Origin of the sequence: Bradyrhizobium centrolobii (assembly GCF_001641635.1) — a bacterium.
GTDB lineage: Bacteria > Pseudomonadota > Alphaproteobacteria > Rhizobiales > Xanthobacteraceae > Bradyrhizobium > Bradyrhizobium centrolobii.
This window is the reverse complement of the sequence record NZ_LUUB01000029.1, coordinates 1-57671: the sequence shown is the minus strand read 5'-3', so window position 1 is coordinate 57671 and position 57671 is coordinate 1. Positions and strand designations below refer to the sequence as shown.

The following is a 57671-nucleotide window of genomic DNA, read 5'->3' as shown; positions in this document are numbered from 1 at the left end:
TGACGTCTCTTGCCGACGATGTCGCCGCCCTCAGCCGCAGCCTGGATCGCACCGAAGGCCCGGTCGTGCTGGCCGGACACGCCTATGCCGGCGCGGTGATTGCGCTTGCGCGCCGTGCGCGCGTGAAGGCACTGGTCTATATCGCCGCCCTCGCGCCCGACGAGGGCGAGAAGGTTGCGGACGTATTCTATCGCCTCGCGCCGCATCCGAAGGCGCCAAAACTCGCCCCTGACGACAATGGCCTGATCTGGCTGCCCGAGGACGCCTTTGCGACAGCCTTCGCGCAAAACGCCTCGGCGGAGGATCACGCCGTGCTCGCGGCCGTGCAGCGGCCGATCTCGCTGAACTGCATCACGGTCCCGGCCGGGCGCCCGCTCTGGAAGGATGTGCCGAGCTGGTATCTGATCGCCGAACAGGACCGCATGATCGTGCCGGAGACGCAGCGCTTCATGGCGGAGCGCATGAAGGCGACGATCCGGACGCAGGCCGTCGATCATACGCCCAGCGTCACGGCACCCGCGGCTGTCGCCGACGTTATTCGCGAGGCAGTCCGCTCGGTGAGCGGCAATTAGAGCGCCCTGCCCGCCAGCGCCGCGCGGGTGCCGCAACCTTCTTTAGGCCACCACAACAGTCATCGATGACGGAGAATGTCATGACTTCCACCAGATATCGCACGGCCGACGTCGACGGCTTCAAGGTGTTCTATCGCGAAGCCGGCCCCAAGAACGCGCCAAAGCTGCTGCTGCTGCACGGCTTTCCGAGCGCAGGCCACATGTTCCGCGACCTGATCCCGCTGCTCGCCGACAAGTACCACATCGTCGCGCCCGACCTTCCCGGCTTCGGCCAGTCCGACATGCCGCCGCGTGAGACCTTCAGCTACACCTTCGACAATATCGCGCGCGTGATCGAGCGCTTCACCGAGGTGATCGGCTTCGATCGCTTCGCGGTCTACGTGTTCGACTACGGCGCGCCGACGGGTTTCCGGCTAGCGCTGCGCCATCCCGAGCGGATCACGGCCATCATCTCGCAGAACGGCAACGCCTATGAGGACGGCCTGAGCGACGGCTGGACTCCGATCAAGGCCTATTGGCAGGACCCCTCGCCTGCCAACCGCGACGCGCTGCGCGCCTTCCTCACGCCGGAGACCACGCGCTGGCAATACACGCACGGCGTTGCCGATGCGTCGCTGGTGTCGCCGGACAGCCAGAATCTCGACAATTTCTATCTGGCGCGCCCGGGCTCGGACGACGTGCAGCTCGATCTGTTTGGCGACTACAAGAGCAACGTCGCGCTCTATCCGTCATTCCAGAATTATTTCCGCGCGCACAAGCCGCCGTTCCTCGCGGTCTGGGGCAAGAACGACCCGTTCTTCATCCCGCCCGGCGCCGAAGCGTTCAAGCGCGACAATCCCAATGCCGTGGTGCAGTTCTTCGACACCGGCCATTTCGCACTCGAAACGCATGCGCGCGAGATCGCGGACAGCATTCGCGATTTTCTCGGCCGGCTGCGGTAGTGCGAGGAGACCACGGCCGCTTCGGCGAAGCCCAAGAGATCGCCGAGCTCATCGCGTTCGCGGTCTCGCCGGCGGCGCGCTGGATGACCGGCACGGTGCTGCGCATGGACGGCGGAGAAAGTAAATCGGTGTGATGGGAACGGGACTCGTACCCTCCGCGTTCGGCAGGACATCGGGTCGGCGTCGATGGATATGGGGGCGACCACCATGGCACATGCGAGACGGACTCCGGAACGATTGAGCGCATTCTCTGACGGCGTGTTCGCCGTCCTGATCACGGTCCTCGTGCTGGAGCTTCGTCCGCCCGAGATCCCGACCTTCACCGCACTGCTGGCGCTGTGGCCGACCTGGCTCTCCTATGCCGTGAGCTACGTCTTCATCGCGATCGTCTGGGCCAATCACCACCATCTGATGCGCTATGCCAGCGAGGCGACGCCGCGGCTGATGTGGTTCAACTTCGCGCATCTGTTCTCGGTATCGCTGCTGCCACTCTCCACGGCCTGGATGGCGGTGAGCGAGCTCGCGCCGCAGCCGGTCGCGTTCTACGCCGCGGTGTTCTTCCTGGTGAACGCGACATACGTCGCCCTGATCTGGGACCTCGTCGGACGAACGCCTGCAGGCGAAGTCGCGCTGAAGGAGCGCAGGATCATGCGCATCCGCTCCGTCATCACGCTCTGCATCTTCGCGGTCGCCGCGGCCGTAGCCTTGAGATTTCCGATCCTCGGGCTTGCGATGTGCTGTTGCTGCCTGATCGTCTATCTGAAGCCCGAAGCGCCGGGTGCCGAGGATGACACGCGTGGCAAGGACTGATCCGTCAGTCCACGCAGGAGTCGGCTGACGCACAGAATAATGCCGCCGTCGACTTGCGCGTCGCGGCGGCATCAAGCTCAGGTCTGTGAGGCCGGGTCCAGTGAGACCAGGTCTCGATTAACGGCTTCAGTTCCGCGACGGCGCCGTGGCCGCCGCCGACCGCGCCCGCCTCGGCGCGCCGGGTTCAGCGACCGGTGCAGCCGGACCGCGCGAGCGCATGATGGCGGCGTCGATCTCGGCGATCACGCGGCGTTGGATCGCCTCGCTCTTGTCGATGGTGATGTGGCCGACGCCGGTGCCGCGGACGTCGACATTGTCGAGCTTGCCGCGGAGGCCGGCCGCAGCCCGCACCGGCTCGCCGGGACCGTCGCCGATATAGATGTTGATGTAGCGCTCGGCGCCGGTCGACAGCCTGGTCTTGAATACGGAATCGAGGCCGATCGCGAGCTTCACGGGGACGCCGAGCTGATTGAGCTTGGCGATCATGTCGGGCAGCGCAGTCGCGCCCGAGGAATGCCCGACCAGGATGATGGTCTTCACCCGCCCAGTCCTGTAGGCGGTCGCCGCCTCGTCGGCGAGCGAGGACCAGGACACGAAATTGGCGACGGTCACCGGGATGCCTTGCGCCTCGAGCCGGGCGCCGATCGTGTCGAGCCCGAGCGAGAAGATGTTGAGCACGCCGCGGAGCAGGTAGACATGCGTGGTCGCGGCGGCCTGGGACGGCGCGGCCTTGGCGGCTGTCGGGTTCATGGCAACAGCTGACAGCAGGAGCAGGCACATCGCCCACATACGGATGGCGGACAACTGGCTGGCGCCGGCTGCGTGACGGCCGTTCGGTCTCATCGATCTTTTCCTTGGGGACAAATACGCTTCGCGATAGGCCGGAATCGTAGCCACGCCCTGCTCGCAGAGGCAACAAAGAGCCGCGTGAGCGGACAATCTTAGCCGCGGCCCGTGACTGTTCCGCAACACTTGCCCGGAACCTGCCACCGAAGGGGCTGTTTTGAGACCATTTTTCTCCGGGCAATTGCGGCCGGGCAAGCGCATTCCTATTTCAGGCTCCGCTGACCTGCCTCCCGGGCGGGTTGCAGCCTCCCTTCCCCAGCCATCCGGCCATCATGTCCTCGATTATCTCCGTCGCGAACCTGTCGAAAACCTATGGGTCCGGCTTCAAGGCGCTGAAAAACGTCAATCTCGACATCCAGCGCGGCGAGATTTTTGCCCTGCTCGGTCCCAACGGCGCGGGCAAGACCACGCTGATCTCCATCATCTGCGGCATCGCCAATCCGAGCGAAGGCAAGGTCACGGTCGGCGGAGAGGACATCCAGACCTCCTACCGCAAGGCGCGCTCGCTGATCGGCCTCGTGCCACAAGAACTCCACACCGACGCCTTCGAGAGCGTGTGGGCGACTGTGAGCTTTTCCCGCGGCCTGTTCGGCAAGCCGAAGAACCCGGCCTATATCGAGAAGGTGCTGAAGGACCTCTCGCTGTGGGAGAAGAAGGACAACAAGATCCTCACGCTCTCCGGCGGCATGAAGCGCCGCGTGATGATCGCGAAGGCGCTGTCGCACGAGCCGCAGATCCTGTTCCTGGACGAGCCGACCGCCGGCGTCGACGTCGAGCTGCGCAAGGGCATGTGGGAGGTCGTGCGCACACTTCAGCAGTCCGGCGTCACCATCATCCTCACCACGCACTACATCGAGGAAGCCGAGGAGATGGCCGACCGCATCGGCGTCATCAACAAGGGCGAGATCGTGCTGGTCGAGGACAAGGCGACCTTGATGCAGAAGCTCGGCAAGAAGCGGCTGACTCTGCACCTGCAAAGCAAGCTCACTACGCTGCCGGAGAGCCTTTCCCACTACGAGCTCGACATCTGCGACAGCGGCGCGACGCTGGTCTACGACTACGACACCAACGGCGATCGCACCGGGATCACCAGCCTGCTCAGCGACCTGCGCACCGCCGGCATTCGCTTCAACGATCTCGACACGACGCAATCGTCGCTCGAGGACATCTTCGTCGACCTCGTGAGGACGTCATGAACTACCGCGCCATCCGCGCCATCTACCTGTTCGAAATGGCGCGCACCTGGCGCACGCTGCTGCAAAGCATCGTCTCGCCTGTCGTCTCGACCTCGCTCTATTTCGTGGTGTTCGGCGCTGCGATCGGCTCACGCATCGACCATGTCGAGGGTGTGAGCTATGGCACGTTCATCGTGCCGGGCCTGGTGATGCTGTCGGTGCTGACGCAGAGCATCGCCAACGCCTCGTTCGGCATCTACTTCCCGAAATTCGTCGGCACGATCTACGAGATCCTTTCGGCGCCGATCTCCTATTTCGAGATCGTGCTCGGCTATGTCGGCGCAGCCGCCACCAAGTCGATCATTCTCGGCCTGATCATCCTGGCGACGGCGGGCTTGTTCGTGCCGCTGCACATCCTGCACCCGATCTGGATGCTGACCTTCCTGGTGCTGACGGCGGTCACCTTCAGCCTGTTCGGCTTCATCATCGGCATCTGGGCCGACGGCTTCGAGAAGCTGCAGATGATCCCGATGCTGGTGGTGACGCCGCTGACCTTCCTCGGCGGCAGCTTCTATTCCATCGACATGCTGCCGCCGGCCTGGCACAGCGTGGCGCTGCTCAACCCGGTCGTCTATCTGATCTCCGGCTTCCGCTGGAGCTTCTACGAGATCGCCGACGTCAGCGTGTCGGTCAGCATGGGCATGACGCTGGCGTTCCTGGCGATCTGCCTTGGCATCATCTGGTGGATCTTCCGCACGGGTTATCGGCTGAAGAATTGATCCTCGCAGTCATTCCGGGACGCGACGAAGTCGCGAACCCGGAATCCATTCATCCACCAACTCTGCTGCGCGATGGATTCCGGGTTCGCGCGCTTTGCGCGCGCCCCGGAATGACGGTGCTTAAGTCAGCTCACCGATAGCAGTGAAAGCGGTGATAGCCGTCATAATAGCCGTGGCAGCGATGACGGTAGTGATGGTGGGGAATGCCGAACACGCCTTCGACGGCGCCCACGGCCCCGCCGACACCGGCACCAACGACGCCTCCGACCGCGCCGCCCACGGGGCCGGCGATCCGGTTGCCTTCATAGGAGCCTTCCTGGGCCCCGCGCACGATGCCCTGGGCGTGGCCGGGCTGCGGGAGCAGCAATAAGGAGAGAAGGATGGCCGCGCCGGCGAGCAGGCGGAAAGGTAAAGCGGCCGGCAGGGCTGCGGCGGTGATGCGAGCTTTGTTCATCTTCATTTCCAAGGATACACCGGCGGCGAGAGCCGGTCAGGGCAGGCCATGCTCAACGCCAGAAGCGGCCAAATGGTTGCGCCTTTGTGACGAATTGTCGTCGAGATGGACGCGCTACCTGCTCGCGAAAATGTCAGCGCCGCCGGCGTCGTGTGGCGCAATGTGGCCTTGCTTACGCCCCGCGCGACGTTAACGATGCAAAGGCAGGCTGCTGGAACCAAAGCCGGATTGCAGGCATAGTGCACGCCGGGGACGGAGAGCCGCGGTGCTTGCGTGAACAGGCCGGAGGCCAGACGTCAGATGCGTTCTTTTGTCATTGCTTTCACATCCCTGATGCTTTTGAGCGCGGGCGCCGCGCAGGCCAAGGTCGCGATCACCATCGACAAGGACAATCAGCAGATGACCGTCGCCGTCGACGGCGTCGAGCGCTACCACTGGCCGGTGTCGACCGGCATCCCCTCGCGCGAGACGCCGAGCGGCGCATTCCGTGCCTTCCGTATGGAAGAGGACCACTACTCCAAGGAATTCGACGACGCGCCGATGCCACACTCGATCTTCTTCACCAAGATCGGGCACGCGATCCACGGCACCGACTGGGTCAGCCGGCTCGGCACGCCCGCGTCCCATGGCTGCGTGCGACTGTCGCGACAAAATGCCTCGACGCTCTATGCGCTGGTGCAGGAGCAGGGCGTGCTCAACACCACGGTGACGCTGACCGGCTCGGCACAGGTCGCACTGGCGCGTAATCCGCGCGGTCGCAACGCCAATGCGGTTGCCCGCGCCGCACAGCCGGCTGCCGATCAGTACTCCGCCGCCGGCGAGCCCGTCGACCTGACGCCGCAGCCGCGCCGCTACATGCCGCAGGACGACAACTACATCTACCCGGCCGATGGTAGCGACACCGGTGCGCGCTATCCGGCGCCGCGTTCGACCCGTCGTGTTTATGACGCGCAGGTCTACCAGCAGCCGCAACAGCAACAGCAACAGCAGTATTACGGCCAGGGTTATGGCCAGCAGGGCTATTACTCTCAGCAGCAGCCCCGCCAGTATTATCAGCCGCGCGGCTACTATTACCAGAACTGACCCGACCTGAACGCGGCCTCGCCGCGTTCGACGATCTCCCACGCGGCGTCGACGAAGGCGACGCGCTGCCGGCGATCATCTGCAACGACATCGTCCGCATTGATCTAGACTGCGACGAAAGGCAGGTGCTTCACGCTTTGCCATTGCTGATCGTGCGGAATGCCGGAGAGTTGTTGGCGCAGCTTGTTCGGCTTCCACACGTCGGCCGGCTTCAACTTGCCCATGCGGGTAAAGAACGCATTGCAGCTTCCGTCCGATCCCGCCGCCAGCCCATATCCATGTTCGGCGCAAAGCTTTGTCACGGCCGCCAGTGATGCGCCGTGATACCAGCCGCGTTCATGCTTCTGGAAGCGGTCGAACGCGGGATCATATGGCACCGTGATCGGGTCTTGCCCGAGGGTGGAGTTATACTCCACGACGATGAGTGACGGGGAAAGCCCAATAAGCGCCTTCAAGAACCAATAGTCGTTGCCGTCGACATCGATCGAGAGCACGCCGACCTGCTGGAACCGCTTTCTGATGAAGTCGAGATTGTCCAGCGTAAGGAATGAGTGGACGATATCGATCCGATCCGGCCAAAGCGCTCTCGCATCGTCGGTTTGGCGCTTGCTCCCGTCGATCAGCAGCCCGCGCCAGTCCAGGTTTCTAGCCAGCTCGATGCAGTTGAACTCTATCGGATGAAAGCCGAATTCGATGAAAGCGCGAGGACAGTCTTTGATCAAGCCAGAAATGAGCTCTCCCTCATCCGCCTGCGACTTCGGTCGCAAGAGCTTGAACCGGTAGTAGAGCCGGCGCAGCGTATCGTTCCTTTTGATCAATTGGCGCATTTCACTGACCTCCCTCACCTACCACCACAAACGGCGCCCATACGGCCGGATCAGCATTGCGCAGCGACGACCGATCCGCAACCAGAGCTTTCATCGAGCGGCGCAGCGCCTCGGCGCGGCCGATGCCGGGATGCGCGGTAAGCTCCGAGAAGGCGCCCGTGGTCAATCGCACAGCCGCATCAGAGTCGACCGGCCAGTGCGACACCAGCAGCGCCCGCGCGCCGGCATAGAAGAATGCGCGCGCGAGGCCCGACAGGCCTTCGGCGCCGGGCTTGTCGCCGGCGGCGGTGTTGCACGCGGACAGCACTGCCCAGTCGGCATCGAGCTTGAGCTTTGCGATGCGGCTTGCGGTGAGCAGGCCGTCGTCCTCGCTGGTCGGCCGCTCCGGCAGCACCGGCACGAAGTTCAACCGCCTCGGCCTCGATTCCGCGATGCTGGTCTACCTCATGATGGAGCTCGAGGAGAGACTCGCGGTGGACGCTCTGTCCCGATTTCTCGCCGACAAGCGCGCGATCCGCACCGCCGCCTGAAGGCGGCTGAATCGGCGGCCAGGCCCACCGCAGGGCAATCCCGTCACTTTCACGCGATTTTCTCGGCCATGAGCCGGATCGGCAGGGCCGATCCGGGTGCGGGTCATCTGACTGTCAAAACCCCGCAATACCGTCCGCACATTAGAGCATGGCTTTTCGGGCGGACGCCTGCGGTCGAGGCCGGCGCGTCACCGCGCAGCTCAAGCGCCGCCCCTGAATTTCGATTGTCAGATGCGGAGATGGTCATGAAACGCGGCATCACCGTTTTTGTCACCGTCGCAGCGCTGATGGCCTTCACCTATTTCGTCGCCGGCAAATGGGCGATCCACCACAAGACCGTTGCCCTCTCCGATATCATACGCGGCGACCGCGACGTGACCGTGGAGGTATCGATCCGCCGCGACCGCGAGATCGAAGCGATGGCCGAGATGATCGAGCTGCCCGTCGTAATCCTCAGCCACGGCAACACCGTCAAGCACACCGAGTATTCGTTCCTTACCAACACATTCGCCGCGCGCGGCTACATGGTGGTGAGCATTCAGCACGATCTCTCGTCCGACGACCCCATGGTCACGAAGATCGGCGAGGAATATGTCGGCCGGCGCATGCAATATAACCGCGGTATCTTCAACATCCTGTTCGCGATCGAGCAGCTGAAGCGGCTTTACCCCAACGCGGACTACAAGCACCTGACGCTGGTCGGACATTCGAACGGCGGCGACATCTCGATGTATTTCGCCAAGCTCCATCCCGAGATGGTCAAGAAGGTGGTCACGCTCGACAATCTGCGTGTACCATTCGTTACCGACGGCAGGGTCAAGATCCTGTCATTCCGATCGAAGGATCCGCAGTTCAAGGCCGATCCTGGCGTCGTTCCGGACGACGAGACTTGCGCCAAGGCCGGCATCCAGGTGGTCAAGACCGAATTTCAGCACAACGAGCTCAGCGATCGCGGCTCGGACCGGGTCAAGGACTTCATCGAAGGCACGGTGCACGACTTCCTCAACGACCTCGGCGAGGACGACAGCCCCTTCAACATGCCGCGCCTGTCAAAGCCGCGCCCCACCATCGACCAGCTTGCCGCCGCCGTGCCCGGCCATTGAGCGCGCGCCCTGCGCGTTTCTTCTTCCGCACTGCGACGCCGTGCCCTTGCGGGGTAAACGGCATCGTTGATGCCGATTATTGGTCGATCCGGCATAGCGGCGGTGGTTGCGGCATTTCTTGCCTGCTCTGGTTCATGATGTCATTCCGTCGCGCGATACTATTGGGACCCCTCGGTCTTCTCGTCGCGGGAGAGGCGATGGCATTCGATATCGAGGCGCATCGCGACGGGCGGGCGCTGATGCCGGAAAACACCCTGCCGGCCTTTGCCAATGCGCTATCGATGGGCGTCGACACGCTGGAGCTCGACGTCGATGATCTCGTGTCCCGGACGCGGCGCGGCATGAAATGACGCGACGCAGAGCCGGACCCAGAAGATATGGGCCCCGGCTCTGCAGCGCACCGCTACGCGTTGCACCGCGTCCGGGGCACGAGATTCTTTAGCCTCGTAACAGCGCTACTCCCCGTCCCGCAAACGGCGGTAGAGCGCGCCGAGGATGTTGGAATAGTCGTCGGTCCAGACCCGCACCTTCTCGTCGGCGTCGGTCTCCTCCCACTGCTTGGACGACGCGAGCTTGCCGACATCGCCCTCATCGCGCGCGGAGATGACGACATCTGTGGAGAAGATGTAGTCCGCATCGCGCCCGGAGTCCTCGTTATAGACCCAGCTCTTCAAGTCGTTGGCGTCGGCGATGCCGACCACGACGGGCTCGAGATCGAGATGCCGGTTGGAGACGTGCATCACCACGGCGCCGTGGGGCGCGAGCTTGTCCTTGTAGATCTTCATCGCCTCTTCGGTTGCGAGATGGATCGGAATCGCGTCCGACGAATAGGCATCGACGATGATGAGGTCGTAGGCGCCGTCAGGCTCCTTCGCGAAGGTCAGGCGCGCATCGCCGATCACGGGCTTCAAATCCGGCGCGCAACTCGAGATGTAGCGGAAATTCTTCGGATCACGCGCGGCATCGACCATGGACTGGTCGATCTCGAAGAATTTCCAGCTCTCGCCGGGTGCGGCGGCGCAGGCAAGCGTGCCCGATCCGACGCCGATCGCCGCGACCTTCAGCGGCGCGCCCTTGCGCTCGCGGATTGCGGTGATGGCCTGACCGATGCCGCCGTCCTTGTGGTAGTAGGTGATCGGCTCGGGCCGGCCGGTCACCGGCGTGCCGTCATTGTTGCGGAAGCGCTCTGCGCCATGGATCGTGGTGCCGTGCATCAGCACATGGAAATAGCCGCCAGGCGTCACCACGATCTTGTGCACGCCGAAGAAGCTGCGCACGGTGACGACGCGGCCTTCATCTGCCGGATAGATCCGCGTCAGCGCCAGCGCGAGAACGACGGTGGCAAATATCTTCCAGCGCCCGGCATTGAGCGCGAGCGTCAGGAGCGCGGCGAGCACACCGACGGCGCCGGCGACCCAGACGCGGTGATCTTCCAACCAGGTCGGGAGATCGCCCGTCGTCCAGGACGGTGCAATGAGCGCCACCGCGAACGCGGCCAGAACCAGCCAGTACCATTTGACGAGCCTTGCGAGCCGCTCGTCGGCCGAGGGCCGGCATAGAGCGGCGAGCGCGACCAGGATCGGATATTCGGCAATCCACGAGAAGGTATAGGGCGCAACGAGCCCTGCGAACAGGCCGCCGACCATGCCGCCGAACGAGAGCGCGACATAGAAGCCTGTAAGGTATTTTGCGGCTGGCCGCGTCCGCGCCAGCTCGCCATGACAGGCCATGGCGATAATGAAGAAGCAGAGCTGATGGCCGCCGAGCGTGAGCAGCAGATTCTGCTCGCCGCCGAAGGCCAGCAGGAAGATGACGCCCGCGATCGCGACCGGCTGCAGCATCAGCATCCATTTGTGCGGCAGCAGCGGCCGCGACTGGAACACCAGCACCCAGGTCAACAGGTACAGCGACAGCGGCAGCACCCACAAAAGCGGCGCGGCCGCGACGTCGGTGGAGATGTGCGCGGTCACGGCGATGAGAAGGCCGGACGGCACCGCGGCGAGGAAGATCCAGCGCAGCCGTGTCAAGAGATCCGGTGCCGGCGCATTCGCGTCCTCGGTTTGCGCCACGACTGCGGCAAGCCTCGGCGAGCGCAACAGCAGCACACCGCAGCCGCCGATCAGCAGGATCAAGAGGCCATAGCCGCCGGTCCACAGCCGATTCTGCGCGTGCAGCGTGAACATCGGCTCCAGCAGGAACGGATAGGACAGCAGCGCGAGGAAGCTGCCGATGTTGGAGGAGGCATAAAGGAAGTAGGGATCGTGCGCGTCGGGATGGCCGGTACGAACGAACCAGGCTTGCAGCAAGGGATTGTTGGCCGCGAGCGCGAAGAACGGCAGCCCGATCGACACCACGAAAAGGCCGAGCAGCCAGAACGCATAGCCCGAGTTCGGCGGCTCGACATAGGCGCTGGCGATACCGAGCGGCAATGTGGCGAACGCTGCAACGAGCAGGAGCAGATGCACCACGACCGGAACGATGCGGTTCCTGATCTGCATCAAAAGATGCGCATAGGCGTAGCCCGCGAGCAGCAGCGACTGGAAGAACACCATCGCCACCGACCAGACCGCGGGCGAGCCGCCGAGCCGCGGCAACACCATCTTCGTGAACAGCGGCTGGACCGAGAACAGCAGCAGCGCACTGACGAAGATCGCGGCCGTATAGACCGTCAGCAGCAGCCGGTTGCGTGACGACGACGGCTGCTCCGTGGCGGCAGGTTGCACGATCGAATCCATGGGAGCTCCGGCTTCACCCCGGCGGGCGCCGGGCGCGCGCAATGGAGCACACGATGCCTGAACGGGCAATAAACGGTGCTGTGTTGCAGCGGGAAATGACTGATATAGAACGTCATCTCGGGGCGGCTCGACGGGACCGCGCGAAGCGCGGCCCGGACGAGCCGAACCCGGAATGACAGCGGAACACATTGAACCTTTCATGACCGAAACCGACGTCGTCATCATCGGCGCTGGCCATAACGGCCTCACCTGCGCGGCCTATCTCGCAATGGCGGGCCTGCGCGTGCACGTGGTGGAACGACGCAAGGTAGTGGGCGGGGCCGCGGTCACGGAAGAGTTTCACCCGGGGTTCCGCAATTCGGTTGCGGCCTACACCGTGAGCCTGCTCAATCCGCAGGTGATCCGCGACTTGAGGCTCGCCGAGCAGGGCCTGCGCATCGTCGAGCGGCGGGCGCAGAATTTCCTGCCCGCACCCGACGGCAGCTATCTCCTCACCGGCGAGGGGCGGACGAAGGACTCCGTCGCGCGGCTCAGCGTTCATGATGCGGAGGTGCTCAACGGCTTCTCGCGCGAGCTGGAAGACATCGCCGACGTGCTGCGGCAATTCGTGCTGCGCGCGCCACCGAATCTGCTCGAGGGTTTTGGCACGGCTGCAATCCGCGAGGCCATGAACGCGTTCCAGAGCGCCAACATCCTGCGCACCCTGACGCTGGAGCAGAGCCGCAGCCTGCTCGATCTCTTCACCCGCTCGGCCGGCGAGATACTGGACGAGCGTTTCGAGCATGATCTGGTCAAGGCGCTGTTCGGCTTCGACGCCATCGTCGGCAACTACGCCAGCCCCTACGCAGCCGGCTCGGCCTACGTGATGCTGCACCATGCCTTCGGCGAGGTGAACGGCAAGAAGGGCGTCTGGGGCCATGCCATCGGCGGCATGGGCGCGATCACGGAGGCGATGGCGCGTACCGCACGCGACCAGGGCGTGGCGATCGAGCTCGATGCCGGTGTGCGCGAGATCATCGTCGAGCGCGAGCGCGCGGTTGGCGTGGTCCTGGAGAATGGCGAGACCATCCGCGCGAAGTACGTCGCGGCCAACGTCAATCCAAAACTGCTCTATACGCGACTGATCGCGGCGGAGGCGTTGCCCGCGGACTTCCTCGCCCGCATCCGCCACTGGAAGAACGGCTCGGGCACGTTCCGTATGAACGTGGCGCTGGATCGCCTGCCCTCCTTCACCGCGCTGCCCGGCGAGGGCGATCATCTCACTTCCGGCATCATCATCGCGCCGAGCCTCGGCTACATGGACCGCGCCTATCTCGATGCGCGCGCGCAGGGCTGGAGCAGCTCACCCGTTGTCGAAATGCTGATCCCCTCGACGCTCGACGACACGCTCGCCCCCGCAGGCAAGCATGTCGCGAGCCTGTTCTGCCAGCATGTCGCGCCGGAGCTGCCCGAGGGAAAATCCTGGGACGATCATCGCGATGAGGTCGCCGATCTCATGATCGCGACGGTGGACAGTTACGCGCCAGGCTTTGCGACAAGCGTGCTCGGCCGGCAGATCCTCTCGCCACTCGATCTCGAACGGCAGTTCGGTCTGCTCGGCGGCGACATCTTTCACGGCGCCCTGACGCTGAACCAACTGTTCTCGGCGCGGCCGATGCTCGGCCATGCCGATTACCGCGGTCCGATCAGGGGTCTCTACCACTGCGGCTCCGGCGCCCACCCCGGCGGCGGCGTCACCGGCGCCCCCGGCCACAACGCCGCGCAGGTGATCCTGAGGGATCATCGTGCGCTGTTCGGAAGCCGTGGATAGGCCTGTGGATGGGCTGTGGACAAGCTGTCGAGAAGCCTGGGGCGAGACGGTAATGTCCCCGTGGGCTCGGAGCCTTCCGCTTTGTGAAGCTCGGTACTGCCCGCCCAACTGTAGGCCGAGGAAACCAGCGAATGTCGAATGAGGACGGCACCAGGATCATTCATCGGAGGACGCCGGAATCAGCGGCCATGTTGGCAAACGTCAGACGGGCGATGGCGATCACCGCCAATCTCAACCGTTTGACGTTCAACGATGCAGACGAAGTCCGGGCCTTGTTCAGCGAACTCATCGGTAAACAGGTAGACGAGAGCTTTTTGCTGATCCCGCCATTCTATACCGCCGGCGGGACCGAAATCCGCGTCGGGCGCAATGTCTTCGTCAATCAGAACTGCACGTTCTATGACCTTGGCGGCCTCGACATCGCGGATGATGTGATGATCGGACCGAACGTGAGCATCATCACGACGGGCCATCCCCTCGGACCTTCGCAGCGCCGCGCCGCTACGATCGGAAAGCCGATCGTGATCGAGAGAAACGTCTGGATCGCAGCCGGTGCAACGATCATCGGCGGCGTGACGGTAGGCGAAAATTCGGTTGTAGCTGCAGGTTCGGTCGTCACCAAGGACGTTCCCCCGAATACGCTTGTCGGAGGAAATCCGGCTCAGGTCATTCGCTCGATTGGCGAAAACTGAGACGCTGCCGACGAGGCAGTACCTGTGCACTGGCGGTGGGAGGGTATGGGGAAAAACGGTGGAAACCGCCGGCATAAGCCTGTGGACGGCATCCGGGGAACGAGCGGACAGCTTGTGGATGCGCCGGTGAAGGCCGCGCACATCCAAAAACGACCTCGCCCGCGAAGGGGGCAATCCTCCTTGCGGGCGTTGGTCAACAGACAGTCTATGAAGAAAACAGCCCCCGTTGGGAAATGGGAGGCGGAAATTACTTCAAGGAGCTGCTAATCGAAGTGAACTTCTCATTCATGGTGGTGCCCAGGCTGTTCACCACGGTGATGATCGCCAGCGCGATACCAGCTGCGATCAGGCCGTATTCGATCGCGGTCGCCCCGGACTCATCGGACCAAAACTTCTGAACCAGACGCTTCAAGACTTGCCTCCATCTCTATCTCAAGGTGTGCTGGTTGGCTCCAACATCCGAAAATCTACGGAGCACGACCTACAGTCGGGTTAATCCGGGAACCACAAGTTAAGCAGTAAATTGGAAACAAAAGTTCCAAAAATTGAGCCTAGTGGAACCTCGTCATGCAGCCTTCCCCCACCCATCGCGCCAGCTTTTCGATCGGCAATGAGGCCGCGGCCAAGCGTGTCGTCGACGTGCTTACCGAGGTCTTTTTCGAGGGCGATGCGGCGGTCGCCGCCTTCGAGCGACCGGACGGGCAATGGGACGTCACGCTGCATTTCGCCGAGGCGCCGGACCAGGCATTGCTGCGCGAACTCGTTGTAAATGCAGCAGGAAACGAGATCGCCGATACGCTCGCCTTCGACACGGTCGAGGCCAAGGACTGGGTCAAGGCCAGCCTCGAAGACCTGGTCCCGGTGCCGGCGGGCCGCTTCGTCGTGCACGGCAGCCATGATCGCGACCGCGTGGCGCAGAACAAGCTCGCAATCGAGATCGAGGCGGCGCTCGCCTTCGGCACCGGCCATCACGGCACTACGCGCGGCTGTTTACTGCTGCTTGACCATGTTCTGAAGAGCGCGCGGCCGCAGCGCGTGCTCGACCTCGGCACCGGAACCGGCGTGCTCGCCATCGCGGCGGCCAAGGCGCTGCATCGCGCGGTGCTCGCCTCCGACATCGATCCGCCCTCGGTGCGGGTCGCGGCCGAGAATGCCAGGCTGAACGAAGTTGGCCACCATGTACGGGTGATCCGTGCCACCGGCTTCGCCGCGCCGGACTTTGCCAGCGAAGGCCCGTTCGATCTGGTGCTGGCCAACATCCTTGCCAATCCGTTACGGCAATTGGCGAGCCCGATGGTACGGCACCTTGCACCCGGCGCCCGCGTCATCCTCTCCGGCCTGTTGACGCACCAGGCCCCCGCCGTGATCGCCGCCTATCGCGCACGCGGCCTCGTGCCGCTGCGGCACCTGCGGATCGAGGGGTGGAGCAGCCTGTTGCTGCGGAAGGTGGGGTGAAGTGCGGTGACGTCCGCGATGGCGGTGCGCTCCCTCGCCCCGCTTGCGGGGAGAGGGTTGGGGTGAGGGGGAGTCTCCACGAGGACGGTAGCAGTTCGACTCGCGGAGAGTCCCCCTCACCCGGATCGCATCTCCGATGCGATCCGACCTCTCCCCGCAAGCGGGGCGAGGGAAAGCGTCCAACGCGGCTACCGCTATTCCGCCGGCTTGTCGTCCCGGCGAACCGGCGTGCGCTCGGCTTGCAGGGCACGACGGGCACGGCGCTCGGCGAAACGGTCGATCATCTGGCTGATGACGCCGCGCGGCTTCTTCGGTGTCGTTGCGGCCGGTGCGCGGCGGACCGGCGGCGAAATCTTCTCAAACGAGAACGCTGGCATCGTGTGTCCCCTCGCCGTTGAGTAGAAACACTTGCTCGAATTTCCCTGTTATCCGGACGAAGCTCAAAGGCCGCATCCCTTTACTACTCCACTCGACTCAAGCGGAAGTTTTTCAAGCATGGTCCATGCCAGATGGGACGCAAATGCGTCTACATTGCGGACTCATCCCCATGATCCTAAACTGATCCACCATGTTCGAAGCACACTTCCAGACATTCGAGGAGCCGGAGGCCGGCGTCGCATTGACGGCGCGGCTTGCCGCACTCCGCGAAGAGCTCGCCCGCCGCAAGCTGACCGGCTTCGTCGTTCCGCGCGCAGACCAGCAGCAGAATGAGTATGTTGCGCCCTCAGAAGAGCGGCTCGCCTGGCTGACCGGCTTCACCGGGTCGGCCGGACTTGCGGTGGTTCTGACCCACGAGGCCGCGGTCTTCGTCGACGGCCGCTATACGCTTCAGGCGGCCAAGCAGGTCGACGCGAAGGCCTGGGCGGTAGAGCCACTGATCGATCCGCCGCCGGAGAGCTGGCTGTCTGCGCATCTGAAGCCCGGCGACCGCCTCGGATTTGATCCGTGGCTGCACACTTTTTCGGCAGCCGAGCGCCTCGCCGGCGCATGCGCCAAAGCCGGTGCCGAACTGGTGGCCGTCGAGGGCAATCCGGTCGATACGATCTGGCACGACCGGCCGCCGCCGCCGGTCGCGCCGGTCGCGGTGCACGGCCTGCAATTTGCCGGGATTGCCGAGACCGAGAAACTGAAGCAGATCCGAAGCGAGATCGAGAAGCTCGGCGTCGATGCGGTGGTGCTGTCCGACAGCCATGCAGTGGCCTGGACCTTCAACATCCGCGGCGCCGACGTCGCGCATACGCCGCTGCCGCTGTCCTACGCCCTGGTGCCGAAGGACGGCCGGCCGACCGTGTTCATCGACCACCGAAAGCTCTCCAACCTCACGCGCGACCATCTCGAGCAGTCCGCCGACGTGCGCGAACCCGACGCGCTGGCGCCGACGCTGATGGCGCTTGGCAAGAGCGGCGGATCGATCGCGCTCGACAGTGCCACCGCGGCCGACGCGCTCAGCCGCCTGATCGCGAACGCCGGCGGCAAGCCGGTGCGCGGCAGCGATCCGGTGGCGCTGTTGAAGGCGGCCAAGAATGCGACGGAGATCGCGGGCACCAAGACCGCGCACCGGCGCGATGCCGTGGCGCTGGCGCGCTTCCTCGCCTGGGTCGACCGCGAGGCGGGAAGCGGCAAGCTCACCGAGATCGACGCCGTCGAAGCGCTGGAGACGTTCCGCCGCGATACCGGTGCGCTCAAGGACGTGTCGTTCCCGACCATCTCCGGCACGGGACCGAACGGCGCCATCGTGCACTACCGCGTCACCCGCAAGAGCAACCGGCGGATCGCGCGCGGCGACCTCTTGCTGATCGATTCCGGCGCGCAATATGAGGACGGCACCACCGACGTCACCCGTACCTTGGCCGTGGGCGAGCCGACCGACGAGATGCGCGACCGCTTCACCCGCGTGCTGCGCGGCCACATCGCGATCGCACGCGCGGTCTTCCCTGACGGTACCACCGGCGCGCAGCTCGACACGCTGGCTCGGCAATATCTCTGGGCCGCCGGCGTCGATTTCGAGCACGGCACCGGCCACGGCGTCGGCAGCTATCTCTCGGTGCACGAGGGGCCGGCGCGGATATCAAAGCTCGGCACCACGCCGCTGAAGCGCGGCATGATCCTCTCCAACGAGCCCGGCTATTACAAGACCGACGGTTTTGGCATCCGCATCGAGAATCTCGAGCTGGTGGTCGCCGCTGATATCACCGGCGCTGAAAAGCCGATGAACGCCTTCGAGACGCTGACGCTGGCGCCGATCGACCGGCGACTGATCGAGGTGGCGATGCTGAGCAAAGATGAGCTCGACTGGCTCAACGCGTATCACGCCCGCGTCAGCGCCGAGGTGCGGCCGGCGCTGGACGAGGCGACCAAGGCGTGGCTGGATCAGGCGACGGCGGAGTTGAAACCATGACACCGTCATTCCGGGGCGCGCGCTAAAGCGCGCGAACCCGGAATCTCGCGCCGTAACTTCTGGATTCCGGGTTCGCGCTACGCGCCCCCCGGAATGACGAGTTGGAAGGCGCATGGCGCTACGCGATTAGCGCAACTCTCTCCACATCACAGCCGTCATGCCCCGCGAAAGCGGGGCATCCAGTATTCCAGAGACGGTCGTTGGATACGGAGAAGCCGCAGCGTACTGGATTCCCCGCTTTCGCGGGGAATGACACCGAAAGATGCGGCACGAGCGCACCAGCATCTCACCACACGCACTCCGTAAAACACCGGCCCTTCCGCGCACTGTTACTATAACCGTCCCGGTTTCGGTATGGCCGCATTCCGAAACACCAATATCCGTCTTGCGCGACCACGCTACAGTCCGATTCCAATACTTGAGAGACGGACACGCATGCACGGCATGATCAGCAAGCCGCCGGGAGCGGCATCGCACATCGCGACTTCGCGCGTGGTGCTGCTGTTGCTGGTCGTCATGACCGGCATCGCACCGATCTCGCTCTACATGCTGGTTCCTGCGCTGCCGGTGCTGGCGACGACGTTCGGCAGCGACATCTCGATCGCGCAGATGACGGTGTCGCTCTACATGGTCGGCATCGCCTGCTCGCAGCTCATCATGGGACCGCTATCGGACAAGTTCGGGCGGCGCCCGGTTCTGCTCGGAGGGCTGGCGCTGATGGTTGCCGCCAGCGTGGCCTGCATCTTCGCACAAAACCTGCCGCAGCTGATCGCCGCGCGCTTCTTCCAGGCGCTGGGAGGCGCTGCCGGCATGGTGGTGAGCCGCGCCATCATCCGCGACATCTACGAGCGCGACCGCGTCGCCTCCATGATCAGCCTTGTCGTCGCGGCCCTGATGATCGGACAGATGCTCTCGCCGCTGACCGGCGGCCTGATCGAGACCGCGTTCGGCTGGCGCGCGATCTTCTATGCCATCACGATCGGCGCGATCGCGGTTGCCGTCGGCATCGCGATGGCGCTGCCGGAGACGCGTCGCAGCCGCGCGGCGGGCAGCGGCTTTCGCGGCGACGTCGGCATGCTGATCAGGAACCGCGCCTTCGTCGGCTATGTGCTGTGCCAGGTGCTCGCGTCCCAGATCATCTTCGCCTTCGCCGGCGGTGGCCCCTACATCGTGGTGACGCAGATGGGCCGCACCAGCGCCGAATACGGCGCGTGGTTCGCGACGACCGGCTTTGCCTATCTGGTCGGCAATCTCCTCTGCGTGCGCTTTGCGCCGCGGCATTCGCTGGAAAGACTGATCTGGTTCGGACTCGGCCTGCAACTCTGCGGCAGCCTGTTGAACCTGCTCTGGAGTTTTACGGGCTGGAACGAAGCGCCCGCCTGGCTGTTCGGCACGCAGATGATCGTGATGGCCGGCAATGCTTTCGTGATGGCGAACTCGGCCGCCGGCGCGATCAGCATCCGTCCCGAGGCCGCCGGCACCGCATCGGGCGCGATGGGGTTTCTCCAGCAGGGCATCGGTGCGCTGATGTCGCAATTCGGCGCCTATCTCGGCGGCCAATCCACCACGACGCTGCCGCTGACCTCGGCGATCCTCGCGATCTCCCTGCTCTGCGCCGCCACGATGATCTTCGTCGTGCCCCGCCGCGAGGTCGTGGTGAGCGAGACGCTGATCGAGCAGGCGGAAGAGGAAGGGACCGGGATGATGTAGCTGTCGCTGTGCGCGACGGCCGTCGCGACACTCTCGGTGTCATCCCCCGCGAAAGCGGGGGATCCAGTACGCCGCGGCTTCTCCGTATCCTCGCACTGCCTCTGGAATACTGGATCACCCGCTTTCGCGGGTGATGACAGCGGAGCGAGAGGCGCGAGCGGAGCGGACCTCACTCCCCGATCAGCTTCAGCCACTCCTCCTCGGTCAACACCTTGACGCCGTGCTTGTTGGCCTCCGCGAGCTTCGAGCCCGCTCCGGGACCGGCGACCACGAGATCGGTCTTCTTCGACACCGAACCCGAAACTTTTGCGCCGAGCCGCTCCGCGGTCGCCTTGGCTTCATCACGCGTCATCTTTTCCAGCGAACCGGTGAACACGACCGTCTTGCCGGCAACGACAGAGTTGCTCTTCGGCTTCTCGGCGTCGACGATCTCGACTTCGCTGGTGAGCCGCTCGACGATGCCGCGGTTGTGACTCTCGCCGAAATAATCCGCGATGCTCTTGATCACGGTGTCGCCGATCTGGTCGAGCGCGTCCATGTCGGCCATCGCCTCCTCGTCGCCTTTGGCGACCCTGAGGCAGGCGTCATGGAAGGCGTCCCACGAGCCATAGCCGCGCGCCAGCGCCAGCGCCGTGGTCTCGCCGACATGGCGCATGCCGAGCGCATAGATGAAGCGCTCCAGCGCGATCTTGCGCCGGCTCTCGATGGCGCCGAACAGGTTGCGCACCGAGGTTGCGCCGTAGCCCTCGATTTCCTCGAGCTTGAGCTTTGAATTGCGCTTCTCCAGCGTGAAGATGTCGGCGGGCTCTTTCACCCAGCCCTCGTCGAAGAAATATTGGAGCTGCTTTTCGCCGAGACCGTCGATGTCGAACGCGCGCCGCGACACGAACAGCTTGAGGTGCTCGATCTTCTGATAGGGACAGGCGAACTCGCCGGTGCAGCGGGCGCGCGAGCCCTCTTCTCCCGTCGCCGTCTCCTCGCGGACGACGTCGGTGTGCAGAGGGCACGGGCACTTCTTCGGGAAGTGGAACTCCTTCGTGCTCGTCGGCCGCTTGTCGATGACGACGTCGACCACCTGCGGGATGACGTCGCCGGCGCGCTGGATCACGACGGTGTCGCCGATCCGGATGTCGCGCCCCTCTCGCAGCACTTCTCCCTTGTTGCCGATGCCCTTGATGTAGTCCTCGTTGTGCAGTGTGACGTTCTGCACGATCACGCCGCCGACGCCGACCGGCTCGAGCTTGCCGACGGGCGTGAACGAGCCGGTGCGACCGACCTGGATCTCGATGTCGCGCAGCACCGTCATGGCGCGCTCGGCCGGGAATTTGTGCGCGATGGCCCAGCGCGGCGTGCGCGAGACGAAGCCGAGCCGCTCCTGCCAGTCGATGCGGTCGACCTTGTAGACGACGCCGTCGATGTCGTAGTCGAGTTCGGCGCGCTGCTCCTCGATCGAATGATGGAAGGCGAGCAGCTCCTCGACCGAGTGACACAGCTTCGTCAGCGGATTGGTCTTGAAACCGCAGCGCTCGAACCAGTGGATCATGCCGCTCTGCGTGCCCTCGGGTATCCCGCTCATCTCGCCCCAGGCGTAGGCAAAGAAGCCGAGCGGGCGCGAGGCGGTGATGGCGGGATCCTTCTGCCGCAGCGAGCCCGCGGCCGAGTTGCGCGGATTGGCGAAGACGGTGTCGCCGGCGGCCTTCTGCCGCTCGTTGAGCGCCAGGAACGCCTTCTTGGTCATGTAGACCTCGCCGCGCACCTCGCAGATATCGGGGACGTTGCGGCCCTTCAGCTTCTGCGGCACGTCCTCGAGGCTACGGATGTTGGCAGTGACGTCCTCGCCCTCGGCGCCGTCGCCGCGCGTCGCCGCGGTGACGAGCTCGCCGCCCTCATAGCGCAGCGACATCGAGAGGCCGTCGATCTTCGGCTCGGCGGAGAAATCGATCCTGTCGTCGGCAAGCTTCAGGAAGCGGCCGATGCGGCCGACGAAGTCGCGCACGTCCTCTTCGGCAAAGGCGTTGTCGAGCGACAGCATCGGAACGGCATGCCGGACCTTTCTGAAGCGCCCCGAGGGCGCGGCGCCGACCTTTTGCGAGGGCGACTCCGCGCTGACGAATTCAGGAAAGCGCTTCTCGATCGCATTGAAGCGCTGACGCAGCGCGTCATATTCGGCGTCGGTAACGGTCGGCGCGTCCTCTTGATAGTAGCGCCTGTCGTGCTCCTCGAGCTCGAGGGCGAGCCGCATGTGCTCGACCTTGGCCTGCGCCTTGGTGAGGTCGGCGATATCGCGAAGCGGCTTTGCCTTGGATTTTGCTGCTCTTGCCATCATGCTTAAGGTTCTAGCTCGTCGTTCCGGGATGGTCCGAAGGACCAGACCCGGAACCTCGAGATTCCGGGTTCGCACTTCGTGCGCCCCGGAATGACGGTGGGGAGGGGCTCATGGCGTATTACGTCTATATCCTAGCAAGCCGACGCGATGGAGCAATCTATGTCGGCATCACCAACGACCTCGTGCGTCGCGCCTATGAGCATCGAATCAAGGCCGTTCCGGGCTTCACGGCCAGATACAACATCACGCGGCTTGTTTGGTTCGAGACCTATGACGATCCGGTCACGGCGATATCTCGCGAGAAGGAGTTAAGAAGTGGAAGCGGGCCTGGAAGGTGCAATTGATCGAGAAGGATAATCCCGACTGGGACGATCTTTATGAGTCGATCTGCATTTAGAGTGGTCATTCCGGGGCGGCTCGAAGAGCCGAACCCGGAATCTCGAGATTCCGGGTTCGATGCTTCGCATCGCCCCGGAATGACGGTGGACCACTAAGCCGTCGCCGCCCTGAGCAGCCGTTCCGCCGCCGCCCTTGCCTCGGCCGTGATCTCCGCGCCCGCCAGCATCCGCGCGATCTCCTCGCGGCGGTGGTCGGCGGCCAGCGCATTAACGCGGGTGGCGACGCGCTTGCCCTTGTCGAGGGCGTCCTTGGAAATCAGCAGATGCTGGTCGGCACGCGCCGCGACCTGCGGGGCGTGGGTCACGGCCATGACCTGGACCTTGCCGGCGAGACGGGCGAGGCGCGCGCCGATGGCGTCTGCCACCGCGCCGCCGACGCCGGTGTCGATTTCGTCGAACACCAGGGTCGGCGCCGAGCCGCGGTCGGACAGCACGACCTTGAGCGCGAGCAGGAAGCGCGACAGCTCGCCGCCGGAGGCGACCTTCATCAGCGGGCCCGGCTTGGTGCCCGGGTTGGTCTGCACCCAGAACTCGACGCGGTCGAAGCCTTGCGGTCCCGGCGCGCGCTCGTCGGTCTCCACCTGGGTCATGAACTTTGCGCGCTCGAGCTTGAGCGGGGCGAGCTCGGCGTTGACGGCCTTGTTGAGCTTCTCCGCGGATTTCTGCCGCGCCGCCGACAGCTTTTGCGCGGCCGCCGCATAGCGCGCATCGGCTTCGATGGCGGCCTGCTCCAGTCTTTTCAGCTGCGTGGCGCCGGCATCGATCAGCACGACGTCGGCGGCGTATTTGGCGGCAAGCGCAGCCAGCCCATCCACCGGCGTCGAATATTTGCGCGAGGCGGCGCGCAGCGCGAACAGCCGCTCCTCGATGCGTTCGAGCTCGGCCGGATCGAAATCGGTTGCGGCCAGGGCTGCCTGGAGGTGCTGATCAGCTTCCTCCAGCGCATTGATCGCAGCATCGATCGCCTTGACCGCCGGCTCGACCAGCGCCGGCGAATTGACGCCACGGCGCTCGAGCCGGCGCACCGCGGCCGACAGGGCCGCGACCGGCGAATGGTTGCCGCCGACCGCTTCCTGCGCCTCGCGCAGGTCGGAGGCGATCTTCTCGCCCTGCATCATGGTGGTGCGGCGCCCGGCGAGCGCAGTCTCCTCGCCGTCCTTGGGCGCGAGCTGCTTCAATTCGTCGGAGGCATGGCGCAGATAGTCGGCTTCGCGCGCAGCACGCTCCATGCCGGCGCGATGCTCCTCCAGTGCGGTGTTCGCGGTGCGGCGCGCGTCCCACAGTGATTCGACGGCCGCGACATCCTTTTCGAGGCCGGCAAAGGCATCCAGCAGGCGGCGGTGGGTGGCGGCATCGACCAGCGCGCGCTCGTCATGCTGGCCGTGGATCTCGACCAGGGCCGCGCCGACCGCCTTCAGGGTTTGCACGCTGATCGACTGGTCGTTGATGAAGGCGCGGGTGCGGCCGTCGGCGAGCTGCACCCGGCGGAGAATCATCTCGCCGGTGTCCTCCAGCCCGTTCTCGGCAAGGATCTTCGTGGCGGGATGGGTCCTCGGCACGTCGAAGACGGCCGTAACCTGCCCCTGCTCCGCGCCGTGGCGCACGAGGCCCGCATCGCCGCGGCCGCCGAGAGCCAGCGCAAAGGCATCGAGCAGGATGGATTTGCCCGCCCCCGTCTCGCCGGTCAAAACCGCAAGGCCGGTTGCGAATTCGATATCGAGCCGTTCGATCAGGACGATGTCACGGATCGACAGACGCGCCAGCATGGAACCCCAAAATTTCCTAGCCGAGGCCCATCTTCTTGAAGGTCCTGCTGATCCAGGACCCCTGATTCTCGCTCGGCTCGAGACCGCCGGATTTTACAAGATTATAAGCGTCCTTGTACCAGCGGCTGTCGGGAAAATTGTGGCCCAGCACGGCCGCGGCGGTCTGCGCCTCGCCGACGATGCCGATCGCCATATAGGCTTCTGTGAGCCGGAACAGCGCCTCCTCGACATGGCGCGTGGTCTGGTACTGCGTCACCACGGATTTGAAGCGGTTGATCGCGGCGGTGTAGTCGCGCTTCTGCATGTAGTAGCGGCCGACATTCATCTCCTTGCCGGCGAGTTGGTCGCGCGCGCCCTCGATCTTGGCCTTGGCGCTGGCCGCATATTCGGACGTCGGATACTTGCGCACCACCTCTTCCAGGGCGGCGACCGCCTTCTCGGTCCGGCCCTGGTCGCGGCTGATGTCGGGGATCTGGTCGTAATGGGACGCGGCGATCAGATATTGCGCATAGGCCGCGTCCGGGCTGCCGGGATGCAGCGTGACGTAGCGGGTGGCCGCACCGATGCAGCCGTCATAGTCGCCGCCCTGGTAGGACGCGTAGGCCGACATCAGCAGCGATTTGCGTGCCCAGTCGGAATAGGGGTGCTGGCGGTCGACCTCTTCGAACTTCTTGGTCGCCGCCTTCATGTCCTTCTTCTCGTTCATGAGGTACAGGCCCTCATTGTAGAGCTTGTCGGCGGGCTCCTCGACGAAGGTGTCGTCCTTGGCGATGAACTTGTCCCAGAGCGCACCGGTGCCGCAGCCACCCAGCGGCAGCGCCAGGATGAAGAATGCCGCGGCCTGCGCCAGCCGTCGGACCGTGATCGACGCCCTGGGCGAAACCGGAAAATATTCGCGCGTCATACGCTGTGCCGACATGAATTGAGACTCGTCGCCCTGTGAGATGAACCGGTCCTGCCCCGTCATGGACGCGAGATTGTCCGTGGCGCCCTGCCAATGCGACCACGCCGATGTAACCAAAAAACGATCGTTACCAACCGGATAGGTGCGCAATTCGCCCGGATTAAGGCGGCCATGCGTCATGCTAGCCGATCATGGTTACCAGGAGTTTCGCGGGTGCCGCGGGCACCGAATGCCCGACGACAAGTGCTTAGGACACGTCCGGCCCGTAGGCCGCGGCAATCCGGCCACCGACGATACCGCTGCCAACCTCGACGACCGGACGCGTGGTGCGGCGAGCCGCCTCACCCTCGACCACACGCCAGGCGGTACGGTCGCGGAGCAGCGCGGCCAGGACGGCATGGTTGAGCTTGTGGCCGCCGCGAACCGAGCGATAGGCACCGAGCAGCGGCAGGCCGGCCAGCGCCAGATCGCCGATGGCGTCCAGAACCTTGTGGCGGACGCATTCGTCGGCGTAGCGCAGGCCCTCGGGATTGAGCAGCCGCTCGTCGTCGAACACCACGGTATTTTCGAAGGAGGCGCCGAGCGCATAGCCTGCGCTCCAGAGCCGTGCCTGATCGCACATCAGGCCGAAAGTCCGGGCACGGCCGACTTCACGGCGGAACCGCTCCGGATTGAGCTCGATCGCGTAGCTCTGCTTGCCGATCACGGGATTGGCGAAATCGATCTCGACCTCGGCACGGAAACCGCCGGCATAAGGCCGCAGCTCGCCGAACGAATCACCGATCGCAACCGAGACCGGCTTAAGGACCTGGATGAAGCGCCGCTGCGCCGGCTGGGTCACGATGCCCGCCTGATCGATTGCCGCGACGAAGGCCGCAGCGCTGCCGTCCATGATCGGTACTTCCGGACCGTCGATCTCGATGGCCGCGTTATCAACGCCCATGCCCCGCAGCGCGGCCAGCACGTGCTCGGCGGTGGAAACCAGCGGACCGTCGCGGTCGCCAAGGACGGTCGCGAACTCGGTCGCGATCACCTGCTCAGCGGTGGCCTGAACTTCGCGGTCACTTCCCTCAAGGCCGGTCCGGACAAAAATATAACCTGCATCGACAGGTGCAGGCCCGAGCGTGAGAGTGACAGGACAACCGGAGTGTACGCCAACGCCGGCCACGGTGGCTTGCGCGCGAAGCGTTGTTTGCCGGCTAAATTTCATCAGGAACCCGCCCACTACGACCCATTGCGACTTATACAAGACCTGACTGACCGACCGCAGTCGACCGTCCGAATCTCCGTATCCCCAAGTCACGGCGGACCATAGTCACTGCCCTAAACAGCGCCAACTCACGCTTTTTTACCGATTGTTACCCCAAACCTGCCGTATTCGCGCCAAGGCTTAACCAAATTGCGACGCGGTTCCGGGCTTCTCCCGGCAGCTTTACCGAACCACCAAATACATAATTAATCATTTAAAATCAGTTGCTTGGCCGCGCAATTCGGGCATCCAAGATGAAAAAGGAAAGGTCCCGGCAAGCTTCCCGCCGGGACCCTTTTTCGTCTTCCCTATTGTAACAATCCTCACGTCGCCTGGCGGCGGAGGAAGGCCGGGATATCAAGATGGTCGTCTCCCTGTGGCGCGGGCGCAACAGGTGCGGGACGGCCATGGGCGTCGAGACCTTGCGGCGCCGGGCGACGCGCATACTCTGATACCGGTTCGTTGGCCGCGAACTGCTGCGCGACGCTCCGCTGGGGCTTGCGGTCCGGCAACGGCGGCATCGCCGGAGCCGCGGCTCGGGCCGCCACCGGCGGCTCGCTCTCCTCGTCGCGACGGCCGAGGCCGACATTGGCGAGTCGCTGGAGCAGCGAGAGGCGACTCTTTTGCGGGTGCTCCTCCTCGACCTCACCGCGGGCCTGCCGAATCTCGGCCTGGGCCGGCATCGGCAGTTCCTCGAGTCGAGGCATCCGCGGCGCACGCACCGGCGGGCGCTCGGCCTGCGGCGGGATGAAGGTATCGGGCGTCATCGGCTCGTGCATCGCAACCGGGGCCTGCTCCGGTTCCGGGAACAGGGTGGGCTTCTGCGCGATCGGGCGGACGGTGACGTCGCCGTAGGAGGCGGGCTGCACCGGTGCCGACGGGACGTCCGGAGCCACCGCGGCGGCGATGGCCGCGAGCGCGGCGCGCTCGACATTGGGCCGCGGCGCGACCGGAGCGGCGGGCGCAGCGCCCGGGACTTGCGCTTCCAGCTTCTGGGCGCGCTCGGCCAGGCGCTGATTGTCGGCCCGCAGGCGCGCGGTCAGGTCGGCGAGACGGCTCTCGGCAGCCGCGGCCGGAGCCTGCGCCTGGGGTGCCGGGTTGGCAACCGGGGCGCTGGTGGCCTGGCTGTTGCGGGCGATCGCGGCCTGCTCGATGCCAGTGGCGACGACCGAGACGCGGATCAGGCCGTCGAGCGCTTCGTCGAAGGTGGCGCCGACGATGATGTTGGCGTCCTGGTCGACTTCCTCGCGGATGCGGGTTGCGGCTTCGTCGACCTCGAACAGGGTCAGGTCCTTGCCGCCGGTGATGGAGATCAAGAGGCCCTTGGCACCCTTCATCGACGAATCGTCGATCAGCGGGTTGGCGATCGCGGCTTCAGCAGCGGTCAGCGCGCGCTTGTCGCCGGAGGCCTCGCCCGTGCCCATCATCGCCTTGCCCATCTCACGCATGACGGCGCGGACGTCGGCGAAGTCGAGGTTGATCAGGCCTTCCTTGACCATCAGGTCGGTGATGCAGGCAACGCCCGAGTAGAGCACCTGGTCGGCCATCGCGAAGGCGTCGGCGAAGGTGGTCTTCTCGTTGGCGACCCGGAACAGGTTCTGGTTCGGGATGATCAGGAGCGTATCCACGACCTTGTGCAGCTCGTTGATGCCCGCTTCCGCGGTGCGCATGCGGCGGCCGCCTTCGAAGTGGAACGGCTTGGTCACCACGCCGACGGTGAGGATGCCCATCTCTCGCGCGGTCTTGGCGATCACCGGAGCTGCACCGGTGCCGGTGCCACCGCCCATGCCGGCGGTGACGAACACCATGTTGGCGCCGGAGAGATGGTCGCGCAGCTCGTCGATCACCTCTTCCGCCGCGGCGGCGCCGACGTTCGGCTGCGAACCGGCGCCCAACCCTTGCGTCACCTGCGTGCCCATCTGCACGATGCGCTGCGCCTTCGACATCGTCAGCGCCTGCGCGTCGGTGTTGGCGACCACGAAGTCGACGCCCTGGAGGCCCGCCGTGATCATGTTGTTGACAGCGTTGCCGCCAGCACCGCCGACGCCGAACACGGTGATCCGCGGCTTCAATTCGTGAATATCAGGGACATTGATATTGATGGTCATGTGTGCCTCTCGATCACGCGCGCGTGGGTTCGCCCCGGCCGGCGGCCGTGGGAGTTGGTGAAAATCGAAGATTGCGGAACCGGTTCATCAGAAGCCCTCGCGTAGCCATCGTCCGACCTTTCCGAAATAGCCGCCGGTCCCTGTCTTGACCTGCTGCCGCGTATGCCGCGGTTCGACATGTTCGAGGTGAACATATTGCGGATAGACCAGAAGCCCGGCAGGCACCGCGAAAGCGGCGTTCTTCGCCTCGTTGGGCAGCCGGCCGAAGCCGAGCGGTCGTCCGACCCGCACGGGCCGGCCGAGAATCTGCGTTCCGAGTTCGACGAGGCCGGTGAGCTGCGAGGCGCCGCCGCTGAGCACGACACGGCCCCTGGGTTCCGCCGCGAAGGGCGAATCCTTCAGCCGGTCCCGGACCATTTCGAAGATCTCCTCGGCACGGTGCTTGACGATGTTGGCGATGGTGGCGCGGGAGACGATCTGCGGCAGATCCTGCTCGTCACCGGCTGTCGGTACAGACATCAGCTCACGCGAGTCCGATCCGCCGGTGAGGACGGTGCCATATAACGTCTTGATTCGCTCGGCATCGGCAATGGTCGCCGAGAGTCCGCGCGCGAGATCCATCGTGATGTGTTGCCCGCCGACCGCAAAGCCCGCCGCGTGCACGAAGCGACCGCCGGCATAGATCGCCATCGTCGTGGTGCCGGCGCCCATCTCGACGACGGCGGCGCCGAGATCGGCTTCGTCGTCGGTCAGCACCGAAAGGCCGGCCACATAGGAGCTCGCCGCCATGGCTTCGACGTTGATGTGGCAGCGCTCCACCGCCAGCATCAGGTTCCGCGCCACCGTGGCGTCGCAGGTGACGACGTTCATGTCGACGCCGAACTGATGCGCAATCATGCCGCGAGGATCGCGGATGCCCTTGACGCCGTCGAGCGTGTAGCCGACCGGCAGTGCGTGTAGCACGGTGCGGCCCTCGCCGGTGGCGTGGCGCATGCCGGTGGAGGTGACGCGGTTGACGTCGGCCGGCGTCACTGCGCCACCCCGGATGTCGGCCGCGGCCTCGACCAGCTGGCCGGCGGGCCTGCCGCCCGAGACCGACAGCAGCACGGACTCGACCCGCACCTTGGCCATCTTCTCCGCAAGCGCGACGGCCTGGCGCACGGCCTGCTCGCACTCGCCGAGATCGATCACGGCACCGGCCTTCATGCCGCGCGACTGGATCTGGCTGTAGCCGATCAGCTCCACCGCATGGGTGCGACCGCGCAAGGCTTCGCTCGACGCCGACGGCTTCAGCCGCGCGATCATGCAGGCGATCTTGCTGGTGCCGATGTCGAGGCAGGCAACGAGGCCGCCGCGCTTGTGCGGCATCGGGCGTGTCTTCGGCGTCTGGGTGCGATCGAGACCGGTCATGCGGAGTCCCCGGCCTTCTTCTTGGACTTCTTGTCCTTGAACTGCTCCTCGCGCGCCTTCGCGGCATCGTCGGACAGCTGCACCACCAGTCGATCCGGCAGGCGCATGTCGACCGCGACGATATCGCGTGAGAACAGCTTGTCGTCCTTGTCGAGCTTGGAGAGCGCTGCAAGTGCGTTGCCGACGTCCTGCTCGGGCAGACGGATGTCGAGGCCGTCCTTGAGCCTCAGGTTCCAGCGCCGCTCGCCGACGAAGATCGCGGCCTTGGTCACCGAATTCACCTGCGGATAGCGCGCCAGCAGCGCGAGGAAGTCGCGGGCCTGCGTGTCGGCGCCCTTGCCGACCACGAGCGGCAGCGACAGGAAGCGGCGCGAGACATAGGGCTCGAGCACGGCGCCGTCATCGGCGATCACGGAGAGCCGGCCGCCCTCCTGCCACAGTGCAAACGCCTTGCGCTCGGTGATCTCGATCAGGAGCTGGCCCGGATAGAGCTTGAGCACGGTCGCATCAGCGATCCAGGGATTGGCCTTGAGCTTGTCGCGGACGCCGTCGGCGTCGAGGAACAACAGCGAGGAACGGCCGCTGACGCCGCCGACCGCGAGGATCTCGTCCTGGCTGAGCTGTTTGCGGCCGTTGATCACGACGGAGGTGATGCGGAAGCCGGCGGAATTGGCCAGCGCATTGCGGGCGTCGTTGACGGCGGTGATGAAATCCTGGAGGTGCCCGCCCTTGACGATGCCGAGGCTGCAGCTTCCGACCAGCAGCAGCACGGTCATGCTGATCCCGACCCGGCGCGGCAGATAGCGTTCGACCAGCGCAACCACGCGCGGCGGCGGCTCGCGCTCGACAATGGCTTTGGCCTTGGATTTTTCCTTGGCAATCGCGCGCTTTTCCTCGCGCTTCTCTTGCAGCCACTCGCGCAGGAGCACGACCGCTCCGATAGCGGCCGCCTTCAGGTCAGCTTGGGGCCTCAGCGATCGGAGGAACGACCGGGTGAGGCTGCCTGCACCATCCATTGCACGAGCTCGTCAACAGTTAGCCCGCGGCACTCTCGCGGGTTCTGGCGCCCATGACGTCTCGGACCTGCCGGCCGGGTGGTCTTCAGCAGAAGAAGCCTCTCCCTTCAAAGCGTTCGCAGGAGCGGGAACACCCGCAACCGGTCACGCGCCGGCAGCCAAAGCGCCATATGCGCCGCCAGCGTTAACCTTCGGACTTCCTGGTAAACAAAAGGTAAAGTTCGTTAACGAGGAAAGCTTTTTGCCCCGTTCTGTGAGGCATTTATGCCGCGATGCCCGGCATTTTACCGGCTTTTGGGCCAAAACCGGGCGGTTTCGGCCGTCCTGGCGTTAACCAGTCCTAACTATTTTCGAACCCGCCGCTCGGCAAGCTCGATCAGTCCGCGCAGGAAGTCGACGAAGTCGATGCCCTCGGCCTTCAGCGCCTTGGGGTAGAGCGAGGATTTCGTCAGCCCGGGGAGCGTGTTGGTTTCGAGATAAACCAGGCCCTTGTCCGCGACGATGAAGTCCGAGCGGGAATAGCCGGTGCAGGACATCGCGCGATGCGCCAGCATCGCCTGCTCCTTGAGCGCGGCGGTGACCTCGGCCGAGAAGCGGCCGGGACAGATCTCCTGGGTCGACTTCAGGAGATATTTTGCGGCGTAGTCGAAATTGCCCTCGCCCGGAATGATCTCGATCGGCGGCAGCGAGATGATCGAGCCATCCGGCCGCTCCAGCACGCCGCAGGTCGCCTCGATGCCGGCGATGTAGGGCTCAATGACATATTCCTCGAGCTTCGCCGCATTGCGGACGGCGACGAGATCCTGCTTGGCGTTGACGAAGATCAGGCCATAGCTCGAGCCGTCGCGCGCCGGCTTTGCGATCAGCCGGCCGTATTCGGCGAACGCGTCGTCGATGTTTTCGAGCGCGATGCCTGCCGGCGGCGTCACGCCGCCGAGCGCGGCAAAATGCTTGGCCGCGATCTTGTCGAAGGCGAGATGCGAGGAGGCCGAGCCCGATCCGGTGAAGGGCACGCCGCGTGCTTCGCACATCACCTGCAACTCGCCGTTTTCGGCGCGGCCACCGTGCAGAGCGAGCACCAGCACGCGTTCCTCCGCCTTGGCCTGGTCGAGCGCCTGTTCGAGCGGAACGCCGCGCGTGCCGGGCTTGAACTCGTCCTCGAAGGGACGGGCATGCTCTTCGAGCTGCTTCGACTGCACGGCGTGCACCCTGTCCTGAATGTCCCAGAACCAGAGATCGGCCTCGGGCAGCGCCTGATGCAGCGCCTGGGCTGATGCGACCGAAACCAGACGCTCTCTGTTGGAGCCGCCGAAGAGGATGGTGATGCGCATGCGTCTGTCCGTCACCTATCTGCGTCGTCATTCCGGGGCGATGCCACAGCATCGAACCCGGAATCTCGAGATTCCGGGTTGCGCATCGCGCCCCCGGAACGACTGTTAGCCGGGAATCCCAATCCGCTTGATTTCCCAGTGTAGTTCAATTCCGGAATTCGCCTTCACGCGTTCGCGCACGGTCTCGCCGAGGGTCTCGATGTCGTGACCGGTGGCATCGCCCGTGTTGATCAGGAAATTGCAGTGCATCTCCGACACCTGCGCGCCGCCGACACGCAAGCCGCGGCAACCGGCGGCGTCGATCAGCTTCCAGGCGGAGTGGCCGGGCGGATTCTTGAAGGTCGAGCCGCCGGTCTTCTCGCGGATCGGCTGCGCGGTCTCGCGATGGTTTTGCACCTCGGCCATGCGCGCGCGGATCGCTTCCGCATCCCTGACCTCTCCGCGAAAGCGGGCCGACGTGAAGATGATGGAGGGATCGACGCCGCTGTTGCGGTAGACGAACTTCATGTCGGCGTTGGAGAACACGTGCTTCTTGCCGTCGCGACTGACGCCAGTCGCCTCGACGAGCACGTCCTTGGTCTCGCCGCCATTGGCGCCGGCATTCATGCGCAGCGCGCCGCCGATCGTGCCGGGAATGCCGAAGTAGAATTCGAGTCCGCCGATATTGGCGTTTGCGGCCACCTCCGCAACGCGCTTGTCGAGCGCGGCCGCACCGGCGGTGACGACATCACCACTTGCGTTCGCCTCTCCGAAAGCACGCGGCGCGAGCCGGATCACGACGCCGGAAACGCCGCCGTCGCGCACGATGAGGTTGGAGCCGACACCGACGACGCAGACAGGGATGTCGCTTGCGAGATGCGCGAGGAAATAAGCGAGATCGTCCTCATCGGCCGGCGTGAACAGCACCTGCGCGGGCCCACCGACGCGAAACCAGGTGAGCTCGGCGAGCGACTGGTTTGCAAGCAGCCGGCCGCGAAGGTCAGGCATCGCGGCTTTGAGCGTAGGTGTGATGTCGGGGAAACTCATGCGAGACGGCAGCCCCTGCAAGAGTTGATCTCAGGTGAGGAAGGCACACTGTTTCCGTTCCCTCCCCCCTTGCGGGGGAGAGGCAGGGAGGGGGGTAGCCACGAACTCAGACCTCGCCTGGGGCTACCCCCCTCCCCCACCCTCCCCCGCAGGGGGGGAGGGAGCGCGGCGCGTCGTGTGGCTGCCTGCGAGTCCTTCATCGGCATGCTCACCCCAGCGCCTTCAATTCGCCGGGCAATGCGTACGCCCATTGTGTAATGTTGCCGGCACCCAGGCACACGACGAGATCGCCCGACGTGGCGAGTCCCTTGACGATGCCCGCGAGCTCCGACGCCGCAGGCAGCGGGATCACTTCGCGATGGCCATGCGCGCGCAGGCCCGCGACGAAATGATCACGGTCGATGCCCTCGATCGGCGTCTCGCCCGCGGCGTAGACGTCGGCGACGATCACCGCGTCGGCATCGTTGAAGCAGGTGCAAAATTCCTCGAACAGCGATTGCAGGCGGGTGTAGCGATGCGGCTGCACCACGGCGATGATCTTGCCGTTGGTGGACTCGCGCGCCGCCTTGAGCACGGCCGCGATCTCGACGGGATGGTGGCCGTAATCGTCGATCACAGTGACGCCGTTCCATTCGCCGGTCCTGGTGAAGCGTCGCTTGACGCCACCGAAGCCGGCGATCGCCTTGCGGATCGCATCGTCGGACACACCGAGCTCCCGCGCCACTGCGATCGCGGCCGTCGCGTTGGAGGCGTTGTGACGCCCCGGCATCGGCAGCATGAGATCGGCGATCTCGTGCGTCGCACCGGTCTTGCGGTTGCGGAACGCGACCTTGAATTTCGAGCCACCGCCCATCGGCGTCAAATCGAGCAGCCGCGCATCGGCCTGCGGATTCTCGCCATAGGTGATGATGCGACGGTCCTCGATCTTCCCGACCAGGCTCTGCACGACGGGATGATCGATGCACATCACGGCAAAGCCGTAGAACGGCAGGTTCTCGACGAAATGGCGGAAGGCGTCCTGCACGGCCTCGAAGGTCTTGAAGTGATCGAGATGCTCGGGATCGACATTGGTGACGATCGCGACATCCGTCGGCAACTTCAGGAACGTGCCGTCGCTCTCGTCGGCCTCCACCACCATCCAGTCGCCGGCGCCGAGTCGCGCGTTGGAGCCGTAGGCATTGATGATACCGCCGTTGATGACGGTCGGATCAAGGCCGCCGGCGTCGAGCAGCGTTGCCACCATCGTGGTCGTCGTGGTCTTGCCGTGCGTGCCGGCAATCGCAACGCAGCTCTTCAGCCGCATCAGCTCGGCCAGCATCTCGGCGCGGCGCACCACGGGAATGCGCTGCGCGCGCGCCGCCATCAGCTCCGGATTGTCGCGCTTGATCGCCGAGGACACCACGACGACATCCGCGCCGTCGACGTTCTCGGCCTTGTGGCCGACCGAGACCTTTGCGCCCTTCTTGCGCAGACGTTCGAGATTGTAATTGTCCGAGGCGTCCGAACCCTGCACGGCATAGCCGAGATTGATCAGCACCTCGGCGATGCCGCTCATGCCGATCCCGCCGATCCCGACGAAGTGGATGGGTCCGATGTCGCGCGGCAGTCTCATGCTCTATCCCGTCGTTGCAACATGCCCAGACAGCCCCAGACATCCACGAATCCCAGCGTCCTTCTTGCAAGACGTGGATGGCCGGAACAAGTCCGGCCTTGATGCCAAAACTACAAAAACTGGCCCTTTTTGGTCATTCCGGGGCGCTCGCATCGCGAGCGAGCCCGGAATCTCGAGATTCCGGATCGGTCCGCTTCGCGTCCCGTCCGGAATGACGCCGGCTAAACTCCGGCGACTTTGACCACCAGATCGGCCAGACGCTCGGCCGCATCGAGCCGGCCGGCGCCGCGAGCGGCCTCGGCCATGGCGGCGAGCCGCGCCGGCTCAGCGGCGAAAGTGGAAATCTCGGAAGCCAGCCGATCCGAGGTGAACTCGGTCTGCGGGACGCTCACGGCGCCATCGACCTTGGCCAGCACGCCGGCATTGGCGAACTGGTCCTGATCGATCGAACCGGGCAACGGCACCAGGATCGAGGGCCGTCCGATCGCGGCGAGCTCGGCGACCGTGCCGGCACCGGAGCGCGACACCACCAGATGGTTGGAGGCAAGCCGCGCCGGCAGGTCGGTGAAGAACGGCGCGAGTTCGGCGTTGATCTTGAGCTTGTCGTAGGCGGCGCGCACCCGCGTCATGTCCTCTTCGCGCACTTGCTGGGTGAGGATGAGCCGGCTCCACAGCGCGGGCTCGAGCCGCTCGATCGCACCCGGCACGATATCGGCCATGATGCGCGCGCCCTGGCTGCCGCCGACGACGAGCAGGCGCAGCGGGCCGTTGGTTTCAGGCGCGGCATATTTCACGGCTGCTGCCGCGAGGATCGCGGGCCGCATCGGCGTGCCGACCGTCGTGGTCTTGCCGGCCAGTGTCGGATCGCGATCGAGCACGCCGGGCAAGGATGTTGCGATGGCGCGGACGTGACGCGACAGGAAACGGTTGGCGCGGCCGAGCACGGCGTTGGCGTCGTGGATGATGCCGGGCACGCCGGCGAGCCTTGCCGCGACCAGCGGCGGCAGCGTCGGGTAGCCGCCGAAGCCGACGACGGCGACGGGTTTCAATCGCTTGATCAGGCGGAAGGCGGACAGCGTGCCGACGGCAAGCGTGAGGCTGGCGTAGGCGAGCTGGAACGGGTTGCGGCCGCGCGCCGTCTCGCTGCGCACGACGTCGATCGTGTCCTTGCTGAACAGCCCGCTGTAGCGCAGCGCGCGCTCGTCCGTGACGAGACGGATGCGAAAGCCGCGCCGGATCAGCTCGACGCCGAGCGCCTCGGCCGGGAACAGATGGCCGCCGGTGCCGCCCGCGGCGAGAAGAATCAAGGGGGACGTATCCATAGCGGGCTCTTTTACAGGCAGTCGGCCATCATTGCGAGCCGGAGAGCGAAGGTGCTCGTGCCCCGGGGCGCAGCGCAGCGCGCCGCTCCTTCGCGGCGTGGTGCGGCTGCTGAACCGGGGCCCACCGTTGTAGCATTCTGGGTCCCGGATCGGCGCTTCGCTTGTCCGGGATACGAGAGCGCTCACGCGTAGCTGCGCATCGCCTCGGCGCGGCCGATCGACTCGACCTCGGTGCGCGGGCGCAGCCGCGTCAGGGCCAGCATCATGCCGACGCCATAGGCGAGCGAGACGATCGAGGAGCCGCCATAGGAAATGAACGGCAGCGTCATGCCCTTGGCGGGGATGAGCTGGAGGTTGACCGACATGTTGATCGCGGCCTGCACGCCGAACAGGATCGCGAGCCCCGACGCCGCAAAGCGCGAGAACATGTCCTCATTGGCGTAGGCGCGCGACAGCGTGCGGATGACGACGAAGGCGAACAGCGCCAGCATTGCGAGGCACAGGATGATGCCGAACTCTTCCGCGGCGACTGCGAACACGAAGTCGGTGTGGCTGTCCGGCAGGCTGCGCTTGGCGATGCCCTCACCCGGCCCGAGCCCGAACCAGCCACCGTTGTAGAAGGCCTCCATCGCGGTATCGACCTGGAACGTGTCGCCCGAGGCCGGATTCATGAAACGCTTGATGCGGCCCGCAACGTGCGGAACAAAGAGATATGCGCTGAACAGGCCGGCGGCAGCGGCGCCCGCAAGGCCGAACACCCAGATCATGCGCATGCCTGCGATGAAGAACAGCGCGCCCCACACCATCAGGATCAGCATGGTCTGACCGAAGTCGGGCTCCATCACGAGGAGCGAGACCAGCATCAACAGCAGCACCAGCGCCATCGAGGTCGCCGGCATCTCCGGCCGCTTGGTCGATTCCGCGAACAGCCAGGCCGCGATGACGACAAACGAAGGTTTGGCGATTTCGGAGGCCTGGATGTTCACGCCGAGCAGCGTGATCCAGCGCCGCGAGCCCTTCACCTCCGGGCCGATCGCGAGCGTGACGACAATGAGGATGATGCTGACCGCGAAGATGATCAGCGCGCTTCGCCGGATCGAGCGCGGCGACAGGAAGGAGACGCCGACCAGCACCATGAAGGACGGCGCCAGGAACATCACGTGGCGGCTGAAGAAGTGGAACGGATCGAGCCCGATACGGGTCGCAACCGGCGGGCTCGCCGCCAGCGACAGGATCACCCCGGTCAGCATCAGCGCCAGGATGGCGCCGAGCAGCGGCTTGTCGACGGTCCACCACCACTCGGAAAAGGGGGTGCGTTCTTCACGGGAGAGCATGGGCGGCCGGCTTTCGGACAGAGATCGTCCATTGGTCGCCGAGGTTGGTTTACGGGGGGTTAACGGGATCGATGAAGTTGTGAAGAGTCTCGTGCCCCGGACGCAGCGCAGCGCGCCGCGCCTTCGCGGCGTGGTGCGCTGCTGAGCCGGGGCCCATTGTGGCCCCTGGGTCCCGGCTCTGCGTCGCGTCATTTCATGCCGCGCCGCGTCCGGGACACGAGCACACCACCGGCTTCACGCCCTCGCCTAGTCGTATGCGATCGTGACGTCCCCTACGCTCTGGTCGCGCTTGTAGACCTGTTCCGGGCCGGGAAAGCCAATTCTGACGGCCTGCTCGCCGCTCCAGGAGATGACAACGTCTGAGTGACCGCGAATGCTGAGAAAGGTCGGCGTGCCGTCAGACGAGAATGTCCGCCCACGAGCTACGATGCTGGCTTGCGTGCTGTCGGGCACTGTTGCACCGCATTATTTCCATACGACAACGACAGACTTGCTTCCGTTCGGAGACGCGAATGAACTCTGGCGAACGACGCGGCACGCGCCGAATTCGCTCATGACGTTGTCGATGAGGACAAGAAAGACGAAACCGACGACAATCGGAACGGCGAGCACGGCGGCGACAATTCCGATCCAGCGTCGCCGCGACATTCTCACACCACCGGCTTCACGCCCGGTAGCGCCTGCACCAGCTCGCGGAACTTTGCGCCGCGGATCTCGAAGTTGCGGTACTGGTCGAAGGAGGCGCAGGCGGGCGACAGCAGCACGACGGCGTCGGCAAGGCCGGATGCTTCCGCCTCGTTCGCGGCGTGCTCGACGGCGACGTCGAGGGTCTGGCTGATCTCGTGCGGAACCTCACTGCCGAGCGTGCCGGAAAATTCCTGCGCGGCCTCGCCGATCAGATAAGCCTTACGGATGCGCGGGAAGAAACCGGTCAGGCTGGTGATGCCGCCCGCCTTCGGCTTGCCGCCGGCGATCCAGAAGATGTCGGTGAAGGACGACAGCGCATGCGCGGTCGCATCCGCGTTCGTCCCCTTGGAGTCGTTGACGAACAGCACATTGCCACGGCGGCCGACCTGCTCCATGCGGTGCGCCAGGCCCGGAAAGCTGCGCAGGCCGTTCTGCAACACATCCTGGCTGATGCCCATGGCGATCGCGGCGGCGGCGGCGCAGGCCGCGTTCTGCGCGTTGTGCAGGCCGCGCAGCGAGCCGATGCCCCCTAACATGGCGACCTCGCTACGGGCGCCGCCCGAGGCGCGCACGATGGTGCCGTGCTCGACATAGATGCCGCTTGCGAGCGGGTTCTTGACGGAGATGCGCTCGACCTTCTTGCCGGCGCGGTCGAGCCGGTCGGCGATGTTGCGGCACCAGCCATCGTCGACACCGACGATCGAGGTGCCGCCGGCCTGCACGCCAGCGACGAGGCGTTCCTTCACCGCGGCGTATTGCTCGATCGTACCGTGGCGGTCGATGTGATCCTCGCTGACATTGAGCAAAATGCCGGCCGAGGGATCGAGCGAGGGCGTCAGATCGATCTGGTAGGACGACATCTCGACGACATGGACGCGGCCCTTGCGCGGCGGCTCCAGCGACAGGATCGCGGTGCCGATATTGCCGCCCATCTGGGTGTCGTAGCCGGCGACTTTGGTCAGATGCGCGATCAGCGCCGTCGTGGTCGACTTGCCATTGGTGCCGGTGACGGCGACGAACGGCGCGTCCGGCGCGTGCCGCCGCCGCTCGCGGCAGAACAGCTCGATGTCGCCGATCACCTCGACGCCGGCCTCGCGCGCTTTGAGCACGCTCCAATGCGGCACCGGGTGGGTGAGCGGCACGCCGGGCGCAAGCACGAGGGCCGCGAAATTCGCCCAGGGGACGCTGCGCAGATCGGCGGTGATGAAACCGGCTTGCGCCGCCTTGGCGACGTTGTCGGCATTGTCGTCGCCGGCGACCACCTCGGCGCCGCCGGCCTTCAAGGCGTGGCAGGACGCGAGCCCCGAGCCGCCGAGGCCGAACACCGCGACGGTCTTGCCGGCGAAGGATGTGACGGGAATCATGATGTAACCGTCACCGCAACTTCAGCGTCGACAGGCCGGCGAGCGCCAGCATCACCGAGATGATCCAGAAGCGGATCACGATCTGCGGCTCGGTCCAGCCCAGCTGCTCGAAATGGTGATGGATCGGCGCCATCCGGAAGATGCGCTTGCCCGTGAGCTTGAACGACACCACCTGCACGATGACGGAGACCGCCTCCAGCACGAACAGGCCGCCGATCACCGCAAGCACGATCTCGTGCTTCACCGCGACCGCGATCGAGCCGAGCATGCCGCCGAGCGCGAGGGAGCCGGTGTCGCCCATGAAAATCGAGGCTGGCGGCGCGTTGAACCAGAGGAAGCCGAGGCCGGCTCCTAACAGCGCGCCGCAGAGCACCGCGAGCTCGCCGGTGCCCGCGACATATTTGATCTGGAGATAATCGGCAAAGACCGCGTTGCCGGCGAGATAGGCGATCATGGCGAAGCTCGCGGTCGCGATCATCACGGGCACGATGGCGAGGCCGTCGAGACCGTCGGTGAGGTTCACCGCATTGCCGGCGCCGACGATGACGAAGGCGCCGAAGATCACGAAGAACCAGCCGAAATGCAGCACGACATCCTTGAAGAAGGGAATGGCGAGCGCGGTGGACGAGGGATCGCGGTTCAGCCGCACCAGCGCATAGCAGGCGACCAGCGCGATGATCGCCTCGATCAGCAGGCGAAGCTTGCCGCCGAAACCGCTCGTCGTCTGCTTGGTCACCTTGAGGTAATCGTCATAGAAGCCGACGAAGCCGAAGCCGAGCGTCACCGCGAGCACGATCCAGACATAAGGATTGAGCGGATTGGCCCACAGCACCGTTCCCACCGTAAGGCCGGACAGGATCATCAGGCCGCCCATGGTGGGCGTGCCTTTCTTGGCGAGGTGCGACTGCGGGCCGTCGGTGCGGATCGGCTGACCCTTGCCCTGGCGAATACGCAAATGATCGATGATCCAGGGCCCGAACAGGAACACGAACAGCGCGCCGGTGACGATCGCCCCTCCGGTGCGAAACGTGATGTAGCGAAAAACGTTCAGGACGGTGCGCACCGCACCAAAGCTTGGGAATGTGTTGGAGAGCTCGATCAGCCAGTAAAACATTCAGACGGTCCTATGGCGCCTTCGCACGCGGCCTTGCCTCACGTCACTCACGCGCATTCGCTGGTCTTCATCATGGGGTCGGGCGACCTCTAAGAAACCGGACGGCTTCGCGCCGCGTGTGGTGGGATCTGGAACAGCGCCTTCCAAGCAGTTTACGCCTTTGCCTGCAAGGCGGCCACTAGGGCAGGCACAAACTTGTTGACCCAGAACATCTTCTTGCTGCCCTTGACAACCACGACATCGCCTGCCTTCAGGAGCGCCGCAACATCGCTCGGCCTCAGCGTGGCCGGATCATCGTGCCAGCCGAGCCCCTTGCCGGGCGGCAGCTCGTCGTAGAGGTGGCGCATCAGCGGCCCGACACAATAGATGCCGTCGATGCCGTCGAGATATTTGGCAAGGCCGGTGTGGTAGGTCGGCGCGTCGTCGCCTAGTTCCAGCATGTCGCCGAGCACCGCAATGCGGCGGCCGCCGCTCAGGTGGCGCGCCTCGAGGCTTTGCAGCGCTGCGGCCACGCTGGCCGGATTGCCGTTGAAACTGTCGTCGATCACGGTGACGCCGCCGACGGCCTGCTCGACGCCGCGGCCGGTCATGATGCCGACGCGATCGAGCTTTGTGGCGAGCGTCGCGACCTCGAGGTGCGCGGCGTGGATCGAGGCGAGCGCGGCCAGCGCATTGTAGACGCGGTGCGGCGCACCCGGCGTCAGGCTGAACGAGATCTGCTTCTTGCCGATTTCGGCCACGACCTGCCAGCTCTCGCCGTGCGGCGCATGCGTGAGCTCGCGCACCTCGGTGCCCTCGCCGAAGCGCATGACCCTCCCCTTCCATTCGGGTGCGGCAATCCCGGCCGGCAGCACCAGCGCGCCATTTTCCGGCAGACCCAGCGCGATCGACACCTTCTCGCGCCGGATCGCTTCGAGCGAGCCGAGCTTCTCCAGATGGACAGGCTGGACGTTGACGACAAGAGCGACCGTCGGCCGCGTCAACTCGCTGAGGCGTGCGATCTCGCCGATCTGGTTCATGCCCATCTCGACGACCCAGAGGCTGGAATCGGGCCGCGCGTTGCACAGCGTCAGCGGCACGCCCCAGAAATTGTTGAAGCTCGACGGGCTCGCATAAGCGTTCGGATAGGCCGCGAGGAATTCCTTGGTGCTGGTCTTGCCCGCGCTGCCGGTGAGCCCGATCACGGGCCCCGCAAAGCGCGCACGCGCGGCGCGTGCCAGACCCCAGAGCCCGTCGATCAGCGTGTCCTTCACGATGATCTGCGGAATGCGGATGCCGGCGATCTCATGCGGCACGATCATCGCGACCGCGCCGGCGGCTTCCGCCTTGTCGGCGAACTCCCAGCCGTCGCGTGCGCTGGCGAAGGCCGAGACGAAGCCGCCGGTCGGCGTGCCGCTCAGCGCGACGAACAGGCTGCCGGGCTTCACCAGGCGGCTGTCCTGGGTGATGAAATCGATTGGCGTGTCGGGGAATGATCCCGCAACGCCCAGCGCACGCGCCACCTCGGCAACCGTCCATAGTGGCGCGCTCATGCAACCCTCGACGCTAGTGCGGCGGCAACCGCCTCGTGATCACTGAAGGGCAGCACCTGGCTGCCGACGATCTGCCCGGTCTCGTGTCCCTTGCCGGCGATCAGCAGGGCATCGCCGGCCTGGAGCTCGTCGATCGCGGCGCGGATTGCCGCGGCGCGATCACCGATTTCCCTGGCCCCCTTCGCGGTGGCGAGGATCGCGGCGCGAATGGCTTCCGGCTTCTCGCTGCGCGGATTGTCGTCGGTGATGATGACGCCGTCGGCGTTCTCCGCCGCGATCTCGCCCATGATCGGACGCTTGCCGACGTCGCGATCACCGCCGGCGCCGAACACGACGATCAGCCTGCGCCTCGCGTAAGGACGCAGAGCCTGCAACGCCTTCGCCAATGCATCCGGCTTGTGCGCGTAGTCGACGAAGATCGGCGCGCCGTTGCGCTCGCCGACGCGTTCGAGCCGGCCCTTGGCGCCCTCAAGATGTTCGAGGCTGGCCAACACGTTTGCCGGATCGCTGCCGGCGCCGATCGCGAGGCCGGCGGATACCAGCGCATTCTCGATCTGGAACGCGCCGACCAGCGGCAGCCGCACCGAATAGCGGTTGCCGCGATGCTCGAGCGCAAGCCTCTGGGAAAAGCCCTCGACCTCGGCGTCAGTGAGACGAATGCCCTCGCCTGCACCATCGCCATTGCGGCCGACCGCCATCACGCGCAGGCCGCGCGTCCTCGCCGCGTCGATCGCTTCCGCGGAACAATCATGATCGGCGGAGATCACGGCCGCGCCGCCCGGCGGGACCAGCTCGCGGAACAGCCTGAGCTTGGCCGCGAGATAATGCGCGACGGTCGGATGATAATCCATGTGATCGCGCGAGAGATTGGTGAAGCCGCCGGCAGAGATGCGCACGCCATCGAGGCGATACTGGTCGAGCCCATGCGAGGATGCTTCGAACGCCAGATGCGTGACGCCCTCGCGCGCGATCTCATCAAGCTGCCGGTGCAGCGCGATCGGGTCGGGCGTCGTCAGCGAGCCGTAGACCGTGCGCTTGGGTGACACGAGGCCAATGGTCCCGATGCTGGCGGAGGCATGCCCCAGCCGTTCCCAGATCTGCCGCGTGAACGCCGCGACCGAGGTCTTGCCGCTGGTGCCCGTTACCGCCGCGATGGTCGCGGGCTGCGCGGGGAAGAATCTTGCTGCCGCCAGCGCCAGCGCGCGGCGCGGATTGGCGACCGAGATGAATGGTACCTTGCAGGCCGCAGGGGCCTGATCGCCGACCACTGCCGCCGCACCAGCGGCAACCGCAGCATCGATGAAGCGAGCGCCATCGGTCTTGCTGCCGGCCAGCGCGAAGAAAAGGTCACCGTGCCTGACCACACGGCTGTCGAACGCAAGCCCCGTCACATCGAGCGCCGCGAGGGCGGGCTCGATTGCGGCATCATTGCCCAAAAAATCCTGACCCAAGAGGTCGCGCAGCTTCATCGTGTTCCAGTCGAGATGCCCTGCCGGAACGCCGAATCTTCGGAAAAGACCGACTCAGCACCGGCAATGGGCCACCCGGTTGATTACTGGGTTGTCTTGGATGCTGCAAGAATAAGGCGGTCGGACGGCGGCAGATCAAAACGGGGCTCGATGCCCAGGAGCGGCGCGATACGGGCGATGACCTTGCCCCCAGTCGGCACCGCATTAAAGCCCGACGTGATGAAGCCATACGTCTCCTGCAGCGCCTGCGGCTCGTCCAGCATGACGAGAATCTGATATTTCGGATTGTCGGACGGCATGATCGCGGTGAAGGAGTTGAGCACGCGCTTCTTGGCATAGCGGCCGTTGATGACCTTCTCGGACGTGCCGGTCTTGCCGCCGATATAGTAGCCGGGAACATCGGCCTTCTTGGCCGTGCCGATCTCGGCGTTGAGCCGCATCAGATAGCGCATCTTGTCGGAGGTCTCGGGCTTGATCACGCGCTTGGCCATCGCCGCGGCTTCTTCTTCGCTGCGCTTGAGGAACGTCGGAGGAATCAGGTAGCCGCCGTTCACCAGGGCGTTGATGCCCATCACCGCCTGTAGAGGCGCCACGGACAGGCCCTGACCGAACGCGATGGTGACCGTGTTCAGCTCGCCCCAACGGCGCGGCACCAGCGGGGCCGCGCTCTCCGGTAACTCGGTGCGCAGCCGCGTCAACTGGCCCATTTTAGCCAGGAATGCCTTGTGCGCCTCGACACCCTGGCCGAGCGCGATCCGCGCGGCGCCGATATTGGACGAGTAGGTGAACACCTCCTTGGTGTTGATGAAACGACCAAGCATGTGGCTGTCATGGATGGTGAACTTGCCGTAGTGCAGATTTCCCCGCGCATCCCACGACGAGTTCAGGTTGATCTTGCCCGAATCAAGCGCCATTGCCAGCGTGAACGCCTTGAACGTCGATCCCATTTCGTAGACGCCGGTGGTCAGACGATTGATGCGGTCGGGGTCGTGGGCTTCTTTCGGATTGTTGGGATCGAAATCCGGAAGGGAGACCATCGCGACGATTTCGCCGGTTTTGACATTGGAGATAATGCCAGAGGCCGCCTTGGCGTGGAACTTCTCCTTGGCCTTCAACAGCTCATCGCGCAGCGCGTGCTCGACGCGCAGGTCGACCGAGAGCTCGATCGGCTTCTGCAGGCGGTCGGTGGCAAACCCTGCGCGATGGAGATCGGCAAGCCCGTTATTGTCGAGCCACTTCTCCATGCCGGCGATGCCCTGGTTGTCGATGTTGACGAGACCGATGAGGTGGGCGACCTCGTTGCCGGTGGGGTAGACGCGCTTGTTCTCGCGCAGGAAGCCGATGCCGGGAATGCCGAGCTTGTGGATGTCCTGCTGCTGCTTCGGCGTGATCTCGCGCTTCAGCCAGACGAAGCCTTTTCGCGATGACAGGCGCTCGCGCACCTCGGCCTCGTCGAGATCAGGCACGGTCGCGGTCAGAAGCTCGATCGCCTCGTCCTTGTCGATGATGCGGCGCGGCTCGCCGAACAGGCTCGGCGCCTTGACGTCGGTCGCGAGGATCGCGCCGTTGCGGTCGACGATGTCGGGCCGCGCGGTCGCGACCACGTCCTGCGCCGCCGCACGGCGCGCGCTGTGAGCGTCGGCGCCGATCGCGAACATCACGAGCCGGCCGCCGATCAACGCATAGATCGAGGCAAAGGCGAGGATCGCGAGCCCGACGCGCGCGCGCGCCTTCGCCGCGCGATCGACGTTGCGCCCGTAGAGCAGGCTGCGGATCAGCCGCTGCCGCCAAGGCTCAGCGGGCCGCTCGCCTGGCTTCTGCGCTTTGGCCGGAGTGGCGGGTCTCATTGCTTGTCCTCGGGCCGAGGCACGGAGCCCGTCACCGTATCGGGATCGCTCGCGGCTTCGATGGTGTTGATCATGGAACCGATCGGATCAGGCTCGCCCGGCCTGAACAGGCGCGGCGGACGCTCCGGCAGGTTCTTCAGCGAGTCATATTGCGTGCCGTTGACCGGCTTGAGCGGCAGATGCCGTTCGGCCATGCCCTGCAGGCGCAGCGGCGCATCGAGCTTGGCCCAATCGGACCGCAGCGCCGCGATCGCGTCGCGCTGCTCGCGGATCTCCGCGTGCAGCCGGAGCACCTTCTCGGTGCGGGCGGTGGAGTCCATCTTGATCCGGTAGACATAGGCCGCTGCGAAGATCAGCGCACCGATGACGAGCAGGTGGATGATGCGCATGCGCTAGCCACCCCTCATGACGTCGGCGAGACTTGGCCAGGACGACGGCTCGCCCTCGCCATGCGCGGGCGCTGAGGTGCGCTCGGCGGCACGCAACTTGGCGGAGCGTGCGCGTGGATTGTGCGCGACCTCGTCGTCGCCGGCTACCACCGGCCGCCGCGTCAGGAGCTGGAAGCTCGGCGCGGCTTGCGCCACTTCCGGCAGATGCCGCGAGCCGCCGCCGGTCTTGGCGCGCTCGGAGAGGAAAGTCTTGACGATGCGGTCTTCGAGCGAATGGAACGAGACGACCACGAGCCGTCCGCCGGGCCTCAGCACGCGCTCGGCCGCGGCCAACGCGGTCTTGAGCTCGTCGAGTTCTTCATTGACGAAGATGCGCAAGCCCTGGAACGTCCGCGTTGCCGGATGGATGTCGCCCGGTTTCGAACGCACGACCCTTGCAACGATATCTGCGAGCGCGCGGGTGGTGGTGATTGGCGTTTCCTGCCGCGCGGCGACGATGGCACGGGCCACTTTGCGCGAATGCCGCTCCTCGCCGAAGAGATAGATGATGTCGGCGAGATCGCCTTCCGAGGCGCGTGCCACGACATCGGCCGCGGTCGGTCCCGCCTGCCCCATCCGCATGTCGAGCGGACCATCGAGGCGGAAGGAGAAGCCACGGCCGGCCTGGTCGAGCTGCATCGAGGAGACGCCGACATCCATCACGACGCCGTCGACGGCATCGACGCCTTGCGCGGCGCAGACCTCGGCGAGGTTCGAGAAGCGATCTTCGACCAGCGTCAGTCGGCCTGCGGAGCGATCGACCAGCTCAAAGCCGCCGGCGATCGCCGTGCGGTCGCGGTCGATGGCAATGAGACGGGTTCCCTGCACGTCGAGGATGGCGCGGCTGTAGCCGCCGCCGCCGAAGGTGGCGTCGACATAGATGCCGCCCGCGCGCGGCGCGAGATAATCGACCGCCTCGCGGCCGAGCACGGGAATATGGGCGGCCGAATTCATGCGCCACGCCCACCGAGCGGCGACGCAGGACCGGGGGCGATCGAATCCATGACGTCTCGAATTAATACGCGTCGCGGCGGTTCCACGACCAAACCCTTGTGCAGCATGCTTGCGAGCCCGGTCGTCCCAGGCCGCAAACCCAGTGTTCCCAGTGGAATTTGTCGGGCAGCCATGGGATTTCGAGCCAAAAACGCATTTGGCCGCCTCCGGACGCGGGTCGGCTCTTCACCACTCAGTAACGGCCCTTAGCGTTAAGAAAGCGTTGATCGTCTCCGCACAAGTCGAAAAGGTCATCGGCCGGTGATGCTTCATCCACACACCCGGTGCAAAATGCGCCCGTTAACCGCGCCGCGCGATTGCGTGAAGCGCGGGGTAAATGAATAGTAAAGAGAAGAGAAGGGTTTGCCCCGCATTCTTTCCGACTTGAGCTGCCCATGCCGTCCGGTTCGTCCGCGTCATCTGGTTCTGATTCGAAGCGTCAGCGTGTTCTCCCGGTTCCCAAGGCCGTGGCGAGCATGAGGACGTTCGATCCGGATTCCTCGATTGTCTCGGACATCATCCCCTCGCCCAATCATGGCGAGCGCAATAAGGGACGGCAGCCTGACATGATCGTGCTGCACTACACCGGCATGCCCGATGTCGAGGGCGCGCTGGCGCGGCTTTGCACGGCGGGCACCGAGGTTTCCGCTCACTACGTCGTGCTTGAGGACGGCCGCATCGTGCAATGCGTGCCGGAGGCCAAGCGCGCCTGGCACGCCGGCGTCTCGTCCTGGGCCGGAGAAGATGACATCAACTCCTGCTCGATCGGAATCGAGATCGTCAATCGTGGGCACGACTGGGGCTATCCCGAGTTCCCGCTGCGCCAGATCGCCGCCGTGATCGCGCTGTGCCGCGGCATCATGCTCCGCCGCAAGGTGCCGGCGCACCGCGTGCTCGGCCATTCCGACGTGGCGCCGGCGCGCAAGAAGGATCCCGGCGAGAAGTTTCCGTGGCATTCGCTGGCCAATTCCGGCGTCGGCCACTGGGTCACGCCCGCGCCCGTCCTGCGCGGCGAGAGCCTGATGCTCGGCACCATCAGCGACGAGGTGCTGAGCCTGCAACAGGCGCTCGCAAAATACGGCTACGGCGTGCCGCTGACCGGCAAATACGACGCCGCGACGATGGAAGTCATCACCGCATTCCAACGCCACTTCCGCCCTGCGCGGCTGGATGGCGTGGCGGATCATTCGACGCTGTCGACATTGCAGGCGCTGCTGGCGAGCTTGCCGCCGGAGGCGACGGCGGTCGCGTCGAAGTGACGGCGAAGCCGTCATTCCACATTGCGCAATGGGGGCGCACGAAGTGAACCCGGAATCTCGAGATTCCGGGTTCGATGCTTCGCATCGCCCCGGAATGACGGTGCTAGTTGCCCAACTCCCTCACTCGCCGCGCATAGAGTCTTCGCAGCGGCTCGAGCTGCGTCGCCTTCGTCGCAGCAACATACGCCTCGCGCGCCTCATCCTTGCGGCCGAGCCGTCGCAACAAATCCGCGCGCACCGCGGGTAAGAGCTCGTAACCGTCAAGCCCGCCGCGCGCGGCGATCGCGTTGACGAGATCGAGCGCACGCGCCGGTCCGTCGACCATCGAGATCACCGCAGCATGATTGAGCTCGATCACCGGCGACGGGCTGATGCGTAGCAGCACCTCATAGAGGCCGGCGATCTGCGGCCAGTCGGTCTCTTCAAAGCTCGGCGCGCGGGCGTGCAGCGCCGCGATCGCGGCCTGCACGGCATAGGGTTGCGGCCGGCCCGGCACGCGCAGCGCATCGTCGACCAGACGCAAGCCTTCCTCAATCTGCGCGCGGTCCCACAGCGTGCGGTCCTGCTCTTCGAGCAGCACGATGTCGCCGGCTGCGGTTTCTCGCCCCTTGCGACGCGCGTCATGGAGCAGCATCAGGGACAGCAGGCCCTTGATCTCGCCGCGGCCGGGCATCAGCCGGTCGAGCAACCGGCCGAGCCTGATCGCCTCGGCCGCGAGATCGGGCCGCATCAGGTCTGCGCCTGACGTTGCGACATAGCCTTCGGTGAAGACGAGATAGATCACGGCGAGCACGCCGTTCAGCCGCGGCTCCAGCGCCTCGCGCTCCGGCACCTCATACGGGATGCCGGCGAGGCGGATCTTCTGCTTGGCGCGGACGAGCCGCTGCGCCATCGCCTCCTCACTGACCAGGAAAGCGCGCGCGACCTGCACGGTAGAGAGGCCGCAGACGGTGCGCAGCGTCAGTGCAACCTGGACCTCGGGCGCGAACGCCGGATGGCAGCAGGTAAAGATCAGCCGCAGCATGTCGTCGTCGAGCATCGCGGGCGGCTCGGCCGCTTGCGCGTTCAGCTCGAGCTCGTGCACGAGCGCCTGCCGCTTGCCGCGGAAAACAGTCTGCCGGCGGATGCGATCGATCGCCTTGTTGCGGCCGACATTGACGAGCCAGGCGCGCGGATTGTTGGGCACCTCGCATGCCGACCAGCGCTCCAGCGCGACAGCAAAGGCATCCTGGAGCGCATCCTCGGCAAGATCGAAATCGCCGACGAGGCGGATCAGCGTGGCCAGCGCCCGCCCCGCCTCGTCGCGGAAGATCTTGTCGATGTCGGTCGAGGAGATCACTTGTAGATCATGACCGGCCTGACTTCGATCGACCCGTCCCTGGCTCCGGGAATCCGCGCAGCCAGTGCGACGGCAGCGTCGAGATCCTTGGCTTCGACCAGATAGTAGCCGCCCAGTTGCTCGCGGGTCTCCGCGAACGGACCGTCGGTCGTCAGAGTCTTGCCGTCGCGAACGCGCACGGTGGTCGCAGTCGTGGTCGGCTGAAGCCCGTCGCCAGCCTTGAAATGGCCGCTCTGGATGATGGATTGGGTATAGGTGCCGTACTCCGCCGACAGCTTCTGACGGTCGACAGGGTCCATCTTGCTCAATTCCGCTTCGTTCCGATAGATCAGCAGCAGATACTGCATCGCTTAACTCCTGTTGCTCGGCTGGATCGCCGACATCCAGTCGAACGGGGCACACACCAAACGACATCTTCAGGATAGATTATTTTCGAGAACGCGTGCCCAGCGATATCGCCTTGACGAAACTGTCATAAATGGCCATGCGTAGACCGTCAGTCGGCCGGACGGCCGCTCCGGCAAGTGTCGAAAGGCCGCCGGGGAGGAAAGTCCGGGCTCCCTTGACATGCGGTGCCGGATAACGTCCGGCGGGGGCAACCCCAGGGAAAGTGCCACAGAGAACGAACCGCCCTGCTTCGCCTTCGGCTTCGCAGGGTAAGGGTGAAAAGGTGCGGTAAGAGCGCACCGCGGTTCCGGCAACGGAGCCGGCATGGCAAACCCCACCGGGAGCAAAACCGAATAGGGACGGCTTAAGCGGGCTGTTCGCGAAAGCGATAACGCCGCGGGGCGATGTCAGGCCCGCCGTCCGGGTAGGTTGCTCGAGGCAATGTGCAAACATTGTCCCAGAGGAATGGCCGTCACGTATCGCCTGCGCAAGCCGGCGATGCCCTACAGAACCCGGCTTACAGGCCGGCTGATATCTTGCAACGAGGGGTTCGATGCTGACGCATCGGACCCCTCACCATTTTAGGGGTCGTCATTCCACATTGCGCAAGTCCGCAATGGGGGCGTGCGCAGCACGAACCCGGAATCCATCGGGCCGCAGAGTCAGTCGATAAATGGATTCCGGGTTCTCGCTTCGCGAGCCCCGGAATGACGCAGAGCGCTAGTCAACTGTCGCGACCAACCGCCCGTTGCGCGCCCCGGAATGACGACGTCAGCTAGCGCCGCGCAGCCTTCACCAAGACTGGCGCAAGCTGTGCTGCTTCGCGCCGCCGCTTGGCAGCCTCGAAGCCGTGCATGCCGACCTGCCATTGCAGGCCGACGATCGCCCCCTTGGTCGGCTGCAGCAGCGCGAGCGAGGCAAACAACGTCACCGGCAGCCATACTGCCAGTTGCAGCCAGACTGGCGGCGCATAGGCGGTCTCGACCGCGAGGATCGCCGGCACCACGAGATGGCCGACCACGACGATCACGAGGTACGCGGGAAAGTCATCGGCACGGTGGTGAAACAATTCCTCGCCGCAGTGGTCGCAAGTGTCGGCCACCTTCAGGAAGCGGCCGAACACGTGGCCTTCGCCGCAGTTCGGACATTTGCCGCGAAAACCCCGCCACATCGCCTTCGCCAGAGAGACTGAACCGGTCGCCATGACCACACCTCTTCCTTTTCGACGATCCATACAATAATATCTTGTATCCATACATTCAAAGGATATGGGCCGAACTTGCATGGATTGGGTCCCTACAATCTCCGAGCTCTCGGGGCCGCGCTATCAGCGCATCGTCGATGCCATGGAGGCCGACATCGCGGCGGGCCGGCTGGTGCGCGGCCAGCAATTGCCGACGCAGCGCGCGCTCGCGAAAGCGCTCGGCATCGATCTGACCACGGTGACGCGCGCCTATACCGAGGCGCGGCGCCGCGGAATTCTCGATGCCCGGGTCGGACAGGGTTCGTTCGTGTCGGAGACCAGCGCACGCCGTGCCGTCGACCTGCCGCATCCCGTCGCGATCGACCTCTCCATGAACGTGCCGCCGCATCCGCTGGAGGCGCAGCTCGATGAGCGCATCATCGCGGGGCTGGAGGCGATCCGCCAGCAATCGGGCCTGACCGCATTCCTCAACTATCAGCCGCCCGGCGGCAGCACACATGAGCGCGAGGTCGCGGCGAGATGGATGCGCGCCCGCGTTCCGCATGCGCATGCCGACCGGCTGGTGATCTTTCCGGGCGCGCAGACAATTCTGTTCAACCTGCTCGCTCATCTCGCGCAGCCCGGCGACGTCGTGCTGACGGAGGCGCTCACCTTCCCCGGCATCAAGGCGGCCGCCGCTGAGCTCGGCGTGAAGCTCGTCGGCGTGGTGATGGATGAGGGCGGCATCCTTCCGGACGCTCTTGCAACAGCGTGTCGCGCGCACAGGCCGAAGGCGGTCTACCTCATTCCGACGCTGCACAATCCGACGACCGCAACGCTCTCCGACGAGCGGCGCGATGCGATCGCAAAAATCATCTGCGATACCGGCACGACGCTGATCGAGGACGACGCCTATGGGCTGCTCGATCGATCGGCTTCGCCGATCGCGAACCTCATTCCGGAGCGGACGTATCTTGCGACCACGCTGTCGAAATGCATCGCACCGGCGCTGCGCGTCGCCTATCTGGTCACGCCCGACAGCGGCGCGCAGCAACAGATGCGCAGCCATTTGCAGGCCACGGTGCAGATGCCGGCGCCGCTGATGGTCGCGCTGGTGACGCATTGGCTCGAGAGCGGCATCGCGGACCGCATCATCGCCGCCATCCGCAACGAGGCGATCGGCCGCCAGCAGATCGCGCAACGCGCGCTCAGGGGATTTCAGTTCCTGGCGCGGCCCGCCGCCCATCATCTGTGGCTGCGGTTGCCGGACGGCCGCGACCGGCTCGACGTCGCGGCGCATCTGCTGCGCAACGGACTTGCGGTCATCGCCAGCGACGCCTTCGTCGCTGGCGGAACGCCGCCACACGCAGCACGCGTCTCGCTTGGAGCCGCGCGCAACAGACCGGAATTGACGGAAGCGCTACGCATCCTGGTCGGCGCGCTGCACAAGCCCGCCGAGACCAGACAGATCGTCTAGCAAGCGCCTAGCGATGCAAGCGGCGGTAGCGGGGATGGACGACCGGAGCGACGGTCGGCGGATAGGCCTGCAAGGCATAGGCATCGGCCGGTCCGCCCGGCTGGCCGAGCGCCGCTCTGCCTGCCGGCGTGAGCTGCCCGCCATTGAGCACATCGCGGTCGGGATGAGCGGCCTGAAAGGCCGCGGGCTCGGAGAACTGGGCCTGCGCCAATGTCGGCATCAGCGCCGCCGCGGACAACAGCGCGGCGGCAACGGCAATCTTCGTGCGGGTCATGCTCATTCTCATCATCTCATTCGGGACTGGCCAATCGGAGCGCACGGTGGCGTCGGGCGGGTCCCCCGGATTGAAGTATGACCATCATGTAGGCGCATCTTTCGCGAAAGCCCGGCCGCGGGGGATCACGCTTGCGTGCGGTCTGGAATTGACCTCTACGGCCGCACCCGTGCTATGCGGGGGATGGCGATCAACAGTTCGGGATCGCCCATTGCGACAAGGAAAATCTGTTGGAAACGTTCAACTATGCGCTGCTGCTGTTCGGCGCGCTGGCCGGCGGCTTCGTCTCGGGGCTGGCGGGATTCGGCACGGCGCTGATGGCGCTCGGAATCTGGCTCTACGTGCTGCCGCCTTCGCTCGCGGTACCGCTGGTCCTGATCTGCTCGGTAATCGCGCAGACCTCGACGCTGCCGTCGATGTGGAAGAGTTTTGATCTCTCGCTGGTGTGGCCGTTCCTGATCGGCGGACTCGCCGGCGTGCCGCTGGGGACCATGATGGTTGCCTCCGCCGATCCCAAGGTGTTCAAGCTGAGCGTCGGCATCCTGCTCCTGATCTTTCCGACTGCGCTCTACCTGAACAAGAAGCCGCTCGCCTTCAAGTTCGGCGGCCGGATCGCCGACGGCGCGGTCGGCTTCGCCGGCGGCATTTTAGGTGGACTCGCTGGATTGTCGGGGCCGCTTCCGATCCTGTGGGCCAACATCCGCGGCTGGAACAAGCACGAGCGGCGCGGCATCTTCCAGCTCTTCAATTTCACGGTGCTCGCAACTGCGCTGGCGGTGCAGACGGCCTCGGGCCTCGTCGCGTTCAAGGTGGTCTGGCTCGCGGCGATCGCATTTCCAGGCACGCTGATCGGCGCATGGGCGGGCGCGCGCGTCTATCACGCGCTGAGCGACAAACATTTTGGCGATATCGTGCTTGGCCTGTTGTTCCTGTCGGGCGTCGGCCTCGTCTGGAACAGTTTTGGCACGCATTAGCTTTGAGATTTTTTCGCGAGCGCCATGCCGCCGGCGACCCCGACGCCGAGCACGTAGAGCCAGCCCGCGGTGAAATCGAACAAATGCGTGTTGAACAGCGAGGACAGCATGTTCTGCACCACGACCAGCATGCCGATCCAGCAGGCCAGCCCTTCGCCGCGGAACATCAGCAGGTGCGCAAACCACAGGGCGTAGAGCATCAGGACGCCCAACACGCCCCATTGTACGGCAACGCTGAGGGTCTGATTGTGCGGGTTACTGACGATCTCGCCGCGCAGCGGGTCGATCTCCGCATCGCTCGCCACGCTTGCGAACAGGCCGCGGATCGAGCCGGTGCCGTGGCCGATCAGCGGCGCGTCTGCGATGAAGCGCAAGGATTTGCGCCAATATTCCAGGCGTGAGCCCATACCGCTGATCGAGTTGTTGTTGTTCTCCATGCTCCTTTCGTAGTCGCCCTGGAATTTTGCGACGGTGGCGCGCAGATGCGGCGAGACGGTCCAGAGCGACACGGCAACCAGCGCAGTCGCCCCGGCGGCGAGCAGCGCCGTACGCCAGCGCAGATGCAGGAGCGCAAACACAACAAGCAGGACCGGCAGGGTCACCAGCGCCGTACGCGAGACAACGACGAACATCATGTTGGCGAGGAAGCCGATCGCCAACACCACGAACAGCGCGGCGATGCGAACGCGGCCTTCGCGGAACAGCGTCACGATCGGATAGACCAGCGCGATCGCACAGAGTGCGAACTCCTGGCTCTGGTCGATATAGTTGCGTACGGCAATCCCGCTCTCGACCTGGTAGGGCCCGCGCGACAGATAGAGTTTCAGGGAGAGCCTGGGATCGATCGCGACGGCGAAGGAGTACAGCATGAGCAGCGTGCATGACACCAGGAAGGCCGCGAACACCCATTTGCCGTAAGGCCATCGCTCGAACTGGTAGATCAGGAGCGGAATCACCAACAGTTTTGCAGGCGGCCCGATCGCATGCAGCCGCTCGGACCAGGACGCCTCCGACCAGAGCGTGCCGACAACGGCGAGGACGAACAGCCCAATCGGCAGCAGGCAAATCGGGCGGAGCAGCGAACGCGGGAAGTTCCTGAGATCGACGAAGGCGAAGGCGATCAGCCAGGGCACGAGCGCAAAGGTCACCCCGGTCGTCGACCACGGCAGCAGCAGCGCGACGAGCGCGACGAAGCGGGCCGGCGTGCGGTATCGCGCAGCCCAGATCGCAGAGAGCCAGGACGCCGGCCTCTGCTCGTTCAACACCTCGGTCATCCAAACCCCCTTGCAGATTCGCGTCATCCCACGGCGCGGCAAATAAATTCGCCACGTCCGCTCTGCCCCCAAATAGCGACCGAAGAGTGGACATCGATCCATGTCGGCGATGGGCCATTCGCCGACTTCAGTCGATCAGCTTCATCGGCATGGGCAAGCAGCGCCAGGCGGAATCGTAATACCTAGCGCCTGCGCGGTTCTGAGGTTGATCACATCTTGGTCGGGACCTGCTCGGGCGTCATTGATCAGACGAGGAAGCTCGTAAAGAATCGTTCGGTGATCTTCTCAGTGACTGACGGCTCCTTCTCGTCAGAAGTGACGACGGTGACAAACTCGTTTTTGCAGTCCCAGCAGTGCCAAAGATCCTGGACTTCCTGCGGATTGACGCGTTCATGCCACTCGAGGTGGATTGCCCCAGAACCACACCGAGGGCATTTTTCGTGATGTGGTATTGAGACCGATGCCATGTGGAACCTCCCTCGTTTCCCAAATGCGGATGAAAGCTCGACTAGTGTCGTTCTGCTTCAGCCTCTTGCTCCAACTGCAAAATATGCGCTCGTAGCGCACCGAACGTCTCTTCGGCCGCCTCGCTAAACAGCGGATCCGCGGGATTGGTCATCGCCGAATCGATCTCCGTCCAATCTTGGGGTTCCAGAGCCTTGAGGGCGGCAGGAAAGAAATCGCGGTCTTCCATCATGATGTGAAGCCGCTGATGGTCTATGAACTCGCGAACGATGTTGTCCACGTTTTGCCGAGGGATTTCGCGATCCGCCAGAACACCATCGACCGCACGAGCGACACGGCGCAACCGCTCAGCTCCTTGCTGATGCTCACGTGCGAGATCACCGACTTTCGCAGCCGCAGCGGGATCGCGAATCTTTAACTTGGCAAAGATCAGGTCTTCCTGGGGATGATGGTACACCTCCGGGTAAACTTCGAAATAGCTAATAATCGCGCGAATAACCTCGTAGTCGGGCCGGCCCCCGCGGTCAAAAATCTCTAGTTCACGCTCAAGGACCGCGAGCAGCCTTTCAATGTTGCGATGCTCTCGGCTTAGAAGCTCAATGATCATTCTAGCCTCCACAGATGATCCATTGAGAAAGATCAATCTAGCCCGAAACGCGATGTCAGTTTTTGTGCTAGATCAAGCCTGAGCCGAACGCGGTGATTTCAATCTCCGAGCGCGCTATGTGACGCTTACGCGGCTCGCGGTTATGCCGCCGTGGCCTCGTAAATATCCTCCGCCCCGGTGGTATGCATGCGTGCAACGGTTTCGATCGCCTCGACACGCGCTGGGCGTCCTTCTCGGACGGCAGGTCTACGCCTCGCGCGCGAGCAGGCGGGCGAGATGCAGGATCTCGCGGGTGGGCCCGGCTCATGGCAGACAGCCCGTGGCAATCGCTTCCCCCACGCGATCGAGCCGGTCAGTGAGGATCTGCCCGGATTCGCATGCCGCCGTCAGGAGGCGCGTCTTGCAGACGGGAGGATTGGACGTTCGAGCGACCGACATCCGCCTAGGGGTCAAAACCAGCAATGCTCTGATCAAGCACAGGATTTCTGCTTAACGCTCAAAAGCCGACATCCGCGCCTTCATGAGTACACGCTCTAGCTGTGGAGCCTCAACAGGTTGTTCCTGTTTAGAGCGAGTCTGCTGATGGGTGGCACGGAACCGATACTGCCATGAGGCCGATGCCAATTGTAGCGGTGAAGCCACCTCGGCAGCTCGTCGGCTCGTTCTTTTGAGGTGTTGTAGGCGCGGGCATAGGCCCACTCGCGCAGGCTGGTCTGGATAAAGCGTTCAGCCTTGCCGTTGGTCTTGGGCGTGTAGGGCCTGGTGCGGATGTGCTTCAGGCCGAGACGTCTGCAGGCTTTGCGGAAGGCAAAGGATTTGTAGCAAGAGCCGTTGTCGGTCATGACCCGCTCGACCTTGATGCCCAGGCTGGCGTAGTAGGCGATCGCTGCCTTGAGGAAAGACACGGCACAGCTCCTTCGCTCGCTCTTCATGACCTTGCTGAAGGCGATGCGGGAGGCATCGTCGATACAGACGTGGACGTATTCCCAGCCAGGTCCTTCACCGCGGGCACGCAGGCTGCTCTGGCCAGTTCGATCACCGGTGATGCGATGGCCTACACGGTTGAACTTGCCGAGCTTTTTGATGTCGATGTGGATCAACTCCCCGGGATGTTCGCGTTCATAGCGCCGCACCAGCTCGGCTGGCTCCAGGTCGCGCAACCGGTTCAATCCCAACCGTTGCAGGATGCGGCTGACGGTCGCCGGAGAGATCCCGACCTCGGCCGCAATCTGCTGGCCGGTGTGGCGCTGCCGGCGCAACACCTCGACCGCAGCGC

47 protein-coding genes, 1 other RNA gene and 4 pseudogenes (1 of these 52 running past the window's edge) are annotated in these 57671 nt (G+C 64.9%); 19 read left to right on the top strand and 33 right to left on the bottom strand.

What is annotated here, in order from left to right; all coding sequences use genetic code 11:
- The 4 genes and pseudogenes from AYJ54_RS05680 to AYJ54_RS05670 form a co-directional block, all read left to right on the top strand.
- Window positions 1-572, top strand: partial view of an alpha/beta fold hydrolase gene (locus AYJ54_RS05680; protein WP_063697239.1) — the 3' portion only. It extends 124 nt beyond the left edge of the window; 572 of the gene's 696 nt are visible here — the last part of the coding sequence; the start codon falls outside the window, past its left edge; it ends in the stop codon at window positions 570-572.
- An 80-nt stretch (window positions 573-652) separates the two neighbouring features.
- A complete protein-coding gene (locus AYJ54_RS05675; protein ID WP_063697302.1) occupies window positions 653-1513 on the top strand; it encodes an alpha/beta fold hydrolase in 861 nt (286 codons plus the stop codon).
- A gap of 17 nt (window positions 1514-1530) precedes the next feature.
- Window positions 1531-1647, top strand: a pseudogene (locus AYJ54_RS48940) (SDR family oxidoreductase); the annotation flags it as partial.
- A gap of 103 nt (window positions 1648-1750) precedes the next feature.
- A complete protein-coding gene (locus AYJ54_RS05670; protein WP_245328900.1) occupies window positions 1751-2323 on the top strand; it encodes a TMEM175 family protein in 573 nt (190 codons plus the stop codon).
- 126 nt (window positions 2324-2449) lie between these two features.
- Here the strand turns inward: AYJ54_RS05670 and AYJ54_RS05665 are convergent, their stop codons facing one another.
- A complete protein-coding gene (locus AYJ54_RS05665) occupies window positions 2450-3166 on the bottom strand; it encodes a hypothetical protein (RefSeq protein ID WP_063697236.1) in 717 nt (238 codons plus the stop codon).
- Between the two features lie 275 nt (window positions 3167-3441).
- Here AYJ54_RS05665 and AYJ54_RS05660 point away from each other — a divergent pair, with 275 nt between their 5' ends.
- Window positions 3442-4365, top strand: coding sequence for an ABC transporter ATP-binding protein (locus tag AYJ54_RS05660; RefSeq protein ID WP_063697234.1), 924 nt, complete (start codon window positions 3442-3444; stop codon window positions 4363-4365).
- Window positions 4362-5123 carry an ABC transporter permease gene (locus AYJ54_RS05655; RefSeq protein ID WP_063697232.1) on the top strand — a complete coding sequence of 254 codons (762 nt, stop codon included), beginning with the start codon at window positions 4362-4364 and terminating at the stop codon, window positions 5121-5123. The genes AYJ54_RS05660 and AYJ54_RS05655 overlap by 4 nt, the downstream gene beginning before the upstream one ends.
- Window positions 5124-5253: 130 nt before the next feature.
- Here AYJ54_RS05655 and AYJ54_RS05650 read toward each other — a convergent pair whose 3' ends face one another.
- Window positions 5254-5577, bottom strand: a complete 324-nt coding sequence (locus tag AYJ54_RS05650; RefSeq protein ID WP_063697301.1) for a hypothetical protein — start codon at window positions 5575-5577, stop codon at window positions 5254-5256.
- Window positions 5578-5877: 300 nt separating this feature from the next.
- Here AYJ54_RS05650 and AYJ54_RS05645 point away from each other — a divergent pair, with 300 nt between their 5' ends.
- Window positions 5878-6660: a L,D-transpeptidase gene (locus AYJ54_RS05645; RefSeq protein WP_063697230.1), complete on the top strand. Its 783-nt coding sequence runs from the start codon at window positions 5878-5880 to the stop codon at window positions 6658-6660.
- Window positions 6661-6764: 104 nt separating this feature from the next.
- On the opposite strand, the gene AYJ54_RS05640 is transcribed toward AYJ54_RS05645, so the two are convergent.
- Both AYJ54_RS05640 and AYJ54_RS46740 read right to left on the bottom strand, forming a co-directional pair.
- Window positions 6765-7487, bottom strand: coding sequence for a hypothetical protein (locus AYJ54_RS05640; RefSeq protein WP_063697228.1), 723 nt, complete (start codon window positions 7485-7487; stop codon window positions 6765-6767).
- Window position 7488: 1 nt separating this feature from the next.
- Window positions 7489-7878, bottom strand: a pseudogene (locus AYJ54_RS46740) (CHAT domain-containing protein); the annotation flags it as partial.
- A 384-nt stretch (window positions 7879-8262) separates the two neighbouring features.
- Here AYJ54_RS46740 and AYJ54_RS05625 point away from each other — a divergent pair.
- Window positions 8263-9120, top strand: a complete 858-nt coding sequence (locus AYJ54_RS05625; protein ID WP_063697299.1) for an alpha/beta hydrolase — start codon at window positions 8263-8265, stop codon at window positions 9118-9120.
- 137 nt (window positions 9121-9257) lie between these two features.
- Window positions 9258-9431: pseudogene (locus AYJ54_RS46735) on the top strand (glycerophosphodiester phosphodiesterase family protein); the annotation flags it as partial.
- A 144-nt stretch (window positions 9432-9575) separates the two neighbouring features.
- Here AYJ54_RS46735 and AYJ54_RS05620 read toward each other — a convergent pair.
- Complete coding sequence (locus AYJ54_RS05620) at window positions 9576-11855, bottom strand: spermidine synthase (protein ID WP_063697298.1); 2280 nt, start codon at window positions 11853-11855, stop codon at window positions 9576-9578.
- Between the two features lie 199 nt (window positions 11856-12054).
- Between AYJ54_RS05620 and AYJ54_RS05615 the strand changes: the two genes are divergently transcribed.
- On the top strand, window positions 12055-13665 hold the full coding sequence (locus tag AYJ54_RS05615; protein ID WP_063697222.1) for a phytoene desaturase family protein: 1611 nt from the start codon (window positions 12055-12057) through the stop codon (window positions 13663-13665).
- 131 nt (window positions 13666-13796) lie between these two features.
- Window positions 13797-14357 carry a sugar O-acetyltransferase gene (locus AYJ54_RS05610; RefSeq protein ID WP_063697221.1) on the top strand — a complete coding sequence of 187 codons (561 nt, stop codon included), beginning with the start codon at window positions 13797-13799 and terminating at the stop codon, window positions 14355-14357.
- A 247-nt stretch (window positions 14358-14604) separates the two neighbouring features.
- Here the strand turns inward: AYJ54_RS05610 and AYJ54_RS05605 are convergent, their stop codons facing one another.
- Window positions 14605-14769 carry a Flp family type IVb pilin gene (locus tag AYJ54_RS05605; RefSeq protein WP_063697219.1) on the bottom strand — a complete coding sequence of 55 codons (165 nt, stop codon included), beginning with the start codon at window positions 14767-14769 and terminating at the stop codon, window positions 14605-14607.
- A gap of 155 nt (window positions 14770-14924) precedes the next feature.
- Between AYJ54_RS05605 and AYJ54_RS05600 the strand changes: the two genes are divergently transcribed.
- Window positions 14925-15812, top strand: coding sequence for a 50S ribosomal protein L11 methyltransferase (locus tag AYJ54_RS05600; protein ID WP_063697217.1), 888 nt, complete (start codon window positions 14925-14927; stop codon window positions 15810-15812).
- A 194-nt stretch (window positions 15813-16006) separates the two neighbouring features.
- On the opposite strand, the gene AYJ54_RS05595 is transcribed toward AYJ54_RS05600, so the two are convergent.
- Entirely contained in the window at window positions 16007-16189 is a 183-nt protein-coding gene (locus AYJ54_RS05595) for a hypothetical protein (protein WP_063697215.1), read from the bottom strand.
- A gap of 191 nt (window positions 16190-16380) precedes the next feature.
- Here AYJ54_RS05595 and AYJ54_RS05590 point away from each other — a divergent pair, with 191 nt between their 5' ends.
- Window positions 16381-18210 carry an aminopeptidase P family protein gene (locus AYJ54_RS05590; protein ID WP_063697213.1) on the top strand — a complete coding sequence of 610 codons (1830 nt, stop codon included), beginning with the start codon at window positions 16381-16383 and terminating at the stop codon, window positions 18208-18210.
- Between the two features lie 435 nt (window positions 18211-18645).
- Window positions 18646-19920, top strand: coding sequence for a multidrug effflux MFS transporter (locus tag AYJ54_RS05585; protein WP_063697211.1), 1275 nt, complete (start codon window positions 18646-18648; stop codon window positions 19918-19920).
- Window positions 19921-20089: 169 nt separating this feature from the next.
- Here the strand turns inward: AYJ54_RS05585 and ligA are convergent, their stop codons facing one another.
- On the bottom strand, window positions 20090-22243 hold the full coding sequence (gene ligA / locus AYJ54_RS05580) for an NAD-dependent DNA ligase LigA (RefSeq protein ID WP_063697296.1): 2154 nt from the start codon (window positions 22241-22243) through the stop codon (window positions 20090-20092).
- Window positions 22244-22356: 113 nt separating this feature from the next.
- Between ligA and AYJ54_RS05575 the strand changes: the two are divergent.
- A pseudogene (locus AYJ54_RS05575) lies at window positions 22357-22643 on the top strand (GIY-YIG nuclease family protein).
- Between the two features lie 93 nt (window positions 22644-22736).
- Here the strand turns inward: AYJ54_RS05575 and recN are convergent.
- The 18 genes from recN to rsmH form a co-directional block, all read right to left on the bottom strand.
- Window positions 22737-24410, bottom strand: coding sequence for a DNA repair protein RecN (gene recN, locus AYJ54_RS05570; protein WP_063697209.1), 1674 nt, complete (start codon window positions 24408-24410; stop codon window positions 22737-22739).
- 16 nt (window positions 24411-24426) lie between these two features.
- Window positions 24427-25329 (bottom strand): outer membrane protein assembly factor BamD, encoded by a 903-nt coding sequence (locus AYJ54_RS05565; RefSeq protein ID WP_063697295.1) that lies wholly within the window; start codon window positions 25327-25329, stop codon window positions 24427-24429.
- A gap of 232 nt (window positions 25330-25561) precedes the next feature.
- On the bottom strand, window positions 25562-26524 hold the full coding sequence (gene lpxC, locus AYJ54_RS05560) for a UDP-3-O-acyl-N-acetylglucosamine deacetylase (RefSeq protein WP_063697207.1): 963 nt from the start codon (window positions 26522-26524) through the stop codon (window positions 25562-25564).
- 362 nt (window positions 26525-26886) lie between these two features.
- Window positions 26887-28671, bottom strand: a complete 1785-nt coding sequence (ftsZ, locus tag AYJ54_RS05555; RefSeq protein WP_063697205.1) for a cell division protein FtsZ — start codon at window positions 28669-28671, stop codon at window positions 26887-26889.
- An 87-nt stretch (window positions 28672-28758) separates the two neighbouring features.
- Window positions 28759-30081, bottom strand: coding sequence for a cell division protein FtsA (gene ftsA / locus AYJ54_RS05550; protein ID WP_063697203.1), 1323 nt, complete (start codon window positions 30079-30081; stop codon window positions 28759-28761).
- On the bottom strand, window positions 30078-31097 hold the full coding sequence (locus AYJ54_RS05545; protein WP_063697202.1) for a cell division protein FtsQ/DivIB: 1020 nt from the start codon (window positions 31095-31097) through the stop codon (window positions 30078-30080). Before AYJ54_RS05545 ends, ftsA begins: the two co-directional genes overlap by 4 nt.
- 344 nt (window positions 31098-31441) lie before the next feature.
- Window positions 31442-32428, bottom strand: coding sequence for a D-alanine--D-alanine ligase family protein (locus tag AYJ54_RS05540; protein WP_063697200.1), 987 nt, complete (start codon window positions 32426-32428; stop codon window positions 31442-31444).
- 105 nt (window positions 32429-32533) lie between these two features.
- The gene (gene murB, locus AYJ54_RS05535; protein WP_063697198.1) at window positions 32534-33454 is read right to left on the bottom strand and encodes a UDP-N-acetylmuramate dehydrogenase; all 921 of its coding nucleotides are present in this window, start codon (window positions 33452-33454) and stop codon (window positions 32534-32536) included.
- A gap of 208 nt (window positions 33455-33662) precedes the next feature.
- Entirely contained in the window at window positions 33663-35066 is a 1404-nt protein-coding gene (gene murC, locus AYJ54_RS05530; RefSeq protein ID WP_063697196.1) for a UDP-N-acetylmuramate--L-alanine ligase, read from the bottom strand.
- Between the two features lie 221 nt (window positions 35067-35287).
- Window positions 35288-36388: an undecaprenyldiphospho-muramoylpentapeptide beta-N-acetylglucosaminyltransferase gene (murG, locus tag AYJ54_RS05525; protein ID WP_063697194.1), complete on the bottom strand. Its 1101-nt coding sequence runs from the start codon at window positions 36386-36388 to the stop codon at window positions 35288-35290.
- Window positions 36389-36570: 182 nt separating this feature from the next.
- Window positions 36571-37722, bottom strand: a complete 1152-nt coding sequence (gene ftsW / locus AYJ54_RS05520) for a putative lipid II flippase FtsW (protein ID WP_063697193.1) — start codon at window positions 37720-37722, stop codon at window positions 36571-36573.
- Window positions 37723-38372: 650 nt separating this feature from the next.
- A complete protein-coding gene (gene murD, locus AYJ54_RS05505; RefSeq protein WP_063697187.1) occupies window positions 38373-39773 on the bottom strand; it encodes a UDP-N-acetylmuramoyl-L-alanine--D-glutamate ligase in 1401 nt (466 codons plus the stop codon).
- Between the two features lie 10 nt (window positions 39774-39783).
- Window positions 39784-40887: a phospho-N-acetylmuramoyl-pentapeptide-transferase gene (gene mraY / locus AYJ54_RS05500; RefSeq protein WP_063697185.1), complete on the bottom strand. Its 1104-nt coding sequence runs from the start codon at window positions 40885-40887 to the stop codon at window positions 39784-39786.
- 152 nt (window positions 40888-41039) lie between these two features.
- Window positions 41040-42419 (bottom strand): UDP-N-acetylmuramoyl-tripeptide--D-alanyl-D-alanine ligase, encoded by a 1380-nt coding sequence (locus AYJ54_RS05495; RefSeq protein ID WP_063697183.1) that lies wholly within the window; start codon window positions 42417-42419, stop codon window positions 41040-41042.
- Window positions 42416-43888, bottom strand: a complete 1473-nt coding sequence (locus AYJ54_RS05490; RefSeq protein WP_063697181.1) for a UDP-N-acetylmuramoyl-L-alanyl-D-glutamate--2,6-diaminopimelate ligase — start codon at window positions 43886-43888, stop codon at window positions 42416-42418. The genes AYJ54_RS05495 and AYJ54_RS05490 overlap by 4 nt, the downstream gene beginning before the upstream one ends.
- 83 nt (window positions 43889-43971) lie before the next feature.
- Window positions 43972-45735 carry a peptidoglycan D,D-transpeptidase FtsI family protein gene (locus AYJ54_RS05485; RefSeq protein ID WP_063697179.1) on the bottom strand — a complete coding sequence of 588 codons (1764 nt, stop codon included), beginning with the start codon at window positions 45733-45735 and terminating at the stop codon, window positions 43972-43974.
- Window positions 45732-46124 carry a cell division protein FtsL gene (gene ftsL / locus AYJ54_RS05480; RefSeq protein ID WP_063697177.1) on the bottom strand — a complete coding sequence of 131 codons (393 nt, stop codon included), beginning with the start codon at window positions 46122-46124 and terminating at the stop codon, window positions 45732-45734. Before ftsL ends, AYJ54_RS05485 begins: the two co-directional genes overlap by 4 nt.
- 3 nt (window positions 46125-46127) lie before the next feature.
- Window positions 46128-47117 (bottom strand): 16S rRNA (cytosine(1402)-N(4))-methyltransferase RsmH, encoded by a 990-nt coding sequence (gene rsmH / locus AYJ54_RS05475; RefSeq protein WP_063697175.1) that lies wholly within the window; start codon window positions 47115-47117, stop codon window positions 46128-46130.
- Window positions 47118-47632: 515 nt separating this feature from the next.
- Here rsmH and AYJ54_RS05470 point away from each other — a divergent pair.
- Window positions 47633-48415 carry an N-acetylmuramoyl-L-alanine amidase gene (locus tag AYJ54_RS05470; protein WP_063697174.1) on the top strand — a complete coding sequence of 261 codons (783 nt, stop codon included), beginning with the start codon at window positions 47633-47635 and terminating at the stop codon, window positions 48413-48415.
- Between the two features lie 103 nt (window positions 48416-48518).
- Here AYJ54_RS05470 and AYJ54_RS05465 read toward each other — a convergent pair whose 3' ends face one another.
- Both AYJ54_RS05465 and AYJ54_RS05460 read right to left on the bottom strand, forming a co-directional pair.
- A complete protein-coding gene (locus tag AYJ54_RS05465) occupies window positions 48519-49754 on the bottom strand; it encodes an RNA polymerase sigma factor (RefSeq protein ID WP_136623457.1) in 1236 nt (411 codons plus the stop codon).
- Window positions 49751-50101, bottom strand: coding sequence for a YciI family protein (locus tag AYJ54_RS05460; protein ID WP_063697172.1), 351 nt, complete (start codon window positions 50099-50101; stop codon window positions 49751-49753). Before AYJ54_RS05460 ends, AYJ54_RS05465 begins: the two co-directional genes overlap by 4 nt.
- Before the next feature lie 149 nt (window positions 50102-50250).
- Between AYJ54_RS05460 and rnpB the strand changes: the two genes are divergently transcribed.
- Window positions 50251-50677: RNase P RNA component class A (gene rnpB / locus AYJ54_RS05455), an RNA gene on the top strand.
- 239 nt (window positions 50678-50916) lie between these two features.
- On the opposite strand, the gene AYJ54_RS05450 is transcribed toward rnpB, so the two are convergent.
- Window positions 50917-51375: a DUF983 domain-containing protein gene (locus tag AYJ54_RS05450; protein ID WP_082905493.1), complete on the bottom strand. Its 459-nt coding sequence runs from the start codon at window positions 51373-51375 to the stop codon at window positions 50917-50919.
- A gap of 49 nt (window positions 51376-51424) precedes the next feature.
- Here AYJ54_RS05450 and AYJ54_RS05445 point away from each other — a divergent pair, with 49 nt between their 5' ends.
- Window positions 51425-52801, top strand: a complete 1377-nt coding sequence (locus AYJ54_RS05445; RefSeq protein ID WP_063697168.1) for an aminotransferase-like domain-containing protein — start codon at window positions 51425-51427, stop codon at window positions 52799-52801.
- Window positions 52802-52808: 7 nt separating this feature from the next.
- Here AYJ54_RS05445 and AYJ54_RS05440 read toward each other — a convergent pair whose 3' ends face one another.
- The gene (locus tag AYJ54_RS05440; RefSeq protein ID WP_063697291.1) at window positions 52809-53075 is read right to left on the bottom strand and encodes a hypothetical protein; all 267 of its coding nucleotides are present in this window, start codon (window positions 53073-53075) and stop codon (window positions 52809-52811) included.
- A 230-nt stretch (window positions 53076-53305) separates the two neighbouring features.
- Between AYJ54_RS05440 and AYJ54_RS05435 the strand changes: the two genes are divergently transcribed.
- Complete coding sequence (locus tag AYJ54_RS05435; protein ID WP_063697166.1) at window positions 53306-54049, top strand: sulfite exporter TauE/SafE family protein; 744 nt, start codon at window positions 53306-53308, stop codon at window positions 54047-54049.
- Here the strand turns inward: AYJ54_RS05435 and AYJ54_RS05430 are convergent.
- The 3 genes from AYJ54_RS05430 to AYJ54_RS05420 form a co-directional block, all read right to left on the bottom strand.
- The gene (locus AYJ54_RS05430; RefSeq protein ID WP_063697289.1) at window positions 54046-55323 is read right to left on the bottom strand and encodes an O-antigen ligase family protein; all 1278 of its coding nucleotides are present in this window, start codon (window positions 55321-55323) and stop codon (window positions 54046-54048) included. The genes AYJ54_RS05435 and AYJ54_RS05430 overlap by 4 nt on opposite strands.
- 508 nt (window positions 55324-55831) lie before the next feature.
- On the bottom strand, window positions 55832-56395 hold the full coding sequence (locus AYJ54_RS05425) for a hemerythrin domain-containing protein (protein WP_063697164.1): 564 nt from the start codon (window positions 56393-56395) through the stop codon (window positions 55832-55834).
- A 533-nt stretch (window positions 56396-56928) separates the two neighbouring features.
- Window positions 56929-57671 (bottom strand): IS481 family transposase (locus AYJ54_RS05420; RefSeq protein WP_063697026.1); only part of this gene is annotated, 743 nt, incomplete at its 5' end.

Coding starts and splice junctions, on each gene's coding strand:
- AYJ54_RS05675 (WP_063697302.1), top strand. CDS start 653: ATGACTTCCACCAGATATCGCACGGCCGACGTCGACGGCTTCAAGGTG.
- AYJ54_RS05665 (WP_063697236.1), bottom strand. CDS start 3,166: ATGAGACCGAACGGCCGTCACGCAGCCGGCGCCAGCCAGTTGTCCGCC.
- AYJ54_RS05660 (WP_063697234.1), top strand. CDS start 3,442: ATGTCCTCGATTATCTCCGTCGCGAACCTGTCGAAAACCTATGGGTCC.
- AYJ54_RS05655 (WP_063697232.1), top strand. CDS start 4,362: ATGAACTACCGCGCCATCCGCGCCATCTACCTGTTCGAAATGGCGCGC.
- AYJ54_RS05650 (WP_063697301.1), bottom strand. CDS start 5,577: ATGAACAAAGCTCGCATCACCGCCGCAGCCCTGCCGGCCGCTTTACCT.
- AYJ54_RS05645 (WP_063697230.1), top strand. CDS start 5,878: ATGCGTTCTTTTGTCATTGCTTTCACATCCCTGATGCTTTTGAGCGCG.
- AYJ54_RS05640 (WP_063697228.1), bottom strand. CDS start 7,487: ATGCGCCAATTGATCAAAAGGAACGATACGCTGCGCCGGCTCTACTAC.
- AYJ54_RS05625 (WP_063697299.1), top strand. CDS start 8,263: ATGAAACGCGGCATCACCGTTTTTGTCACCGTCGCAGCGCTGATGGCC.
- AYJ54_RS05620 (WP_063697298.1), bottom strand. CDS start 11,855: ATGGATTCGATCGTGCAACCTGCCGCCACGGAGCAGCCGTCGTCGTCA.
- AYJ54_RS05615 (WP_063697222.1), top strand. CDS start 12,055: ATGACCGAAACCGACGTCGTCATCATCGGCGCTGGCCATAACGGCCTC.
- AYJ54_RS05610 (WP_063697221.1), top strand. CDS start 13,797: ATGTCGAATGAGGACGGCACCAGGATCATTCATCGGAGGACGCCGGAA.
- AYJ54_RS05600 (WP_063697217.1), top strand. CDS start 14,925: ATGCAGCCTTCCCCCACCCATCGCGCCAGCTTTTCGATCGGCAATGAG.
- AYJ54_RS05595 (WP_063697215.1), bottom strand. CDS start 16,189: ATGCCAGCGTTCTCGTTTGAGAAGATTTCGCCGCCGGTCCGCCGCGCA.
- AYJ54_RS05590 (WP_063697213.1), top strand. CDS start 16,381: ATGTTCGAAGCACACTTCCAGACATTCGAGGAGCCGGAGGCCGGCGTC.
- AYJ54_RS05585 (WP_063697211.1), top strand. CDS start 18,646: ATGCACGGCATGATCAGCAAGCCGCCGGGAGCGGCATCGCACATCGCG.
- ligA (WP_063697296.1), bottom strand. CDS start 22,243: ATGGCAAGAGCAGCAAAATCCAAGGCAAAGCCGCTTCGCGATATCGCC.
- recN (WP_063697209.1), bottom strand. CDS start 24,410: ATGCTGGCGCGTCTGTCGATCCGTGACATCGTCCTGATCGAACGGCTC.
- AYJ54_RS05565 (WP_063697295.1), bottom strand. CDS start 25,329: ATGTCGGCACAGCGTATGACGCGCGAATATTTTCCGGTTTCGCCCAGG.
- lpxC (WP_063697207.1), bottom strand. CDS start 26,524: ATGAAATTTAGCCGGCAAACAACGCTTCGCGCGCAAGCCACCGTGGCC.
- ftsZ (WP_063697205.1), bottom strand. CDS start 28,671: ATGACCATCAATATCAATGTCCCTGATATTCACGAATTGAAGCCGCGG.
- ftsA (WP_063697203.1), bottom strand. CDS start 30,081: ATGACCGGTCTCGATCGCACCCAGACGCCGAAGACACGCCCGATGCCG.
- AYJ54_RS05545 (WP_063697202.1), bottom strand. CDS start 31,097: ATGGATGGTGCAGGCAGCCTCACCCGGTCGTTCCTCCGATCGCTGAGG.
- AYJ54_RS05540 (WP_063697200.1), bottom strand. CDS start 32,428: ATGCGCATCACCATCCTCTTCGGCGGCTCCAACAGAGAGCGTCTGGTT.
- murB (WP_063697198.1), bottom strand. CDS start 33,454: ATGAGTTTCCCCGACATCACACCTACGCTCAAAGCCGCGATGCCTGAC.
- murC (WP_063697196.1), bottom strand. CDS start 35,066: ATGAGACTGCCGCGCGACATCGGACCCATCCACTTCGTCGGGATCGGC.
- murG (WP_063697194.1), bottom strand. CDS start 36,388: ATGGATACGTCCCCCTTGATTCTTCTCGCCGCGGGCGGCACCGGCGGC.
- ftsW (WP_063697193.1), bottom strand. CDS start 37,722: ATGCTCTCCCGTGAAGAACGCACCCCCTTTTCCGAGTGGTGGTGGACC.
- murD (WP_063697187.1), bottom strand. CDS start 39,773: ATGATTCCCGTCACATCCTTCGCCGGCAAGACCGTCGCGGTGTTCGGC.
- mraY (WP_063697185.1), bottom strand. CDS start 40,887: ATGTTTTACTGGCTGATCGAGCTCTCCAACACATTCCCAAGCTTTGGT.
- AYJ54_RS05495 (WP_063697183.1), bottom strand. CDS start 42,419: ATGAGCGCGCCACTATGGACGGTTGCCGAGGTGGCGCGTGCGCTGGGC.
- AYJ54_RS05490 (WP_063697181.1), bottom strand. CDS start 43,888: ATGAAGCTGCGCGACCTCTTGGGTCAGGATTTTTTGGGCAATGATGCC.
- AYJ54_RS05485 (WP_063697179.1), bottom strand. CDS start 45,735: ATGAGACCCGCCACTCCGGCCAAAGCGCAGAAGCCAGGCGAGCGGCCC.
- ftsL (WP_063697177.1), bottom strand. CDS start 46,124: ATGCGCATCATCCACCTGCTCGTCATCGGTGCGCTGATCTTCGCAGCG.
- rsmH (WP_063697175.1), bottom strand. CDS start 47,117: ATGAATTCGGCCGCCCATATTCCCGTGCTCGGCCGCGAGGCGGTCGAT.
- AYJ54_RS05470 (WP_063697174.1), top strand. CDS start 47,633: ATGAGGACGTTCGATCCGGATTCCTCGATTGTCTCGGACATCATCCCC.
- AYJ54_RS05460 (WP_063697172.1), bottom strand. CDS start 50,101: ATGCAGTATCTGCTGCTGATCTATCGGAACGAAGCGGAATTGAGCAAG.
- AYJ54_RS05450 (WP_082905493.1), bottom strand. CDS start 51,375: ATGGATCGTCGAAAAGGAAGAGGTGTGGTCATGGCGACCGGTTCAGTC.
- AYJ54_RS05445 (WP_063697168.1), top strand. CDS start 51,425: ATGGATTGGGTCCCTACAATCTCCGAGCTCTCGGGGCCGCGCTATCAG.
- AYJ54_RS05440 (WP_063697291.1), bottom strand. CDS start 53,075: ATGACCCGCACGAAGATTGCCGTTGCCGCCGCGCTGTTGTCCGCGGCG.
- AYJ54_RS05430 (WP_063697289.1), bottom strand. CDS start 55,323: ATGACCGAGGTGTTGAACGAGCAGAGGCCGGCGTCCTGGCTCTCTGCG.
- AYJ54_RS05425 (WP_063697164.1), bottom strand. CDS start 56,395: ATGATCATTGAGCTTCTAAGCCGAGAGCATCGCAACATTGAAAGGCTG.